Raw genomic sequence first — 56,588 nt, 5'->3', positions numbered from 1 at the left:
GTCGACTCTGCCAATCGCGATGCCTGCAAGGCGTGCGCGCTGAGATCGCACTGTACTCGGTCATTCCGCCGCGTCTCACACCTGGAGAACGAAGCCGTTCTCGACCGCATGGCGGCGCGGTTGGCGGCCAGGACCGAGATGCTGGACTATCGGCGAAACAGCGTCGAGCACCCCTTCAGCACCATCAAACAACGGATGGGCCAGGGCACGTTCCTCATGTGCCGGCTCGAGAACGTCCGCGGCGAGTTCAGCCTGACCGCGCTCGCCTATAATATCAGACGGGCCATCACCCTGGTCGGGGTGCCGGGCCTGATCGCCGCGTCGAGGGCGTAAACCGGTCTTTTCGCGCCGCAATGATCCGCTGGGCTTCGTATGAACGACTTCCAGAGGCTCTCAAGGCAGTCAGAGGGCGGGATTACGCCTTGTTCGGCTTGGGCGGCCGCTCGCAGGAAAACCTGTCGCCGTCCAGGCCGCTGCTCACGACTTTCCACACGCTCTATTTGATTTTTGCATCAAACGTCGAAACAGGCCCTTTTTTGACTTCAATGGATCAAAGAGAGGATTTCTTCCAACAGGGCATAAGTTTGATGAAAGACGCATCCTTGTTCTGAAGCTGAGGCTGAGACATACCTGGTCTTACACAATCCTTCTGCCTCAAAGTAGAAGACTAAAAGGGAGGTGGGATGGCTTTCTTAAAGCGGACTTTCACTATCCTACCGCCATCCAATACGATTCCGGCGTCCCAGGTCCCTCCTGCAAAAAGAGATATTGCTTCCAGATCGTGTCCCTTCCTATCTTTCAGATCGAGATCTGATAAGGTGTTATCCCAAGCTTTAACATAGTTTCTTACGTAGCTAATGCTTGATATCGGAAACCTCTCGATCGCAACGCGACCGTCGGTGATTGGCGTTATATACTCTTTTGGTAGACCCTTCGCTTGCGAGGGGTTCTCCCTAACATAGTCTTGCATGCCACGAGCCTCTTGGTCGTCAATGCTAACAACAACCTTACGAATCCCGTTCATCCGTAAAGAGTTGAGCAAACGCAGAATCGTAAACGTCCGGTCAGCTAATTTTTCGTCCAAAGCAAAAAATTCGTAGCGTTTCGCTTCACAGCGCGATGCTCCATTTTTTTGTACCGCCATCCGGTATAACTTCGTCAGCGACACAGACTTTGGTCGGGATGGCGGTAATTCTCCCTGACTGCGTAGCACAGGTTCTAACCTCACCACTGCCCTTGTCTTCTCGCAGAAGTCGGCTTGCTGAGCAGGCTCCGCCGCAGAGAAAAGCTTAATTTCGCTTTCCTCGGGCAATTCTGGAGGGGGCGGTGGAAGCATTCCTTCGGGTCCAACAACCGCCTCTACAATAGGCGAATGACCGGCTATGAGTAACGCATCACCCAAGTCGGCTGGTGACATGCCACGAGCTTGATCCAGGGTAACGGGTGGCGCATCACGACGGATATCAATTGTTGCTGCTAACATGATGAGCGCAAGCATATTATCTCCTATATTCAAAAACCGCGCCCAACCAATTTGCCTATGATCTCGCATCATTGGACACGCCGGCTTTCTCGAAAAGGATCACAGACCGTGCGAAAACTCGCTGGCATGGTGCCAACCTGACGTTCTTTTCGACGGGGCGGATCGAGAGGCGATAGAATTTGGTTCTTCGGCTGTGCCGGTGCCGCAATGGCTCGATGGGGAGCATGCTTGGGCTGTGTCGGCGCAATTTGTAGTGTGGATCAGGCCCTCACTGCCTGGATAAGCCCCGGGATGCCGATGATGGTGATGGCCCGCCTGAGATTGTAGGCGAGCGCGGTCAGGCTGAACTCGGCGCGGACCTTCTCCAGCCCGCGCATTAGGAACACGCCTTGGTTCATCCACTGTTTGATCGAGCCGAACGGGTGTTCGACCGTTTCGCGCCGTATGGCGAGGACGCCGGGCCGGGCCGCGAGCCGTTTCGCCATGCGCTCGAGCACCGCCTCGTTCTCCCAACGGTTGATGCGTCGCCAGCGGCTACCGGTGCAGCGTGCCTTGATCGCGCAGGCGGCACAGGCGGCGGGGCTGGAGTACTGGATCGAGACATGGCCCCGCGTCACCGAGCGGTAGCGGGTATCGAGAAGCTGGCCACCGGGGCAACGATAGGCATCGGCTGCCGGGTCGTAAGCGAAGCGCTCCTTGGGAAAGCGGCCGTTGGCAATCGCGCTGCCACGCTCGGGCCGGGCGACATAAGGCGTTATGCCAGCCGCCTCGCATGCCTCGATGTCCTCGCCTTTGTAATAGCCCATGTCCGCCACGGCAGCGATCCGGTCGACGCCAAGAGCTTCCTTCGCCGCGCCGGCGGTGGATGCGAGCAGACCCATGTCGGTCGCGGCGTTGGTGACGTGCTGCTCGACGATCAGCTTGTGCTTCGCATCGACCGCCACCTGCGCGTTGTAGCCGACCGTGGTCTTTTGACCCGTGACCATCGCGCGCGCATCGCGATCGGTCAGCGAGATCTGGCTCTCGCCGCTGGCGGTCAGCTGCTCCAGCATCGCCGCCTGCGCCTGCCGCCGCTCACGCACCCTGGCGATCTTCGCCGCCAGTGCCTCGCCGCGACCAAGCCCATGGCCGTCCTCACCGCGGTCGATGGCATCCAGCTCGACCAGATACCCCTCAAGCCGCTCGTCGGCCGCGGCGATATACCTGGCCAGCTTGTCGCGGGAGAAGTTCCGTCCCGGATTGTTCACCGCCTTCAGCCGGGTGCCGTCCACCGCCAGCAGCTCGCGGCCGAACAGGTCGAGCTTGCGGCACAGGATGACGAAGGCGCGGAACACCGCCTTGAAGGCGCTCCGGTTGTCGCGACGGAAATCGGCGATGGTCTTGTAGTCCGGCCGCAGCCCGCGCAGCAGCCAGATCAGCTCAAGGTTGCGCATCGCCTCCGCTTCCAACCGTCGGCTCGACCGCACCCGGTTGAGATAGCCGTACAGGTACAGCTTGAGCATGTCGCCCGGGGCATAGCCCGGCCGCCCCGTCGCCTTCGGCCGCGAGCGATGGAAACCGGCCTCACCCAGATCAAGGTCATCGACAAAGGCGTCGATGAACCGAACCGGACTATCCGCCGCCACATAATCCTCGACCGATGCCGGCAGCAGCAGCGCCTGGTCGCGCGCATGACCCTCGATGTACGCCATGATCACAGCATACGCTGGTCAGCGACACGATGGAATCAGCCACCGAGTTTCCGCACAGTCTGGATCAAGTCTCAGGAATGTCTGCGTTGGAGAGGCGCCCAAACGATTTGTGATCGAGACAAAACCGATCGGCGGGCTTTAGGCGCCAAGATTGAGGGAGGCCGCTCCAGAACCGTTAATGCGGTGCCGGTCTTGGTGCCGTGTAGTGATCTAGCCAAGCAAGCGTCTCATTGTACACGTCGCGCACGTTGGCGGGTGAGGCGGCCAAACTATGGTTCTCGCCCCAGTAGCGCAGCAGTCGGGCGGTTTTTCCCTGACGGCTAAGGGCGAAATAGAACGGCTCGACCTGCGCTAGTGGGTCGCGCAGGTCGAGTTCGCCGTGAATCATCAGCAGCGGCGTGTGGACGCGATCGACATGCGCCAGAGCGGACCCACGCGCCCATCGTTCGGCCGCAGCATAAGGTGGCATATCCCCGTAAGCGTTTTCGTAGATTGACCAGTTCGCCGACTTTTCGTCCTCGAAGCCCGGATAGCCGCGTGCGGCGGGGTCGAACTGACCCCATGCCTGCGCCGGGTCGGTAATCCCGGCTACCGCGATTGCGGCGCGAAAACGGTCGCTTTGCGAGACGAGCGCATAAACAGTGTAACCGCCGAAACTCTGCCCCATCACCGCAACGCGATCTGGGTCTGCGATGCCGAGGCCTGCAAGTTTGTCGATCGCTGGCATTACTCCGCCAGGCAGCGCCGCGTACACATCCTCCTTGCCGTCGCGCGCGGTTGGAATCGATGGGACCAGTACGACGTAACCGTGCGCTGCGTAGAGCTGGAGATTGTAGATTCCGGGAGCATAGCGGTTTAGCCAGAAATCATCCAATCCGCTCACCTGATACCCGCCGTAGACCCAGGTAAGAACAGGATAGCGCCGGCCGGGCCTGTAATCAGGCGGAAGTATCACCGCTGCTTTGAGCGGGGTTCCAACCGTGGAGTTGTAGTCGATAATCCGTCGCTCGCCCCACGCTACCGCATCGAGATGACGGTCGAGCCTCAGCAGGTCCCGCTGGGCACCACTTTCCAGACGAGTGTCCCGTAGAAATAGACCCGCGGCCGTCTGTTCGCTCCAGATCAAACCGCGATTATCGAACGCATGAATCTCACCTGGTGCAACGCGCGCCGTGGCAACAAGACGTCCATTTGCCGCGTCGATCTCGTCGATGATGCCGTTCGTGGTGAGCAGGATCTTCGACGTCCGCTGTGCTGGATCGTCGGGGAAGAGGATCGAAGCGTCTTTTCGCAAGGCATTGCCGATCGGGGTAAGGGAGGCAGCGCGAGGGTCTAGTCTGGCAAGGCGACCATCGGCTACCGTGGCTAACACTCCATCAGCACGCCGACGGAAAGTGACAGGACTTGCCGCCAGCGCCGCAGTGACATTTACTGGTGCGTGTTCACGAGTCGCAAGCCACCAATCATCCCGTTTCCCATCTTTTTGGCGTGCGCGAAGAAGCAGGTGTTTCGCGTCGCTCCAGAGCGCGATCGGTCGCCCGGCTTTCTGGCCGAGCGATGAGGTAGCTGTCACGAGGTCTTTGCCGATCCCGTCAACGGCTACCGAAGCGGCGTCCAGCACGAACGCCGTACTGGTTCGGTCCGAAACCGCGCTGCGCGCACGGAATGCGACATGTCGGCTGTCAGGCGACCAATCGAGCATTTCCAGCGGCAACCGCGCAGCAGAAGGCAGGGCAGCCCATCGCACTGGCGCGCCCGGTGTGAGGTCGACCATGCCTAGCCGCTTTTCGACATGCCAATCGCCATTATTGAATGGCGGGGCGACGCCGTTCGTGAAGGGCAGCTTTCGTACCGGTGCTAAAATCGAGATCCGCCGCAGATCCGGTGCAATCGATACCGTCAGTTCGCCCGAGAAGGGATAGATCGGCACGTCGGCTACCGGAGCCGTGATACCGCTTTTTGCATCTACGATTGTCAGTGTCGCGCGCCACTGCGCTTCATCGCGGGGGATACGCGCCTCTCCGCTGCCAACCGCCGTGACGGTAGGCGTACGCCCATCGCGTAGGGCCGCGCGCGTCCGAACTGCCTCATCGAACGGGCGGCCATACTGGTCCAACAGCGCGGAAACCTGACCTGACGGCAGCATCAGTGCGACCAATCGATGATCGTCGAGCCATGTGAACCCGGCATTTTCGTCGTCCGTGCGGCACGTGTGCGCGATAGACCCGCCGTCAGCGCCACCACGCACGTCGAGCGGGTAAAGGCCCGAGCCGTAGCGGCCCTGAGTCATCACAGCCGCTGAAGACAATCGGCGGACATGGCCGTCAACGCGGTCCCACACGTAGAGTCGGACGTTGTCGCCACCGCGAGGCTCGACACCCTCTGGACTGGTCGAAAGCATCGCAAGCATCCGTCCATCAGGCGACCAGGTTGCGCACCAAAAGCCCGCAGCGTTTGCCGCCCCGTTGGACAGATTGCGCCGCTCGCCAGTTCGACGTGAAACCAGCCACACGTCAGACCGCGAGGGATCGGTTTCGTAGGCATTGCGTCCCGCCGTCTCCCCGGCACGTGCAGGCCGTGGGACTACCGCGGCCACCCACTCTCCATCCGGGGATGGTGTCACCCGGTCGAGCGAAACCGTATCGAGAACGTCGTCGATCGTCAGCGCGTGGCGCGCTGGTGCCATGCCGAGCAGCAGCGTCATGAGAACGCCGCCAAGCACCTTTTCTAATCTCACGTCGATACTCCTGCGACATTCGGGACTTCGCCGGCAGTGCCGCCGCTTGATCAGAGCTGAGAACGCCGATGTTCTTAGCGTGGCAGGGCACTAGATGGACGGCAAGATCGGCTTCCAAAAATGAACGGCGATCAGGATGGTAGCAACAGTTAGATCTGGTCATGAACGCTCGTGACTTTCGAATTTCATGACGTGCGGGAACCGAAGGTGTGGGTCCGTCTTTCCCGAGAAAGGTCGCAAAAGTGCTAGTGCGGGACGTCAGCTAGGCTCGCGCCATCGAAATGCCACGTTCGGTCGATCTTCTGAGGTCATTAGCGATGGCGAGGTGTGAGACGACCGTGAGGGCTGACCTGCTGTTAACTAAGTCTGCTAGCCCGCCAAACGAGCGTGTGGCTTCCAATGACGGCATCAACGACGCGCAATCGAATAGGGGTAACACCCGACCGATTTCAGGCAGCGTACATCGATCCTATCGGCCGATCTCTACGTCTCGGTGTGCCTAAACAGTTTGATCTGGAGCGTTGATATGCCTCATGCTCCGCGAGCTTGTCGTCTAAAAAACTATTCAAGTATTTTGGCCTGCACCTTCGCCTTGCAAATAGTATTTCCTAGCGGGGCCTTTGGTCAGGTCAATTACAGTCTACCCGTAAGAGTAAGGTAGATACGCATCTTACTCCTAACCGCAATGGTTGTGATGGATCGTCGGTATCCGAGGTAGTGGTTTGCGGCAGACGTAGTGCCGAAGAAAAATATAGAATCCCAAAATATCTCCGGGAAGAAGCGGGCGACCCCGTAGTCAAAGACCTGCAAAGTCGACTAGGCCCGAGTTATACATGTAGTAACGTCGGTAGCGTTCCATGCACGAAAGCCTCAATACCTATATTTTCAGTAAAGAACGGCAAAGCGCAAATCGGGCCATTCAAGTCCAACTGACCAATCATATAGCGCGGCGTTAAATGTCGTGTCTTCGCGTGAGACATTTTGCACTGGGACTGACTTATGAAAGAAAAGATATTTCAGCGGCGCTCCATCACGGCAATCATAATCGCCTCTCTCAGTGCGTGCAGCACTAGCCGGCCTGGCACCGGAAACCCGCAGGTAACGCTGGTAGCGCCATATGAAGTCCTGCCCGCAGGCACCAGCCCTAGCGGGATGGAATACAAGCTCGAAGCATTGGGGCGCATTGACCCGAAGCATCCTGTTGCGCCGGATAGCGACACACAAACGCTGAGCATGTTCGGGCGCGAGGATCTGATCGCCGGGTCCAGCGACGATTACAAGTCAACTGGCTGCAGACCGCTGCCGTCGGCAATGTCGGCGATTGACGAGATCGTACACCGCGCGCGCCAAACTTCCATCGTCGTCATCAACGAAAGCCACAAACGGTCTCGACATCGTGGCTTTGCCGCGGACGTGGCGCAACGCCTACGCCCACTGGGCTACGACACGCTAGCGCTCGAGACACTGTCAAACCCACCCGCTGATGTGCCGGTTCAATATCTGCCCCGATTTATCACGCAGCCGGATCTGCCCTATCTCGAAGACAATGACGGCCAATATCTATCCGAGGCGAGTTATGGGCGGCTTGGGCGGAAAGCCAAGGCGCTTGGGTATCGACTGCTGCGCTATGAGGACAATACGCATAACGAGCAGACCAAGCCCGTCAGCCCGGCTCAGCAAATTGCACTCCGCGAGGAAGCTGAGGCCGTCAACCTCGCCTCCGTTCTGAAGAATCGTCCTACAACCAAGCTTTTGGTCTATGTTGGCTTTTCACATGCGGCGGAAGTTCAGCGGGCTGACGGCAGCATGTGGATGGCGGCACGGCTCAAGTATAAAACCGGCATCGACCCGTTGACCATTTCGCAGACGGCCTGCCGCGGAGGCAGCGGCACCGTTCACCTGTCGGCATTACCATCGGATCAGCCAGCCGGAACGTTCGACCTGGTTGTCGATCATCCACGCGAACGTTTCATGCGCGGTCGACCGGCATGGCGGCAAGAGAAGGGTGATCAGGTCGTCAATATTCCTCGTACATTACACCCGACAAAGGGGTGGCGTGTGATTGAAGCCCGGCCTGTCGGCGAAGCCGGTGAATCTGTCCCGATTGATCGTGTCGCAATTCGGCCCGGTGAAAACGTTGCTCTGATGCTACCGCCAGGGCGCTACAGCCTGAGAATCATCGACGTGCCGGAGATGGGGATCGACCAGAAGTCGTGAATGTACCGGTTTACAGTGAAGCGTGAGCGCAACCGGCATTCGCAACTGCAATCTAAGGTAACACTAGAAAGGCAACGATACATCCGCGTCCGATTTTTCCAGTTCGCAAGTACATAACGAGAGGACAGTTAAGTTGAACAAGCGTACTCATACTCCTCTAGCGAAAGACGCCACTTGCATCTTCCTTGTGGTCACCTTCGTTTGTACCGGGGCTGCGGCAGCTAGATCAGAACAGTCGTTCACTGGGCGATGGCGGATAGACACGGCATCACTTAAAGGGCGCGTTCCGCCGACAGCCTTCACGTTGACCGACGGACATTTTAAACGTGACGATAACAAGACTGTAAAGGCAGATGGACAATTCCACCGTGTATCCGGAAGTGGATACGTTGATGAACAGTCAATATCCGTCGAAAACGACCACGTCATCAAAGAGATTGATAGGGTCCGTGCTCAGCTGGCGTACACCGTTGAATATGTCGTTTCGTCCGATGGAAACACTCTGACATGGCACGTAGCCAGTTTCACGAGTCCGAGTGGCCAACCCGTTACCGGTGAAACTGTGATGCGCCGCATTGGTCCATCGACGAAAGGTGCCCATCTGATCACCGGTAAATGGGAGCGCGTCAGTGTGACAGCCGACTCCAAGAACGACTGGATAATGAAGTTGGACGGCAACCGGTTCAGCTGGCGGACAGACGTTGGGACCGGCTACAACGCGACCATCGGCGGCAAATCGGTCAAGATTGACGGCGACAATTCCGGCGCGCGTGCGCAGATTACAAGGCCACGGCCCGACACAATCGTTGAGACTGACTTGTCAGCCAAGGGTAGGCGTGATGCCGTCCTGACAATGCAGCTTATGCCCGATAAAAACACTATTCGTGCATCGGCAGTAACTTTGAAAAGGAAGACCTCAACCACATTCTATGTTCGTCGAATAAATGAATAGTGTAACGAGTTCAGCGGACTGGAGGGTCCTATCTGTCCGTTTATAAAGCTTTGCAGGTAGAGGTAATGGCTGGCCCGTTTGCGGCACTCCGAATTTCAGATATCGGGTTTTTTATCCGAGCGAGCTCCGGGGCTTCTACCCGTAGGTGTCCCGCACCGCTGCTCCATTGTTGATGCCACCATTCGCTTCCCGAGCGTTCGTCAATTTGAGGCAGCATTGTTCGAGCGTAACGGAGGAGCTCATCAGGCGGGATCAGGTAGCGACCGTCGGCAAGCGCGTGGGACAAATCTTTGGCTATCTCTACGTTCGCGGCCATCGGCATCTCCGCTACGTGATGCTCCAGATCAACGACAAGGTTCTGCTTGGCTGTCGCCCATTCCTCTGTCGTAAATCCCACGGTGGCGAGGTCGCACGCGGTCTTCCGCAAACCCGCGACCGCTGGCTTCCACTGGTACTCGGTAAAGTTGTCCCAGAGCATGATCTGACGGTGACCTTGCTCACCATTCTCGATAAATATGCCTACCTTCCCCCGTGGGCTACCAGGCTGGGGAGCCGCGAGTCGTTCGTTGATCGCACGGGTGGCAAGCAAGTCCATGACTTCCGCCCGCGCCTGAAGAGTGCGGGATGAAGGCGGTTCAGGTGTCGGCATAACGACCGTCATGAACGCGGTCCGACGCCCTTGAGGAAGAGCAGAGAAGCTGATCGCATGGATGCGATCAGGCTGGAATACCGGAAATGGCGTTTTTCGAGCTTTCGGCCCCATGGGCTTCCAGTCTCCAAAATGCCTCTCAATCAGTGCCCGAACTTCGTCGGCCTTCACATTTCCGACGACAACGATCGTCATATTTTCAGGGCGGTACAGGCGCCGGTACAACCCGCGAATGGTGCTGATGCTGGCAATGGGCACATCATCCGAATTCTGCGCATCGATCACGTCGTTGGGCGAGCCAGGCGCGACCTCCCCGATGTAACTGGCGTAAATCTGATTACCGAGCTTCTTGTCTGCCATCTCCCGAACGACCTCGCCGCGGGAGGTATCGACCGCATCCATGCGAAGGCTCATTCCCGATGCAGCGTCCCTGAGCAGGGTCAGCAACGAATTAAGATCACTTGAAGCCGTTGTTTTGGTTGCAAGGTAATAATTTGTCTCCCGCCACGACGTGGAACCCGCATTCGGTGCCGGGAACGTCAGCGGCAAACCAATGCGCTTCAGGTGGTCGAGATCGTCCGGTTCAGAAACCGTTGGGCTGTGAAACGCGATATGCTCGATCAGATGTGCCAGACCCCGCTCACCGGGGCGGCGCTCGGCGATGAAGCCGCCCTTCATTGCGCATGAGTAGGCCGATGCCAGGATCGTCGCCATGTCGGGGCAAGATCGCGAATTGCACACCGTTCGCGAGTTCGCCGGTTACAGGTGAGCCCCAATCATTCTTGGATGGCGGTTGGTTCGTGGCATCTGGATTGATGATCTCGGGAGCAGGCATGTTCTTTGCAGCGAGGCCGGAGAAAGACGCAATCAACAAGGGAAGGGTTATCAGGCTTGCTGAAGTTCGGCCGTATTTGCGCATGAAAGGGCTACCCCGTTACCTTCTAACTGCCCACGGCAGTGCTTAGATTATCCGCAGGCTGGATCGCTGATGTGCCAATTTTAAGGCAGGACGGTGAAAGGACGATCGGTGATCAAGCCCTCGTGCCGGATCCGTTCTCCTGGCGGATGGGGCGATGGCTTACCTACTTTTGTTTGCGTGGGAGGGTCATGCTTCGGCTTGTCCTGATCCACTTTGCAGCTTGGATCAGCACGTCGTCCATATGGCTGGTGCCACCTGCCTCTTGCATGGAGTGGTCTAAGTCGGCGAATTCCCAGTACTCTGCGTTGGCCTTTCCGGCTGTTCGCAACATTGTGTGACCAGCCCGCGCAGTCTCGACAGGGGATGATCGATCGCGTGCACCGTGTATGAGGAGAACGGGTGCCGGGGTCTGCGCGAGACTTCGCGCCGGTACCAGATCCACGGCGTCGTCCCACCAGCGGTAGCTGAGCCCCGCCCAACGCTCGTCTCCTGTCGGGCGTTTGTGGGCAGCAGCGTAGACGGATGGAGCTTCGGCCGCCATCTCGGGCGGGATCGCTGCGCGGATAAGGTCGCCGATTGCAACACCGGTCCCCGACGAAAGAACAACTACCGCTTTTGCCTCCGGCACCAAGGGCGCGAGCAGCGCCGCGACTGCTCCGCCCTCTGAGCCGCCGAAAATCACGATTCGCCTGTTCCACCATGGCTGTCGCCGAAGATCGGCGATCACCCGCAGGCAATCCTCGACGCGAAGACTGAGCGTATAGTGGTCCCAATACGCCTTCGGGCACCCATCGATGGTGGTCGCGTCGCCTTCAAGGCCGACGCCGACCTTATCGATCAGTAGTGTCCGCGCATTCGGGCTGAGGATATTCGCAGCGTGATGTAGATTCGGCTTTTCCGACACGGCTTCGCAGCCGGTACCCTGCATCACCAGAACCACCTCTGATGAACGATTTTGTCCTTGTTCCAGCCAGTAACTGATGGTGCTCCCATCAGCTCGATCTACGGTGTGTCGAGCCAGTTCATGGGAACGGGCCTGAGCCTGTACTGAAAATATGGACAGCGCGAGCAGAAGAGCGGCTTTCATAATCCTCCGTGTCGGAACGTGCATTTTTTAGAATAGAAGCAGCGCATTGGACTGCGGCATAGTCCCTAAAAGGGTCGAGCGTCCGGTGCTTCCTGGGAACTGCGCTTGTTCTCAACCGGGGCACTCACTTCCGTATTGAGCTATGAGCTGCGCCGCACGGGCGGCAATTGGATCCAGTCCTGCCTCTTGGCGTAGTTCGGCTAACTCGCTTTCATTTTCCAGTGGTTCGGGGCGCCAGCCCTTTGCGTCGCAAGTGAACTGCGTATCGTAGCGTTGTTTCCCTACAAGGGGCAGCATGACCCTGTCGTAGAGGAGGGCGTAGCTCTGGCGATCCACCTCGCCTCGTCCTGCTAGCGGAGTAATAAGACGTAGGACGCGGAGCTGAAACACCGTATCGTCGTCGGAATGCTGAGCCAGTAGCCAAGCGTTCCCTGAGGCGACTTTGCCGACTTTGAAGATCGCCGGCCAACGTGCGCGACCGGGTCCCAAACCGTTTCCAAGCCGCGTACATTGATCCGTTAGGTCGCTCTGTCCGGCTGGGTCTGCGCAAGCTTTTTTAAAAACATGCGGTCCGCACAGTGTTGTAAAGTGACAGCGGCTAAACGGCCTTAAGTTGCCGGATCAGTTCTGATTGCCCCTGACGACGGATCCGGGGTTCCAATTTAGGATCACGGATTGAAAAGGCGGCAGGCTTCGCAAAACTCTATGCGATCTCATATTGAGAAGCGGCGGGCGTATCTGTAAGGCCCTTAAGTGCATCAGGAACTCGGTACGGGACAGCGATATGCGTTCTTGTAGCTCTGCCCCCAGCAACGGAGGAAGCCGTCGAGAACGCGAATGTTCATCGGCCAGCGGACCGTCCTTGGTTTGCCGTCCGGACCGACCGCGTCCTTGAGTTCGGCCGGGCGAGGCAGAGCTGAGAGTTGTGCACGAGCAGCTTCCAGCCTCCGGCGATCTCCACGAAGGAAAGCGATGCTTCCGTCCACGTAGAGGTTCCATCCCCACTTCGCATCGTCAGCTGCGGGATGCCTCCCTGCTTGGAACAGCCTGATAGCTTCATCATACTGGCCAACATCGGCCCGTAGCTGGCCCTCATGCCATGAGAGGAGGGTATCGGCAGGTCCCATGCTTCCATGCGCCTTCCGCCAGACCTGAATCAGATCGGCAGCTTCCTTGACACAGCCTTTCGTTTCAAGCGTCCGCCATCCCCCACTCATATCCTGATCGAACGCCGGAAGATCGAGCGCCAACATGGCGGATCGATCATATTCGCAGTGGGTCGCGCCGTCAGCGGGAGACAGTACGGCAAGAGCAAGCGCTGCTACGATCATCGCGTATCCTTGTTTATCGCAGTCCTACTTAAGGACGCCCGATAGGTCGATCTAGAAGATACTGAAAGGGATGTCGCACCGGCTTTGCTTTGGGCATCCGCGGATGGCCCGGGCGCAGACGGGCATGCAATCCCGACCTTACCGCTTAGGCGTGATGATGCTCGAACAAGTGGCCATAGCCCGGCCCGCTTCTAAGCGGTCCGATGACGACAGAGACGCGAAGAGGGCATCGTAATCTGCCCGATAACGCTGCTCGCGCCATCCTGGCCTATTGCAAATCCGCCCTTATGCGTTCTTGAGTGGCCCGTTGTTCGTTAGAGAACCGGACGGCGTCCAGACCTGAACCAGTAAACAAGGCTGTTGTGTGCTGTCTAAGACTTGCCAGATACTGCTCCGTTGATCGCAGCTAAAAGTCGTCTCGCGGCAACGTCACATCATACCAAAAGCGCTTCACCCGTTCCCTACTTTGGCTCGACACACGGGAGAAATCACGTTGGCGGCGGCGGGCTTCCCAAAATTCGATCGAGAAATGGGAAACGGAATGTCGGCAACGAAAAGCGAGGTTCGATGAATTGAGATTATTCGACAGCGGTGTTCATGGTCGACTATTATTCGACGGTTAGGAGAGGTTCGATGCCCAGCAGGATTGAGGCGCTGATACCGACGCCCCCGCCGGAGCGGATCGACGCATTGCAGAATCTCATTCTTCGGATCGTGGATTGTTTGGATGCTGACGAAGAGTGCGACGCGCTCATCGCCGAAGCCGATACGCTGGCGGGATCGCAGGGGTATGATAGCGTCACGTTTAGCAACCTGTACAGTTGGACCAGCGAACGTGATTTTGCGGCGTTGGCAGCGATGGGACCTCCTCCGGGCATCCCCGACCTTACCGTTCAGGAAGTTGCGGAATGCATCGGCGTCATCGAAGCTGCGGACGAACCAAGGAGCAGCTTTTGCCTCGGTATTCTAGAGCGCACTTTCCCTAACGTACCGATCTGCGACATGATTTATTGGCCTAAGGCGGCAGCATCATCCGACGATCTAGCCGCGGAGATTGTCAGGCTAGCCAAGGAGCCTCTCCCTACTCTGCCCGCCCCATAAGTGCCCGGGAATGAGTTCTGCAGGTCTGGTTTTCTCGATTGGGGTGGAGTTTTGGGAACGGCCTCAAGGTTGAGCGCAGGCGGTAGCCCTGGTCGCTATGGCGCTGATGCTGCCCTCAACCGCTCGATGGTCTGACGTTCGAATGCCTGTGGATCTTGAGCGGCAGTTACGAGGAGGCGGCTGTCGAGTGCCATTGCAACGTTACCGCTGGCAAGCATGATGCCCGCATCACATGCGACTGCAAGCGTCCCAAGATCATGAAGCGCGGTCATTAGCGTCAGTCCGTTATCGACCATCGCACGCAGCGCTTGGCGAAGATCGAACGCGGCAACAGGGTCGAGCCAGTTGAAGGGCTCGTCTAGTATCACTCGTGTGTGGCCTTGCGCGAACGCAAGGCCGATCGCGATCCGCTGGCGCATACCAGCCGAGCAGTCGCCAATCCAGCGGTCGAGCAAGGCGTCCAGACCGAGCGCCCCGCGGAGTGGACCTAAACGCAGCCAAATCGTCTCGATATTACCACCAACCAGTTCCAGCACCTCGCGTCCGCGCAGCGCGTCGGGCAGTGTGTCAGCTGGTGGCGAAAAACCAAAGTGCATCGCTCGCGCCGGCCGATCCGCAATCATCTCCACGCCGGCAATGCGGCATGATCCGCCGGCGAATGGCAATCGCCCCGCGAGTGCGCGAAGCAGGCTGGTCTTACCCGACCCGTTTGCCCCGATCAGGCCGAACCACGATCCTTCGATGACCCGCAGGTCAACGTGGCGAACGACACGCTCGCCCGTGCGCTCGACCGATACGGCAGTGAGGTCGATGATCGGTTTCATGCAAGCAACCAGGTCCTTGCCGCCGAGCGGCGCTGCAACTGCCACAGGATGGCAATGCCGACGAATGGCAGGACGATCGGCATGGAGAAAGCCGTAAGAATGAGCAGTCCCGTCAACATCGAAACGATGAAATCGGCGAAGCCCTTGCCGTGGATACGATAGGCGAGGGTTCGCATTGCCATCAGAAGCAGCGTCGCGATTGAGGTTGCCGCAACGACGAGGGCGAGGGCAGGTCCGAATGCGAAAGCGCAGACCGGTGCCGCTATACCGACGAAGAGCATCGCACCGCGCGCTTGGCGACCGATGATGCGCCATGCGCCCCGCCCTGCGATCGTCTGGAAGCGGACGTTGCTGTCATCGACGATCGTCAGCGCCAACCCGGATAGGGCGGTCTCGATACCAGCGACTACAAACAAGGCGTCACCCCGTAGGTATTGAGCCGTAAACGCCAGTGACAGAAGCAATATGGCGGCAGCGAGGATTCCGGCGCCGGGTCGATGAATCCATGATCGGAGCACCCGGCCGAACCCCGCCTTGCCCGAGCCAAAGCCGGCTATGAAGAAGTTACCTGTTACATGCCCGACGAATGCACCAATCAGATAGCCGGGTAGACTGGCAATCAGCAGGGATGGGCGGGCTATGACCGTGAAAATTGCCAGCAGTGTCAGCCCGATCGTACACCATGCGATTAGGTAACGCTCGCGGAGCGCTGGACACAGGGCGTCAGCCGCCAAAGGCCCATCGAAGGATTGAAACGCAAGCCTCATCGCGATTTGACGGCCGGCGGTCAGACCGATCAATATGCCGGCACCGAAGGCTGTCCATGCGGCGATCGGCCATGCGCGATCCAAAAGCCATGAACGCGCGGCCGCGAAAGCGAATAACAGCATCGTTGCCGCGATCAGCCGGTCATGCCAACTCGAAAGAGTAGCGCGCGCAGTATTGATCGCGATCCGACGATCGTAGCAAAACAGGCGCGCACGCGGTCCTGCCCCTCTCCCAGCCATCAAACTCACTTCGCTTTTCGCCTTTCGGGTCGAATTCTAGCGGAGAGTACAAGTTCCGCACAACGCCTATTACGATGCCGTAGCTTTGCGTGATTGGGTAGTCTTGAATCAGCAGGACTAAATGTCCGCTAATTGGGCGCTTTCGGCCAAACAATTTTCTTGATCATAATCGAATTTCGGTAATAGCCGGGTTGGGGAGGAAGGCGAACATGCCAATCTAGACTTATCAAATTCCCCCGGTAAAAAACAACATGTGTGGCATCGCGTACACACTGCTAATAAAGGCTAATAGCGCAAGTCCTTTAGCCCCACGCCTAAAGCTATTAGCTAGGACCGCGCATGTCAAAATGGTAATTAGAAAGGCAGCAGGGATGCCAAGATAATAGGTAATCTGTCCGGAGTTAGGCAGGTCCGGCAAATGCAGGCTCTTTGCCCCAGAGTAAACCGAGAATCCCGCGATTAGTATCAATCCCCATATTGAGGTTGCTACCATAATTAGAACGTTGGCGATGCGCATACGCAGGGTATGATACGCGGCTTCAATGTCCGCAAGTAGGCGAATAGTGACCTAGCCGGCTTTCCCAAAAACGATCGAATTTCGGGAATGTCCGGGATGGAAGGAGAGCGGTTAGTCCGCTTCTGGCGGCGCACGACGGTTCATGCGATTAGATGCCGATGGGTGCTCTTCACAAATCGGCAGCTTCGGTCGGCTTCTTCGGCGATGACCTCGATCCGATAGCGATCACGACTGCTCTCGGCGCTGAGCCGACTGTAGGGGTGCGGACGGGCGGAACGTGGCGCACTAGCACTGGAGCAGAAAAGGTCGCTACGCGAGGCTCGTGGCGCATGGTGGCTGAACGACGCGAGCCGGCTGATCTGGATGGCCAAATCAACGATCTTCTAGACGGCTTATCAGACGACTGCTCAGTATGGCGATCGTTGTCGCACCTGTTTCGCGGGAGGGTGTTCTGTGGCTTGTTCCTCGCGAGCGGGAACGAAGGGTTGACCTTGCGTTCCGAGACGCTCGCCCGCCTTAGCGAGAGGGGCCTCCTGCTTGATCTCGACATCTATGGTCCGGATGACGCTACCTAGCTTAGCCGAATAGGCCCGAAGCTGAACGAAGGACCGCTTTCGAGCAAGCCGAGCTGACCTGAACTGCAACAAACAGGTGTGAACGGAATAGCCGGGATGGAGAGGAAAGCGGACGTTGCGTTAGCAGCGGCCTTGCCGGAAGGTGATGCCCGCTAGACTAGTGCGCCCGATGGGGTAACCAGCTGCTAACCCCATTAGCCTAGGAATCTTCGCTACCCTGAAAAGCCACACTTGAAGACTTCGCCCTTCGCAGCGACATACATTATCACGTCTACGACACAGTCTAGGCATTGCTCTTTTTCTTTGACGTCAACGCTCGGGTGAAATGTTAACCCCGAACGAGTTTTAAGGAAAACGGAGCCTACCTCCAGTCCACATTGGCGCTCCAAGGCTGCGGCAAATAGTTCGTCAGATATAAAATTACGCCGTTCGGGAAAGTTTGCTAGGACACCATACTTTTCGAGTTTGGCGCGGGCAGCAGCAAGTTTACCTGGCATCTCAATCTCACGCACTCTGGCGTCATACGCCTGCTGCAATTTAGCGTCGTGAAAGGTCACTAACTCGGTGCCAGCTACCTCACGCACACAATCAAATTGCTCGCATGTTACTCCTGCCTCATGCGCAATTATAATTTCATATCCTTGTAAGTCATGATCGTACTCGACCGCGAACTTACCATTCCGAAGACCGCATTGTAGCAACTTCTGCGTCAGGGTCGATGGATAAGAATGTGGTGAAACTGGGGACATGTCGATCATTCAGTGACTTTAGCGGCCGATCGCCGCAGGGCAACTGGGAGAGGTAAGCATCCGTATTTGTCACGAGTTTGGCAGTTCGGAGCTAACCTAGTCGACCGTACGCTGTCGAACCGGCTTTCTCGCGAGCGATCGAGTTTCGGGAATGGCCGGGTTGGAAACAGCCGACTGTGGTTTCCCGATCTCATTTGACATTCCTAATGGCAAAATCACAAGTTTGCATCAAAACAGCAATGGGAAGCTAGCGAGTGACGCCCTCTAGCGCACGAGCTTGCACGTGTTACGTTACGCCATGCTTGCTCGCACTATACTTATAATCGTTGCGAGGTTGATCGCGGCCTCTGCGACCGCACAAACTTCCAATTCTGCCACCACGATCATGCCAAAGCCGGCGTGCCCGGGTCACTTTGGGGAACCTGTTGCGATCACCGCCGCTCCCCTAACAGTTGAGATGCTGGGGGGCAGCTATCGGGCACATCCCGGCTGGCCAGATCCCGGTGAGCCACGCGTGGATCAGCTTCGTTATAGTTGGGCGTTGATGCTGCACTCATCTGACCCACGCTTTACCGACTTTGATCTCTCTCCTGGCGCAGTGCACTCGCGAACATCGGGATGCTGGTTTTCATGGACCAGTATCCAAGAAAAAAGCGGCATCGTGGGCACTTCCAACGCTCGCATCGGGAACAGCGGTTACGTGAATGATTTTGTCCCGGCGCGGCCTGCCGTGACACCAAATATCGTTGGCTACCGTTTCGTTGCAGCCGATGGCAACGTTTATCGGGACGGCTACACTTCGGTTGGGGTATGGAACGCCGAAGACCTGACAGAGCGGTCGCTGGTCGTCGCCTTCGACGGCAAACGGTTCCTTATCCTTGCGACATTGCCCGTTCGGTTAGGAGCTATTTCACAACTGCCCGACCTTCATACTCAAGCCTATCACCTAACGCTGATCGGCGAAGGCAAGCGTGGTCAAAAAGTAGCTTGGATGCGGCTGGTCTGGTTCTAACCCATCGAATTTTGGGAATGGCCGGGTTGGGCGTTAAGCGGAATGGCCGGAATAGGGAGGAAAGCGGTCCGGCCGTTTTCGGGCAGCGATCGGCGTAACCGGACGTTCGTTCAGGCTGTGGAGCAGGGGCCGACGGACCGTTTTCTGGTGGAAACGGTAATGGCTGCCTTCGGGCAGTCAGCGTTAGCGAGCTGCCGTTCACGAGGGAGAAGGCATACCTGCTTTTCGTGACGGACGGTATGACCGCGACTCTCGGACATCAAGACCCTAAGCAAATCATCGGCGGTTGTGTACCGGCGGCAAAGGCGCTTTTGGTCCACATCTGACTAGCTCCGGCGCGCGAACGCGAGCACGCGCTCGCTGAAATGCGTTAGCTCCTGGTCGTTGATCGCTTCCGTCTCGTAGGCGGCGTTGGCATCGTGGTGAAAGCGGTTCACGTAGACGAGCAGCGCGCGTAGTTCGTCGATGTCGGCTTGGCTTAGCAGCTGGTTTTGCTGGCCCACCCGCTGCTGACAAATCCCGAGGTACGGCCCAAGTAGCATGCCGGGCGGGAATGCGGCCGGATAGGCGACGCGCATGAAGGCTTCGAGGATATGGCGCAGCGCGACCGCGACCCGCCGCTCAGCTGCCGGATTCGCCGCCTGCAGGTATTGCTGAACGAACGCGTGGCGTCTGTCGTGTTCGGTGATGCAGTCCTGGTTCACGTCCCAGACCGCCAGCGTCGAGCCCACGGTATCGCGCTGGATCAGCAGCGCTTGCCGGACGGCCGGGGTGGCGCCTTCCCAAAGCTGGCACAGGAAGGGCTTGGAATGCGAAAGCACGATGATCTGGCTGGCCCGCGCCTGCATGCGGCGCATCTCCTGTACGGTGGTTATGGAACGGTGCTCGTCGAGGCTCGTCATGGGATCGTCGATGACGAGGATCTTCTGCGCCAGCTGCGGATCCTGGTCGAGCGACGCAAAGAAGAAAGCGAGCGCAAGCGTGTTGCGGTCGCCGGCGCTCAAGGTGTTGCGGAAGGCGGGACCGGCATTCGCGGTCAGCGCCACCTGCACATTGTTGATGACGACGCTGTAAGAGCATGAGGATCCGCCGCGGGTGTTCTGGGCGCTGACAGAGGCCAGCCGGAACCCGGCATTAAAGCGCTGCAGGTACGTGTTGATAGCCGCCTCATAGGCGGGAAAGATGTTTTGGCGATAGTTGTTGAGTGCCGTCCGAGCCTGCGCGCGCAAAGTTTCCGTGGCGGTCTTGCCCGCCTTCTCAAGAAGGTAATCCTCGCAGAGGTCCTTGACTGGATTGCTATGGCGCGCGCCAACGGCCTGCAGGCGGGCGATGTCAGCCGCACGCGCGCCGACATCGGCGTTTGCCGCCTGTTCCTTCACGACGGCGATCGGCAGGTTGCACGCCTGCAGCGCGGCCGACAGCGCCGCAACCTCAGCACGGCGGGCATCATATTCCTGAATGAGGGCATGGGTTTCGGGTGCCAGCGTCATTGCTTCAAGTGGCGATAACGCCTTGGCGCGCAGCAACGTCAGGACCGCCTCGCGTGCAGCGCGTCCAAGCTCGTAGGACAGCAGCCGTATCCACCTCGACTTCGGGAACGTCGGTGAATTCATTCCAGAAAGTACGCCACTGTGCGGCTATGCGCACGGCCCGTTCGAAAGCGGCCGGCACTTCGCCGCCATGGGTCGTGTTGATACCCTGGCCCGTCGCCGTGATCGCCAATTTCAGACCGTCGTAGGCTTGGCTGAAAAAGGCGCGATAGTGCGCAATGAGGGGGGAGCCATCCAAATCCTGCGCACAGAACGGGCAAGCCTCGTGCTCCCGCTTCACCGACGCGCCAGCAATACGGGTCATCCCATCGGACACCCATGTCTCGCCGCCCCGGCCCAGGCTGCGCAGCTGCACCCGCACCTGTGCAGCGGCCTCGGCCTCGAGGTCCGGCAGTGTCCGGGCCAGAAGCGCGGCGATGCCATCAGCTTCGAAGATGGGAAGTGTGATGGGCGCAAAGCTCGCCTGCTGGCGGATCGCATCTGCAGAGCGTGCGGCCGCAAGGTTGCGCTCGGCCGTGGTAATCGAAGCCTCGATGTCGGGATCCGCAGCGAGAGCGCAGAAATCATCCACGTTTAGGCTGCCGCGCGCAGGCGCCGGGATGGCGTTTGCTTTCAGCGTCAGCGCCCGGTTGTGCTCCTCGATGCGCGCCACGTGGCCCTGCAGCGCCGCATTGAGCGTCACGCCCTGCGCGCCAAGGATTAGTTCGTGCAGGTTCTGGCGGTGACCCGCTTCGACCTCGACGCCCGAGCAGACATTCGCGGCGATAAAGGCATCATCGAAGATGGCAAAACGCGGCATAGGGGCCGACCAAACGCCATTCTGAAACTGCGCAGTGACGCCCCCGGCAAAGGCCAGCACGATGTGCGGCGGGTGTGCTGCCCCAAGGCGGTGACGCTCCAGCACATGGCTCGGATCGCCCGTGCCGAGCGAGCGCAGCACGGACGAAATGGTCGTCTTGCCGCGTCCGTTCTCACCATAAATCAGCGTTAGCGTCGAGAGCGGGATCTGTGCGCCCGCACTGACTGAAGCGTACTGACCGACATTGCGAAGTAACTGAAAACGTTTGAGCAAAGCATCCCCCCGGATCGCGATTTCGATGCCAAGCAATGCCATCGGCACCATAATGCATGAAGACTAGGGGACCGCGAAAGCCCTACATCCGAAAACATGATATTAAATCTTGAATAGTAACGAGTTTTACGCAGGCGGAGAGTCGCTCCGAACCTCCCTGAGATTCGCTGCCGTCACTGACTTTTCAAGATGCAGCCCTTGCCCGCGGCTCCCCTGAAGCGGCTGCCTAGCTCAAGGACGCCAGCCTCAATCGCGAATTCAAGTCAAGAACCTGCACCTGAACCGACGTCCGCTCCCGGGTAGCCTCCAAGCCACTTGGTATGGCCTCATGTGCGTCCTCATACCGGTCGGCAAGCGCGGCGATGAACCGGACCGGCCGCCGATGATGTTTACTGTAAACCAGCGGCAGGCTTAGTGGTTGCGTGTTCCCGCGTAACGAGTCCGTTCGTTTGAGAGTGTTCCGCGCGAGACGTCTACGATCGGGGGCTGAAGAGTAGTCCAGTCAACATGCCACGTCACGATTTGTAAATCGTGGGTGCGCGGTCGCGGCCCCACGACATCTCAGATTTACACGCGTAGACGGGTGTAGTAAAAATCTTCGTCAAAGCCGAACGGGCCGCCGTTACGCGGATGAACCTAACCGTTCGATGTGCCACCGGTGAGCGGATAGATCCGCATAGTTGAATTGGGAGTCAGCCGATTAAGATGCCCGTCGGTGAAATTCTGAGCGCCGACGGACAGGGTGAATTACTTGAACGTGTAGCTCAGTTCCAGATCGGTGGTGAACTTGCCATCGAACGTCTGGTTCGCGACGCCGACTGCCCGACGTGACCATCGAACCCGAGGTCTAACTGCTTTACGAGTCAGGCTTGCTACCCGTGGCGCGCAGCCAGCCTGTTATTGAGTATCGCCTCCAAGCCGCCGCACGCGTTACTTCGGACACGCTATGCATTTGTGGTACTCTGAACAGATTCAGAGTGTTGAACCGGGGTTCCAGGGCCCGCAGCCACCCTTTGCCGTCCGAATGGAAAACCAGTAGTCCACCCCATTCGGTTCGCCAGATGGGATTGAGACCGAGCACATAGGCGGCACGACGATTGCGCCCATCGACGGCATCGTCATGACCGGTGAGAAAATCCCCGGGCCCATAGGCCGTGGCCTGGGCGTCGGCGAAATCGATATCCCCGGCCCCCGTGACCGTCCGTAGGAACGCGCGAGGCTCACCCGATGAGAGCCACGAGGCAAACGCAGCGAGTGGATCGTCGCTGGCGCGACGTGACGCCTCGTCATCGGGAACGCGTATCGTTTCATACCGGAATTGAAAGCCCCTGCGGGCAGATGCGTAGACTGCATTGTCCAAGGCATCGCGCTGGGCACTGGACATGGCGGCCCGCGTGGCACGGTCCAATTCAATCGTGCGATCACCACTATTTACGAGGTAGCGCCAGTCCGTCCGCTTTCTCAGCAGGGAGTGGAGGGCTGCGGCGCATTCGGCTTCGAGAAAATCCGCTATGTGCAATCGACCATCACGCGCGAACTGATCCGCCAACGCGGTTGCATTGAGTGCTGGGTTCACGGAAAAGCGATAAGATGACATGCCGTCCACCCTATCGCACGCGATGCTCCCGCGTCGACGATCCAATGGAAAATACGATCACGTGATGCAGCGTCTGTTCGACATCAATCCGACGATAGATGTGACCACGGCGTCGACCGTCTTCGCGCGTGATCATCGCGTACAGATACGCGATTTCCTGACCGACCACACGGCACGGGTCGTTCGTCGCGTTCTCCAGCACGAAACGCCTTGGGGAACGGCATGGCAGGCCGGCACCAACGGTCCTTCTTCGATGCGTCAGCAAGAACTGCGTGCGATGTCGGCGGATCGCCGAACCGCGCTCGCAGCGGCCGTGAACACCGCGGCCGCATCACGGGATTATGCATTTCGTTTCGCGCATTATCCCATGGTCCATGCCTACATCGAAAAGTGGAATGCCAGGGGTCTCCACGATCTGCTTGTCGAACACCTGAATGACGCGCCGTTCTTGAACCTCGCACGGGCCGTGACCGGCATACCGGAACTCATCAAAGCTGATGCACAAGCCACGTTCTTCAGTGCCGGCGACTTTCTCGCTCTTCACGACGACAGTCATGCGGCGGAGGGACGCCGCGTAGCGTATGTCCTGAACGTCGCTGATGACGACTGGCACACCGACTGGGGCGGATATCTCAACTTTCTCGACGATGATGGCGATGTCGTCGCCGGATGGCGTCCGCGGTTCAACGCGTTGAACTTGTTCCGCGTGCCTCAGAGGCATCAGGTCAGTTACGTCCCGCCGTTTGCGCGCGCGTCGCGGTTTGCCGTTACGGGGTGGCTTCGCGACAGATGATGCACGGTGCCGCGAGCCTACGCGACCGCGCTCTGGCTGCGGCGCGGTCTGGAGACGATGCCGTTGCGGTCCGCCTCTTCGCCGAAGCAGCTGTGCGATATCCCCGCGATGCCGCCCTGCTGAACAGCGCGGGCAATTTTCATGCAAGAGCCGCACGTCACGACGAGGCCTTGTCATGTTTCGACAGGGCGATCGCCGCTAACGCCGATTTCGGCGAGGCCATCGTCAATCGGGCGATCACACTCGCGGCAATGGGTAAGCAACGCGAGGCGCTTTCAACACTCTGCGCCGAGGAACACCGATTACGGGGACTGCCACGCTATTGGTCAGCGCGTGCGGGTCTCGAGGTAGCGCTGGATGATCGTGTCTCAGCGTCGCGCAGCTACGAGCAATGCTTGTCGCTCGCGCCCACGCACGCATTGGCGCTGCATGGACGCGCACGGATGGCGCTCGACCGCGGCGAAGATGACATGGTGGAGCGTTTCGATCGCGCGCTTGCCCTGGCACCGGGTGATGCCCTGCTCTGGCTGGGACGCGCAAACGCGCTCGATCACGTGGGACGTACTGCGGAAGCGCGCCAGATAGCCGAAGCACTCGTCGAGCAGCTTCCGGAATGGCCGGACGCACTCGAACTGTTGGCACAATTGCGTTGGGCGGCCGGAGAACGGCAGGACTTCTGCCTGCATTACGCAGTCGCTGTCCGTCGCTTTCCCCACAATGCTCTTCTGTATCGTTCGTGGTGCCGCATGCTAGCAGGCGTCGATCACTATCATGAGGCTGCCGATGCAGCAGGGATCGGTCACCGGGCATGCCCCGAGGACCCCGAACTCGCGTTGCGCGAAGCCGTTCACCGGGGCGAAGCCGGTGAAGACGACGTCGCGGAAGCGATCTTCGCGCGCCTGACCCTGGACACTGACGATCGGTCTATGCACGAAGCGCGTCACTGGCTGCGGCGCGAGGAGCCGGAGCGCGCCGAACGCCTCCTCGCCCCGATAGCCGAGGCCAACGGCCCCGTCGCGGCGTGGGCGCTTCGCGATATCGCCTGGCGGATGCTCCAGGATCCGCGGCATGCTTGGCTTCACCAGGACACGTTTGTCCGTCTCCTGCCCCTCGAGCTGAGTGACCGTGATCTGCATGCAGCGATAGCCGTGCTTGATCGTTTTCACGACACCGCTGCCATGCCGATCGGCCAGTCGGTCCGCGACGGCAGCCAGACGCGCGGCGGACTGTTTGATCGCGGCGAAGCTGAGATCGCGCGGTTCCACGAGGCGGTTGTGCGAACGATCACACGATACCGGAATGCGCTTCCGCCTCGCGATGATGGGCATCCGCTACTGCGGTATCGCGATGCTCCCATGCGCGTCGCCGGTAGCTGGTCTGTCAGACTGATGCAGGGCGGGTTCCATACGGGCCATATCCATCCCGAAGGCGTTCTGTCTTCGGCATGCTATCTGTCAATGCCCGAACCGGAGAGCGCAGACCCTTTTGCCGGAGGATTGGAACTTGGCCGTCCGCCCGCCGATCTGCGGCTCGCGCTGCCACCTGTTCAGATCGTTAAACCCGAGCTGGGTTTCTGCGCATTGTTTCCGAGCACGCTGTACCACGGCACGCGTCGCTTTAGCACGGGCAAGCGCATGACAGTCGCGTTCGACGTCGCCCCCTACCGCTAACCGTTTCATAAAATAAGCGCCCGTACGGTTTCCCGTACAGGCGCTGATGGAACAGGTTCTGAAAGGCGGCGGGCCGCAGCCCGCCGCGTACCGGATCAGAACTTGAAGCGGGTCGAGACAAAGAAGTCACGACCAAGCACATCGTAAGTGCTGGGGTAGGTGTTGGCCTGCTGCTGGTTGAACCCGAGGATTCTCGGATTCTTGTCGAACAGGTTGTTGACGCCCATCGACAGGTTGTACTGATCCGTGATGTCGAACGAGAAGCTCAGATCGATCAGGTTGTACGCGGGAATCCGCTCAACGAAATAGTCCGTGCTATCGTCATCGTCACGTACTGCCGACAGGTGCCGCCAACGGACGCTTGTCGTAAGGCCACCGTCCATCCACGATACGCGCGACGTCCACTTGTACTTGGGCGTCGGGTTTCCACACGCCAGGACACCGAACCTGCCGGCGCACTCGTTGACCGTGTCCGGCAACTCCGCAACCGGCGTGAGGTCGTTCTTCCGCGTATAGGTGCCGAGGAAGAAGAAGGAGAGCTTGGAGTCTCCATTGCCCGTCAGTGAAAGCGGGAAGCGCGTTTGGTAATCGACCTGAACGTCGACACCTTCGACCTTCAGCGTCGACACGTTCGCATTGCCGATAAGCGGTGGGTTGCTCGCGTCGAACTGCCCGAGTGCGTTGCGGGTGCCCACGAACGCCTGACAATAGGGGCTGTTGATGTCCTGGACGACGTTATAGCAAAGATCGAGCGAGTTGGCCAAACCACCACCAAGCGTCGAGACCGTGTTTTCGACCTTGATGTTGAAGTAATCCGCCGTCATCGACAGGCCAGGCAGGAAGCTGGGCCGCAGCACGATACCCGCGGTGTAGGAGTCAGACGTTTCCTCCTGCAGATTCGGGTTGCCGCCAGTCCGGTTCTGGATCTGCGTATTCAGCTGGACGCCCGGCGTACCAACCAGTGCGGCCGGAACGCCCGTCGCGACGCATAGAGCGTTCGTTGTACCGTTGGATGCTGCAGCGGCCGTTGCGCAAGGGTCGACCGCCCCCGGAAAGTTCACCGCCCCGCCTGCAAACAGCTCGGCTACGTTAGGAGCACGAACTGCATGCTGATACTGACCGCGGAAGCTGATATCGCGGATTGGCGAGTAGGTGATGCCGCCTGCATAGGTCCAGACGCCGCCTACATTAGACAGCGAATAGTCCGAATAGCGTCCTGCACCGTTTATTTCCAGGTTGTAGATACCTGCGGTGCGCGCGGCGATCGGGACGAGAATTTCGCCGAACAGTTCCTTCACGTTGTAGCTGCCTGCAGTCGGGTCGCCGGCATTGAAGCCGATGACGTCGCCAGACGACAATGCGGTGTCGGGAATGAACTCGGACGTCATCTTGCGATATTCGCCACCCGCGGCGATGCTGACGTCGTCGCCGCCGAAGCCGAAGTTGAACAGGCTGCCGGTTACCGATGCGTTGGCGACCTGCAGCACGGACGTATCGCCGTTCTGCGCGAGGATCGTGATCTGATCGACCATCGCCGGGGTCAGTGTGTTCGGTCCGAAGATGTTGATCGGGGATGCCGTACCGTTGAGCCCGGCCTGGAAAGCCGACCGCGAGATGTTGCCGGACTGGACGTTCGAGTTCCGCGTACGGGCATAGCTGTAATAGGCGTCGTAGTTGAAGCCTTCGATGATACCTCCCTTCACGCCGACGAGCATGCGGAACGCGTTACGCTCGTCGAGCGAATTGCGCGATCCGGTCTCGACCACGCGACGTGACACCGAAAGCGGAACGACACCGTCGCCCACGGTGTTGCCGGCTGCTACTACCGAGTCCAGCTGACGCAGCGCTGCTATATTCGCCGCGTTGAGGAACGGCGAAACCGATGCGATGTTGACCTGGAACGTGCCCGTGACCGGGGTCGCCGCTAGCTCGTTGGCGACGCGGTTGTTGACGAACGATGCCTCCAGGTACGCTGTATTGCCGCCGCCCATGTCGTAATCGGCGTAGCCCCCTATCAGGTAGCGCTCCTGCGGAACCTGAAGAAGGTTTGCCGGCGCGAAGTTGTAAAGGTCCGTTCCGACCCGCGGTCGGCTGACGCCTGGCGCAGTGAAATAGGCCCCGCCGCCGCAATACACGTTGCCGGTCGGGCAGGCTGAAGGCGCGAAAGTCGAGGTGAACCGGCCGTCGGGCGTCGTCGAAGAGCCACCGGGGACGAGCGCCGAGGAATCGCCGTTCTCGCCCAGTGCTTCCCGAGTATAGCTGCGTGCTCCTTGGAAGATGGGTTCACGACGGTAATATTCGCCGTAGACGGTCGCATGGCCGCGGTTGTCATTCAGCGCAGTGCCGATCGCCAAATAGCCCTCGTAACGACGACCGTCGCCGCGCTCGGTCAGATTGTACTGACCACCGGCCTCGACACCGGTCAGATCGGTCCGCAGGCGGAAGTTGACGACGCCGGCTAGAGCGTCGGAACCGTACACGGCCGACGCCCCGCCGGTTACGACATCGACACCCTCGAGCAGGAAAGCCGGAATGGTGTTGAGGTCGGTGATCTGCGATGAATCGTAGAACATCCAGCGGCGGCCGTTCACCAGTACCAGCGTACGGTTCTCACCAAGACCGCGCAGGTTGAGTGTCGAGACCCCGCCACCTGGATTGTTCGAGAATGACGTGCTGCCGGGAATGACCTGCGGCAGCGTGTTTATCACCTGCTCGACGTTGACGGTGCCAGAAAGCTTGAACTCTTCCTGACCGACAACGGCGACGGGAGCGGCGGTCTCCAGATCACGACGCTTAATGCGCGACCCGGTGACGACGACAGTGTCGCCTTCGGCGGGTTCGCCGGTCGCGCTCTGATCGATGTTGTTTGTCGGCGTTCCCGTGCCCGAATCCGATCCCGGACCGGTCTGTGCATAGGCAGGAGCCACGACGGCTGCCGCACTGGCCGCCAACGTCGTTGCGAGTAGACGCGAACGAAAGTTCATAGTGTAATCCCCCTTAGAAGTATGTCCGCAACCATGCTGTGCACGTTCTGCAGCATTCGAAGCCTCGGCCCTCGTCGAGGCACCCAAGCATGACTGTTAGTATCTTCTATTGAAACAATGTTGCAATGTAGGAAGCGCCGGAAATATCCGCTATCAGGCGTTTCGCCATTGTTGTGGCAAATCGGACACACCGCGGAACTGCAGACGCTATCAATGAAGAGGGAGAAGCGAAGTGCGACATGTCCGGCTTACACTATCTGCGATATCCATCTTCGCCGTCATGATGCCGGCGTCAGCGCAGACCGCGCCGAGCATCGGCAATGGCGAGAAGTTGATCGACGCCGTCACGCAGTGTCGAGCGATCGCAGAGCCGGCCGGTCGGCTAGCCTGTTTCGATCGGGCATCGTCCGCCTTGGAAGTCGCACGCGCCGGCGACGGCCTAGCTGTCCTCAGCCGTGATGAGGTCGCGGAGAAACGCCGGTCGCTCTTCGGCTTTCAGCTCCCGACGATCAATCTCTTCGGCCGTTCGGGCGAGAGGATGCCTGAGATCCAGAACTTCGAATCTTCGGTCAGCACCGTGACCCGATCGGGACGAGATCGCTGGGTCGTCCGCTTAGCCGACGGTTCGACGTGGAGGACTACCGAACCGTCGCGGTTCCCTCCTCGAATCGGAGACCCGGTGAAGATCAGACGAGCCGCACTTGGCACCTTCGTCGCCTCCTTCGACGGCGATCGAAGCCTGCGGATCGAGCGCTTGCAATAGATGGACGGCGCTGCCTAAGGGCGAGAAACGAGAAGTGCAGGCTTCACCCACAGTTCGGTGACGTTCGGGGGCTCGAACTGATAAGTCGGCTAGCGAAGATACCCTTACATATGAACGACAGCGATACTTATGCTTAATGACCAGTTCGATTCAATCACTGCCAGATCAAACAGCCGACCGCGCATACTGATCTTGACCAGCGAGACTGATGATGATGACGTCTTGCTTCTTGAGACGTTAAGACGCCATGCCATGACTGTTGACCGGGTACAAACCGCCGATGATCTGAACGTATGCGTTGGTATGATAGATTACGATCTAATAGTAATTGACCTTTTAATGCCCGACACTGATAGTTTGCATATTGTAAAGTGGTTAAGCAACTATCGGAACCTACCAGGGATCATGGTAAGGTCTAGTCTGGAAGATGATACGGACAGGATAGTCGTGTTTGAGCTAGGCGCCGATGACTTTGTTTCAAAATCCTGCAATCCTCGAGAGGTGACGGCTCGGATCCGTGCCATACTTCGTCGCCGTTTGAGCGAAAAGGAACGTCATGATAGTCTGGTCGAAGGGTGTAGTTGCCAGTCCTCTCAGGGTAAGCTGAGTTTTGCGGATTGGGTGCTAAATTCCACAAATAGGCAGTTAACCTCTCCTTCGGGGGAATTGCTGAAACTTTCAATTGTCGAGTATGCTATATTGAGTCGCTTGTTCATTGATCCAGATGCCGTCAAAGATCGCGCGAGCCTGGTCAGCACTTCTGGCGACGGCGTAGATCTACGATCTACTGACGTCCATGTCAGCCGGCTGCGAAGGAAATTAGCCTTGTACGGTGGGCAGGATTTGATCCAGACGGTTCGCGGGCAGGGATACAGAATGGTAGCCCCCGCCGATGCGAAGCGGAGGGGATGAGAATTCGTCGTGGAGCCTGATGGACGAACACTCCGTAAACCATACGATGGCGACTGACGCTGTCGAAGAGACCAATACCTTCCACCCCCGCAAGCCTGCTTCCCGATAATCGGTGTCGCTGGCGGCTTCTAAGCGAGATTGGGCTAGGGTGGCGACCTCTTGCGCTCGTATCAGATCGCAAATGGCCTCATCCGGTTCATCTGGTACCCAGGCCGCGGTCAGCTCGCCAGCCCGATCGAGCTGGGCTAGGTTTACGGCATCACGACGGTTGGTCTTGACCCGGTCGCCGGGACGCTTGGGCATGAGCGATGGCGCTATTAGCTCGGAACCCTGGTCCAGCTCAATGATCTGGCGGTAAGGCTCGTATCCCCTCAAACCAGCCTCATAGCAGAAGTGAAGCTTGGCGGGTTGCTTTGCCAGTTTGGTCAACACCGACGCCGGCTCGGCTGAGATGTCGCTAAAAAAACCGGACTTCGCCATTCCGTTCGCCATCGGCAACCACGACCAAGATCTTCAACTCCGACGTATCGAGTCCGACGAAAAGTTCGCTATCCTCTTCCATCGTCCGCCCTCAATCAAGCTTAGGGCTAGGTGCCGACGCATCCGGTGCACCCCCGTATCCTGCCTACTACGGGGGCGGGCTACCTTCGCGGCCCGAACATACGGTCCTGCTTGCCGATCACGACGTTCATGACTGAAATCGAAAACCGAAGACCTCATGATGCGGCGATGAACGAACGTCTGAAGCTGGGAAGCGCGAGAGGGGGCGGGAATGTCCACACATGGGCGTTTTCTACCGATCCCGACGTTCTCGAAATCGATCCATTGCGGGAATGTCCAGGTTGGGAGGAAGGCGGACATTCGGCGTTGCATCAAGGCTGAAGGTGTAAGTCGACCTTCCAGCCGTAGCAGGCGTTTTCAGTCGCAATGATGCTGGTTTTCGACACGGCACTCGCAACGTTTAAACTATCAGCAGTCCATCTGAGAGCGATCGGCTCCGTCCCATCGAAGGCTACAGCTCGACAGGACAACCAGCGGTCGCTTGGTAGCCATCTTGGCTGAATCCAAACAACGCGAGAAAACCCACTGACCGCTCCGCAGTCGGTCATCTGGACACGAGCTTCCATAGAGCCGCTTGGCGAAATAGATCGGGCGAACGTGGTCGTCTCACACATCGATGTTTCTACGGTTCCAAGCGCGGCGAAGCCAGCCAGAGCAAGCAACATGGCACAGCCGCAGCCGGTTTTCCGTCGCTCGCCCGTCGTTAGTTCTCGTTTGCCGCGCATGTGACCACCTTGCTTGATGTGGCGGACGCCTACAATTGGGGGTCAGCGGAATGGTTGGGACGGGAAGGAAAGCCGACAGGCTGCTTTTTGGCGTAGTCGACGGATTAGCTGCCGTTGACGAACAGCGCCGACACTCCTGCAATCGCGGCGAACCCAATCAGCAAGCCTGCGGCGGCAAATTCGCGCTGCTTAGTTGTCTTCGCCTTTGCGAGCCCAATCGCGAACGCGACTATTAAAGGCAGCGGAAGAAACATGGTCTAGTGCATCGCCATGTCGGGTTTGTGCGGCGGTCGGGTGGAACAGTCAACGTCTGCTATTGGAAAGTCCGATCAAGGCGCTGAACGTCCGAAATTGGGCGGAAGCGTAATGGCCGGAATGGGAGGAAAACGAGACATTCCGCCCTTCGCGCCGAAGGAAAGTCATAACCTGCCAGCGAACTGGTTCGTTTCTCTATCATAGCAAAATGCTGGGTCTGGCGCATGATTGATTACGTTGCGGTCACGCCTCACCACAACAACGCAACGAAGTTTTACGCCATGAAACGTGAAGCCAGCGAGTTTCGTAGGATCGCCAAAACTTCCTTTGCCTTTGGAGGTAAGACGATTGATGGCATCTCTTGTGAGAATTGCATCCAAGTCGTTCCCGACATCGCCAAGCTCGTAAGGTATAAGATCGACTTGGCTACGCTCTGATTGTAAACAACCGCTCAGCAGCGCCGCTGACAGGATAGCTACTAACCGCATTAAGCAAGGTTGGCTTTTTTCATCAATGTCCGCAAGTGGGCAATTTGGCCATTTTCCATTTCCCAAAAAGGAACGTAGGGCGGGAAACCTGCCGCGCCGACCGCGCCGATCGCGCTGACGGGCGCAGGCCGGTTTCCCTTTCCCATAATCTGTTCCCAATTTGGGATTCCCGAAATTGCCAATTTCGATGGGAAAACGGGAAAGACGATGATCGGCTACGCTCGTGTTTCAACGGCCGATCAGAACTCGGCGTTGCCAAGCGACGCCCCGAACAAGCTGGCTACTAAAAGCTGTTTACCGACAAGGCGAGCGGAGTGAATGCGATCGGCAAGGGCTGGCGGAAGCCCTGCGCTTCGTGCGTCCCGGCAATTATACTGTGGTCTGGACTCGATAGGCTCGGCCGCTCGATCCCGGGCCTTATCACTGGCTACGGACCTTTCGGCACGGAAGATCAACTTCCGGGTCGCTCACAGGCGGTTTCAGCACGTCGACGGCCTCGGGGTGGCTCCTATTCTATATCCTCGCCTCGGTGGGACAAGACCGCCAAGGTCGCAAAGGTGCTACAGGTCGGCCTCTCGACCTTCTATCGTCGCTTTCCGGCGAATGAGAGGGCGGACGAGGCGGACGCAGAGTGACATTTACCTCTGCCAGCGCGTGCTAATAAGCACTAATCTACACGTGCAACATCGGCCGTGCGGCGCACCCGGATTACCATGACTTCCGTGGTTGAGGCGCCGGATTGCTCATGCGCATCGTCCGGGGAGGTGCTAGAAGTCGCTGATGCGCTCGGACCTCGATCATCTCCCCGCGGCGAAACGCGACGAACTGCGGATGATCGTACGCATCCTGTTCGAGGAGTTCGCGGATGCCTTGGCGGGGCGGAACGCTCCGTTCCGTAAGGCAGGCCGGATCCTGAAGGTTATCCTGTTCGGATCCTATGCCCGCGGAGACTGGGTCGCCGACCCGATCGGCGGATACTATTCCGATTACGACCTGCTGGTAGTGGTCAACAACGACGAACTGGCCGATGTCGTCGAGTACTGGTCCATGGCTGATGATCATCTCGTCCGGGAGACGACGCTCACCGGGCATATTGGGACGCCGGTGAACTTCATCGTCCACAGCCACTCTGACCTGAACCGGCAGTTGCGACGTGGCCGGCCGTTCTTCCTCGATATCGTCCGGGACGGGATCGCACTGTACGAAGCGCCCGACCATCCGCTCGACAGCGCGACCGTTCTCTCTGATGCGGAAGCGCACACCGAGGCGCAGCGTCATTTCGACACCTGGTATCCGAGCGCCGGAAAGTTCATTCGCGCCGGTGAGTTCCTCCGCGGCGATGACGCGCCGAAGGAGGCCGCCTTCCAATTCCATCAGGCGACGGAACGGCTGTACCATTGCGTCCTGCTCGTCCTGTCCCTCTACAGTCCGAAGTCGCACAAGTTGAACATCCTCCGATCGCAAGCCGAGCGGCTCGCGCCTGAACTCATCTCGGCATGGCCTCGCGACACGCGTGCGGCGAAGAGGTCCTTCGAACTGCTGCGTCGCGCCTACGTCGAAGCGCGGTATTCGGAGCATTATCGTGTCAGCACGGAGGAGCTCGCGTGGCTCTCGGAACGTGTTTCCGTCCTGCACGGCCTAGTTGGCGAGGTATGTCGGCGCCGGCTCGAAACCTGATCGCGCCTCATACCCCAGATGGCCCTCCTTCAAGTCGACCAACGGGACGGACCTGATGCGCTGTTCGGTGGCTAGCCCGAGATCCGCGGCCGCGTGTCTGATCTCGTGCATCGTGAAGCCAGTGCGGTCGGCATCATGAGATCTTTATTTCCAAAGTTCCCTCTCTCAGCTTCTGCTGAGAATTTCCAGCCGTCCTAAGCTTGAAGCGCCACCTGAGGGATTACCCGTGACCGTCATCAAACCACTCCAGGTTATCTGTTCGTCCGCCGCATGCCGCCGCCGTCAGATCATCCCCGGTGACCGCCTTTGGTACGTCGACGTGAGGAGCGGGCCCGGCAGTCACCGGGAGGCCGGCTGGGTGTGCCGCTTCTGCCGTGCGGAGAACCGCACGCCGCCGTCGCATCTCCCCCGGGACACCATTCCGATGCTGCCGTCTCGCCAGGAGGTACTCGATCGGACCCTAGCTTCCACACCGGAGCGAAGCGGACCGAACACGGATCGGAACGAAGCGAGCGCATCGGAGGGGATGGGGCGGCGCGTTCGAACTGCAAAAGGACAACGCCGACAGCCACGTCCGATGACGGTGCCAGGCGGTTCAGCCGCCACGAACGTCGTCGGCGGGCCGACATCGGCGCGGGACAATGGGTTAGCTGCAGCCGATCCGACGGTCCGCGAGTCCGACGATCGTGATGGTCGCGAGCAATTCACACGATCCGAGCGACCCGCGCCGACATGGGTCGTCGGCCATGCGGCTAAGAGAGAATTGATGGAAGCTCTGTCTCGGATCGCGAGACACGGGGGTAACGGCATGGCCGTCTACCACGGACCGGAAGGCTTCACGGCCGCCGACGTCAACCTGCCTGACCATGCGAACTTGAACGACAGCGACATGGAGGTGTTTGCAGACGTTCTGCTCGGGCGCCTTGATGAAATGCGCGCCGAGGTCCTGGTGCTGGGCGGAAACGTGGCCGGTAGGCCGTGGCAGGCGATACTACACCTGCGTGCCGGCGCGGCTTCGTTCGTCTGACGAAGCTTTCGAGCCACATTGCGTTGGGCGTTGGGCGTTGCCCGATCCGACCTTCCGTTCTCCCGCCACGTCGATACCTCGGCGGCCCTTAAGAATGCCTACCGGTCCACCGACGCAACTTCGCATCTCGACCACGGCTTTCGAAAGGCGCATCTACGATCCGTCTTGATCAGACTTGTGCAGCCGGCACTTAGGCAGGAATCGCATGGCCATTTCGGATGGATCAACGCCTGACGACCAGGCTGCCGCGTGGTTGGCACGCCTGCGGAACAAGTCGGTGAGGACTTCCGAACTCGACGATTTCGCCCGGTGGCGTCGCGATCCGTTGAACGCCGCGGCGTATCGCCAAGCGTCCATGGACGACGACCGTAGGCTGAGCGAAGACCCAGAAGCGTCCATTTCGTCTCGTTCGGCGGGGACTCCGGGATTAAAGTGGGGCCGCATGGGGTCGGCGACCTTCGCGTTCCTCGGCGTACTGGCGATGATTCTCATCGCCTCGGGGCTCGACCGCGTCAGCCCGCCCCCCACGGTTTCAGTATACCGTACCGACGTCGGAGAGCGTTCGACGGTCACGCTCGACGACGGATCGCATTTGGAGCTCGACGCAGATAGCGAAGCTTCGGCTCGCTTCGACGGGACGCGCCGAAGACTCGTGCTCCTGCGCGGCGGCGCCTTCTTCGCGGTACGTCACGATGCCGCACGCCCTTTCGTAGTCGAGGTCGGCGACGGTCTGACCGTCACGGCGATCGGTACGCGGTTCGATGTCCGGCTCGTCGATCGAAAGGCGAGGGTGACGCTTGTAGAGGGATCGGTCGAGGTCAGGAGGTCCGGCGCTCTGCTGCTTACTATGAAGCCGGGTGAGGCGGTGGTGGTGGGCGGGACCGGAGCCGCGCTGCCGCTTCGCCGTCCCCCCGAAGAGGTCCTGGGTTGGCGAAACGGTCATGTTTCTTTCCACGACACGCCCTTGGAACAGGCGGTGGCGGAGATGAACAGGTATACACGCCGTCCGTTCTCGGTGGGGCCGGACACCGACGCCCGGACGCACGTCAGCGGAGAGTTCTCGACGGACGATCCCGAGGGCTTCGCCAATGCGATGGAGGCGTTGCTGGGCGAAGGCGCGATCCGGCGGGCTTCGCGGTAATCCTGCGCCCGAAAGAATGCTGACGCCGGCAAACGCCGCACCTCGCTCCCGGTTTCAAGCTGATTTGCGAGGGCGCGAAAGGGGGTTCGAATTCCAGAGCACGACCGAAGCTGCATCCTGCCACCGAGCTCTTCGAGAGCGTCGGACGCTTCCGCTGCATATCCTCGACTACGTCGGCAAGTCCGGATAGCCTTCGGGACGGCGGGGGCGGCACCACCATGGTCAGCGCAAAATCTGTTCGTACATCTCTGCTCTGCGTGCTCCTGACGACCGTATTTCCGGCGACGGCAGCTGCCCAAGCGCGGTCCAGGCAGTTCACCATTCCTGCCGGGACCTTGGACCATGCTCTCCGAACCTACGCCCGCATCAGTGGACGACAGATCCTCTACCGCTCGAACGAAGTGAACGGCCGGCGATTCAAGGGAATGAACACGAGGCTGGATGCGGAGGAGGCATTGGTCCGCATCCTTTCCGGTTCGGGACTGTCCATCGAACGCACGTCCGCCAACACTGTGGTGATCAGGACCCGGCCCGGGCCGCGTGTTTTCCCGCTTGAACCGGTTTCCAGTCCGACTCCGGAGATCGTGGTGACCGGAACGAACATACGGGGCGGCGATCCTTCGCTCGTCGTGAAGACGTTGCGCAGGAAGGATGTCGAGCGTGCCGGACTGGGAACGGTCGCCGATGCGATCTCGGCGCGCGTGGTGAACTTTGGCGGATCGGGGAACCCGGTGGCCGCCCTGACCGGCTCCGACGGTGCAGGCGTGAACTATTCGATGACGTCGTCGGCGAACCTGCACGGTCTCGGTGCCGGCGCCACGTTGACGCTGTTCGACGGCCGGCGCGTAGCGGGATCGGGCGCGCGCGGAGACTTGACGGACCTGTCGGCGATACCTTCGCTGGCCGTCGATCGCGTCGAAATCCTGACCGACGGGGCCTCGGCGATCTACGGGTCGGATGCGATCGGCGGCGTGGTCAACATCCTTCTTCGGCATCGACGGAAGGGTCTGGAGGTTCGAACGCGCATCGGCTCCGGACGCGACGGTCGAAGGAACGGCCTCTTGTCCTCGAGCGCGGGTATTGCATGGAGCACGGGATCCCTCTTCGCCGCATACGACTTCGAACATCGGGACGGCCTTTCGGCCGCCGATCGATCATATACCTCCACCGGCGATCTGAGCCCGTTCGGAGGAAGCGATCATAGATCCTTCATCTCGTCACCTGGTACGATCCTCGCTTTCGATCCTGCAACCTCGGCCTACATCCCCGCCTTCGCCATTCCCGCTCTTGCAGCGGGACGTCAACCGACCCCCGCCGAGATACGGCCGGGCATGAACCTCTCGAACGTCTTCGCGGGCGTTGACCTCTCGCCGCGGTTCGATCGGCATGCAGGGTACGTCCGGCTGAACCAGGACGTAGGCTCCGCAGTCGATCTGTTCGCGGAGACGCGGTACTCACGGCGGACCTTCCGCTACGGGGGACCCGCGGCGCAGGCCGTCTTCGTCGTCCCGGCTGCCAACCCTTACTTCGTCTCCCTCGGGGGGCAGACCTCCAGCGTGCTGGCGTATTCATTCATCGGCGACCTCGGCCCTTCGCGAGCGCAAGGCCTGGTTTCAGCGGTCGCGATCACCGGAGGAGCGACCTGGCGGGCGGGCGGCGACTGGACCGTCGAAGGCTACGGCACCCATTCCCTTGAGCGCAGTGCCGAGTCGTTGTCCAACCAACTCAACGTCAACGCGTTGAACGAAGCCCTCGGTGCGGTTCCGGACGATCCGTCCACGGTCTTTGCGGCGAGCCGGGACGGGTTCTTCAATCCCTACGGATCCGGCGGAGCGAACAGTGCCGTGGTACTGGACTTCGCAGGTTCGGGATACTCGCACGCGCGCCGGCGCAGTTCGGTGGACGAAGCGGTCGTCAAGGGCGAGGGGCCGCTGCTCGGTCTGCCCGCAGTGGAGGCTCGCCTTGCGGTCGGACTCTCCTACCGTCGGGAGAACTTGAGATCGGTCGGCAAGACGTTCACTTCCGGAGCCGTTCCGACGAAGGTTCCCCCCCTTGAGGGCGCACGAGGCATCGGGGCGGTCTTTGGAGAACTAAAGGTTCCAGTGATCGGCCCGTCCAACGCAACAGCGGGCATGCAGGCCCTTGGCCTGACGTTGGCCCTTCGGCACGAGTCGTACGCCGACTTCGGTCGAACGACCAACCCCAAGATCGGCGTGTCCTGGCTAACGGCGGAAGGCGTCAGGCTTCGAGCGAGTTGGAGTACGTCGTTTCGCGCTCCCGCGCTTGCACAGACGAGGGAACCCCGCCGGGTCGCGCCGACTGTGCTGCGCGACATCGGGGGCGGCCCCGCCGCCGTCCTCACCATAGCCGGCGGCAACCCGGAACTGGACGCCGAGCGGGCTGCGACGTCGAGTGCCGGCTTCTCGTTGGAGCCTGCGGGAATGCGAGGGCTGACGTTCAGTGCCGGCGTCTTCTCGACGAGTTTCAGGAAACGGATCGCTCAGCCCGCCCTGCTCGACCTTTCGCGAACTCTAGCCGACCCGCGGCTCGCGGCGTTCGTGCAGAGGATTACGCCGGCGACGGACCCGGTAGATCTCGCCAAAGTGGGGGCGCTGCTGGCGGAGCCCGGCGCGAGCCCGGAATTCTATCCGGCTTCGGGCTATGTCGCCATCATCGACACCCGGTTTGCAAACACATCGTCGCTCAAGGTCAGCGGTGTCGATGCGGAGTTGGGCCTGATGCGGAGGTTGGGCGAAAGCCGTCTCGGAGTGAACCTCTCCGCTACATGGCTCTTCCGATACAGCGAAAGGCTGACCCCCCAGTCCCGTCCGGTCGACCGCTTGAACACGCTGGGTTATCCCGCGGACCTCAGACTGCGTGGAACGGCCGACGTGACGCGCGGCTCGCTATCGGTGTTCGTGGCGGGCAACTTCGTAGGCGGGTACAAGGATGATGCGAGCACGCCCAACCGCAGGATTGCCGCGTTCATGACCGCTGATTTGAACGTTGGCTATGTGCCGGGTGCCGGGCCGCTGAAGGGTTGTCAGTTCTCGGTAGGCGTCGAAAACGTGTTCGATGCCGACCCACCGTTCGTCGACCGTGCGAACGGTCTCGGTTTCGACGCGGCCAACGCGTCACCGTTCGGGCGGATAATTGCGGTCGAGATGAAGAGAAGCTGGTGACGTTGCGCGCGCATAGTCGGCGTAACGCTGCGAGCGGCTCCCTGGGTCACCGTCTCCACGCCCTGAGCCACGCCTCGCAACTGGCCAGGAGGATCAGGGAGTGGTTGTGCTGCCCGTGGAAAAGATGGTCGGTCGTCAACGTGACGTCGAGCTTCTGCGCATCGATGAGCCCGGCGCCCGCCAAGGCGCCACCGATCAGATGCTCGCGGAGGAACGCGAGGTTCGCGACGGCCGCTCGGCCGTACAATGTCGTCGCCGCCCCCTTGGACCCGCGGCGGGCTACGTCCGGCGGCAGGCGCGCCGCGAAGGCCCGCCGGGCCAAGCCCCGGTTGATCGGACCCGATGCGAGCACCCATGCCGGAAGGGACAGTGCCGCTTCGAGCATCGGCTGCGAGAGCAGCGGGTGATAGAGGGGCGTCGGTCCTGGAGAAGGCCGCTCGGAATGGTAGACCTGCGAATTGGCGAGCATCGCGACATGCAAACGCTTTCCCGGCGGCAGGCCGGCTGCATCGTCGATCCATGAATGCTGGATCCGTGGGCTCAGCGTTCGCTCGGCGACCCATGGCGGTACCATGCTGTACTCCGGCGGACGGGCGCCCCTGAACCGGTCCATCTCCGCGGGGAGGAGATGGTGCCAGATCGTGTGTCGGCTTCGCCGGGCGTCGTCGACGATGGACCGCCACGACGCCCGGCTTCCCAACGATCTCCTGCGATCGACGGCGACGACCGGGCTGGCCGTATTGAGGAACAGGGCGTCTCCGCCCTGCCCCGTCACCACCAGGTCGGCACCGACCTTGGCAGCGGCTTCATCGACGCCGAGCCCGAACAGATCGTCCAGACCGTGGAGATAGGGATGCGCGATCTGCGGCGCGTCGCAGAACATCCGGTAGTCGGGGTATCCCGGGGAGGGCTTCTCGATCAGCCGCACCCCGGCGTGCGCTGCGGCCGACCGAGCGAATTGCGTCTCCTCCACGTCGCCTGCGGACGACGTCGCAGTGACTGCCTGCGTCCCAGGCGCGAGCAGCGCCAAGCTGCCCACGACGATGCTCGAGTCCAGGCCGCCGGAAAGCTGTACCAGAGGCCGACGGGCGCCCGTCCCCGCAAGGCTTACATCCAGCGCCGCGCGCAGTCTGCCCTCGGGATCGTCGCGCCGTTCCGGAAACATGGCGGGCGACCAGATCGTGAGGGGCGCACGCCGGCCTAGAAGTGAGTGGAGCCGACCTGGAACGAGGCGTTGCCCGGCGCTCAGGAGCTTCGCCTGAAGCGCCGTCGTGGGGTCGAACAGGCAGCCCCAAAGTGCGTCGAGATCGACCGTGTCGTCGAATCCGGCAAGGCGCACCAGCGACGGTGTGACGTGATCGCACAGCAGAGATAGATCGTCGTCCGCGATCTCGTAAGCCGTTCCGGCGCCGGACGGGTCGACCATGGCGGCCGGATCCTCGTCGAGGTCGAACAGCGCTACGTACGATCCCCAGGCGGATCCGGTCAGATCCCTGGCCGCGCGCTCGGCCGCACGGCCGGTTCCGCCATCCACGGTGGAAGAGGACCGGCGATGGCGCCCCTTCAGACCGCCGATGACGATCGTCCCCGCGGCAAACCTCTCGCATTTGGCTTCTGGTGCGACTAGCACGACGTGCCGAGCGCTTCCCCCGATTTGGCGAAGCCCCATCGACAGGAGGATAGCCGTGAGCCTGGAGTAGCGCTCGCGCGCTTCCGACCTACGCAACGTCAGGACGGCGAAGGTGCTGGTCATGGCTGCCCGACCACTATGGGACGATAGGCCGAGACGCGGTCGATGTCGTCGCAGAGCACCATGCCGTCGTACTCGACCCAACAGTGGGCCTCGAAGGGATGGGACCGGACGCCGAAGACGATCTGGGCCTGCACGCCCCGGCGCGCCAGGAAGAGACTAGCGATCAGCGACGCCGGTAGGCAACGTCGCGGCGTCGGGATGAACAGCTTGAGCCGCTCCAAGGCTTCGACGGCGGCCATCGTCTCCACGTGCCCGGCCGTCCGCGACCGTGGCCTGGCGGAATGATGCGTGCGGCATGGCATGCCTCGTCGCAGGCGCCACCAAGCCGTCGCCCCGGCCACCAGCAGGTCGACGCACTCCCGAATCCGGGGACGTCCGCCGGGCGCGTGCCCTGGATCGAGCAAGGCCCTCACCGGCTCATGCATCCGGCTGAGGCCGCGGCCCGCCCCCTCGAACATCAGCCCCGCGTCGATGAGCGTAGCCGCGGCTTCCGGAATGTAGGCGGGTTCGCTCACGTCTTCGGGCATCGACGCATCCTGCGCAGCGATCGCCCCCACCAACGCGTGATACCGATCGGCCCGAACGTCCAGAAGGATCAGGTCCGTGCCGATGGCGACGCCGTATACGAGGTCTGAAAGCGCGATCATGCCGAGACGACGGCGCCCGAGGACGCCGCCGATCCAGTCAGATGTAGATGCGGAGGAGGCCGCTGTCGCGTTCCGCCACCGGACCGATTACGGACGCCGCGGTGACCTTGCTGGCGCGGCCCAGATCGACGAGAAAATACGTCTTCATGATCGTTTCCTTCCTACATGCCGCAACCGTTGCGACACGCTTAGAAGATCACGCCGGTCGGCTCTATTCGACCTATACTTGATAGATATCGCGAATATCGCCGAGGCCCTGTTCGGCGAGCTCGGTCGCATGCGATATGCGCGCCTTGGTGAATGCGCGCAGGGCCCTGGCGCCGTCACGTCCGGTCGCGATGCTTTCGCGCAGCCGGTTGAGGTCGTCGAGCCAGTTTGGGACGATCGTCGGTTCCGCCCTGCGATAGGGGGTCAGCAGTAACGATGTCCGCCGGATCGCTGCCGACAGCATATGGTTCTCCGCGCTCGCCGCGATGACGCGGAACGTGTCCTCGACCGCCGCCGCGGGCTGCTGCGCGGCAGTTCCGGTCAACGGAGCGGACGCGGTCGCGGAACGACGCCGTTCCGAGAACGCCGCATGACCGAGTACTTCGAGCAGTCGATGGAGATCGGAAAGATCCCGCGTGCCGTAGCGGGGGATGGCGAATCCCTGACGCTTCACGCCGACGTCGACGATCCCCTCGCCGACCAGCCTCTCGAGCGCCTCCCTGACAGGAGTAGCGCTCGTCCGCAACGTCGCCGCCGCGTCCTGGACGCTGATTGCAGATCCGGGGCGGAGGAGACCGGTGCGCAGTTCGTCCAAGACGTGGCGTCGGACGCGGTCGACCTGAGACGCCCCCTTCATCGCTCGCTTCGCGTATGCGAAGGTCCCATATTGCGGCGGGCTCCGACGTACTGGCCACTTCGCATCACGTTTTCCTCATCTGTCCGTTCCTGAGCGAAGTCGCGAACAGCCTTCAAATCTCTCACTCGTCGTTGCAGTTGCGCGGGGTGTTCAGCACGGCCCGAGGCAATTGATCGCGGGCCGAGCCGTCCGGTGCGGCGCCTACCCGATCAAGCGACTTCAGCGGCGTGACGGGCTTCGATGTGCCGGCGGCTAGGGAGCGTGGCGCTTCGCGCTTGCGTGGACGCTTTCTGAAGTGACGTCCGAGCGCACGCCCTACCCGAGCGGCATCTGAGTCTCTCGGACAGCGAAGTGCGCCTTTACCGTCGATTATCGCGGCGCACCTTTCGTTGAGATTTCAGCCAAGGCGAGACGGACGCGACCTTGTGCATCGCGACCGCTTGGATAGGATGGCGGGTAACATCGCGTAGGTGCCTGCCCGGACGGCCGCCGCTGCAGGAGGATCATACCGTGCCGAACTGGACCCACGTTGAACTCGACTACAGACCCTACGGAGCAGGCAGCGAACCATTCGTAAAATCGCGGCATGGCTTCTCGGCGGCCCGACTTGGAAAGGACGCGTTGGCCGTGGATAGCCGACGTCAGGATCACTTCGAGGCGGAGCTTCTCCGTCTGCGCGACGCCACGGGAAGCGACATCCTATCGATCTTCGTCAGCTTCAACGAGGAGAGACGACGGATGGACAAGGGATGTATCGGGCATGCGGTGGCGCGAGGCTTCCTCGATCAGGTTTGCGACGGGCCCGACGGGACGGTCGCATCGGTATCGATCGGACGCCGAGCTTACGTACGGCCTTAACCAGCTCTGGCCTAGCCGGACGTACATTTACATCACGCAAGTCAAAAGACGTTCTTGCTCGTTCTCACGTCGGGTGCGCAGGATTATGGCTCACGGCCCCGCGAACAGGAATCTTGCGAACCAAGGCGTTCTTCGCATGGTTCGCGATCTACTACTTCGACGGGGTCTTCCCGGCTTGCCTGAAAGCCAGTCGCACTACTTCGAAGTCGGCGATTTCCTGTAGGGCTTGGCCGAGCTTGGGCACGTCGCGTTCAGCCATACCCCATACCAAGTCGTAGTCGATACTATGATAGCCGTGGGCGAGGCGATTGCGGGCACCCTTCCATGCCCGCCACGCGATGCTCTTTTCTCTCTCTGCGAATACGGGATAGTCGGCGAGCACGTCGCCTGGGGTTTCTCCAATGTTCTCTATCGCCTTAACGACCGCCAACTGTCGAACACGATCGGCTCTGAAACGTTCTAAATCAATGCCGCAAGTACAAGTGGTGACGTCCTGAACTCCTTGCCGAAGCAACTCGAGGTAGTCATCCAAGGGCAGAGCCTTACTCACAAGGCGATCGCTTCGGCAATCGCTTGTGACCGGATCGTAGGATGCAGACTGTTGATCGTCACGAGGTCGAAACGCCGTCCGAACCGATCCTCGAGATCGTCCTGGGCCTGTGAAAGATCCAGCAACGTGCAGTTTGAACCGGCGTCTACCAGCAGATCGATGTCGCTGTTCGCATTGTCTTCCCCTCGCGCGACAGATCCAAACAAACGCGGCATGGAAAGCGAAGCATGCGCGAGTATGGACCGCAGTTCCGCCGATCTGGCGAGCAATTCGTCTTTGATCGACTGGGTACCCACGTTTTCCTCCTGCGACTGCAGACCGCATTAAGATAGTTCGTTCTAAGCGTCATGGAAGCCTTATCGTCGCAACCAATGGTCGGCGCCCTGGGATGTGGTACTCGGCTCGATCCGACTGGATCCCTGCCCCCGTCGGCCGTCGCCGCCGGCGTCTCCAGGCGCCCGACGCGAAGGGCCCTGCCCATGGTCGCGAAGTACCCGTAGCGGTCCCTTCCGTCCGCTGGACGCCGTTCCGATCGGAATCGCGTCACGCGGTCCTGAAATGGTTGGCGAGCTCCACCAGGTTTTTTTAGGATATCAAGATGCGCATGGCTGACCTGGTTGAATGCCTCGGAAACTCCGTAACATCGGTTTTGACGCCGCGAGGGCTCGACTCGCCTATTCGGCGATCTCGGGAGTTTGGACTCCAGGTGCTTGAGGCGCCAGCCGTTGGCGTTCATTGATTTTCGATGGCCACAACGAAGACGTCTTCTCGGAATCGCGGTTCAGGCCGATCCTTCCGGAACCTCACGCGTGAGGAGATCGCGGATCCGGACAAGCTCGAAGCATACGAGTCCATGGGTCTGGGGGGCGCGATCGACTGGGGCGACCTGATCGAAGCCAGGCGGGCCTTGATCGTGTCCGCGGCGGGAGCCGGCAAGACGCACGAATGCCGGGAACATGCTCGGAAGTTGTTCGCCGATGGTAAGGCCGCGTTCTTCCTGACCCTCGAGGGCATCTCCACGAACGACCTGCGCTTCCTGCTCGAACCGGTGCAATATGCCCGCTACCAACAGTGGCTCTCCGACGGGCACTCGGAAGCGCATTTCTTCCTCGATTCCGCCGATGAGCTTCTACTCTCCCATGGGGATTTCCGCCTGGCACTCCGCAAGCTAGCCTATGCCATCGATGGACAGCTGCATCGGGCGAGGATCATCGTAACCAGCAGGCCGATAGCGCTAGACCTCGACGCCTTCGCCAGCGAGTTGCCGGTCACTCAGCCGCCCCCGGAAACCGAACCCGTTGATTCACCGGACGAGACGTTCCGCCGTCTGATCGGTGGGGAGGCGCGCAAGGAACATCATGCGTCCACCCGTGAACCGAAGGATGGGGATCGGGATCCCGAGACCGGGGTGCGGATCTTCGGCCTCACCTCCCTCAGCCAGCCTCAGATAGAATGGATTGCGGGCTCGCGCGGTGTGAAGGACGTGCCCGCCCTGGTCGCCGAGATCGCAAGGAAGCGTGCCTGGGAATTCGCGCGGCGACCGCAGGAGCTGATCGAGATCTGCGCCTTCTGGAACGAGCACGGTCGGCTCGGAACCCGGTCCCAGCAGATCGCCGAGGACGTCCGCCGGAAGCTGCAGGAAACCGGCTACCGCAAGCGCCACGTCACCTTGTCCGACGCGAAGGCGCTGGAAGGGGCCGAGCGGCTCGCGCTGGCCCAGATCCTGACGCGCAAGCGCACCATCCGCTTCTCGGATCTCTCGCTCGATGCAGCCGAGCAGGAAGCGGCCCTCGACCCGTCGGTCATCCTCCCCGACTGGCCCGAGCGGGAGCGGGGGGAATTGCTTCAGCGACCCCTGTTCGGTTTCGCCAGCTATGGCCGGGTCCGCTTCCATCACCGGTCCGCAGTGGAATTCCTCGCGGCGCAGCGATTGAACCGGTTCTCCCGAACCAACCACATGGCCAGGTCGGCGCTTTTCGGACTGCTGTTCGGCGAATGCTACGGGCAGCAACTCATCTTCCCATCGATGCGTGCGGTTGCGGCCTGGCTTGCCATCGGGAACGACGCCGTTCGCGACGAGGTCCTTCGCCGCGAGCCGGAGGCTCTGATGGACGATGGCGACCCGGAAGGGTTTCCGATCAGCGCCAGGTGTCGGATCCTGGTGGAATATGTCCGCAGGTACGGACGTGACGAATGGCGCGGTGTTCGTATTCCCTATCCGCAGGTTCTGCGCTTCGCCTCCCCCGAACTGTCGTCCACCGTTCGCGAACTCTGGAACGAAGACAGCACAAGCCCGGAGGTTCGCGAACTGCTCATCGATCTGGTCCAAGCCGGTCGCATGCAAGGATGTCTCGATATCGCTGCCGAGGTGGCCAACGACCCGAAGGCTACGCAGACCGATCGCATCACCGCGCTGACCGCGCTCGCCGAGATGACCGAGCCCGGTGGGCTCGACGCGCTGGTGACTTCGGTCCTGACGGAGCCGCACTGGCCTTCGGGAATCAAGGAAGGCGCAATCGGGTCTTTGTTTCCGAAGCACATGGCGATCGATCGGTTTGTCCGCATGATCGGACAGATCGATGTCACCAGGCATAGCGTCGGCGGGATCGAATGGACCTTGCCGCGAATGATCCCGGGCATGCGCCTAGGCAGCGATCAGACTGAGGAGTTCCGCGCGTCTCTCGCCCGATTGATGGAGGACAGCATCGAACGCAGCGACGACTGGCCGTACTTCGTCAGTCGCTACAGGCATCTCTCGCCCGCTCTCGCGACGCTCTGCCTGATCGGGCTAGACGGCGATGCTCCCCCTTCTCGCGATCTGATCGCCGCCGCCGTCGTCGCTACGCGATTGCGCGGCAATGAATATGGCGACGAGAAGCCTGGAGCGGATCTGGTCAGGCGGTTCAGGCAGGCACCCCGCGGTTGGCGCAGGGATACCTACGTGGCCGAAGGTGCGTTCTGTGCGGCGCATGTGCCGTCGCGAAACGGGAATGAGTTCGGCGCGAACCTCGCCAACGGCACATTGGTCGGCCAATTCCACGATGACGATTTCGACTGGCTCATCGCGATCTCCAGTGACGGGACCATCGAGCGGAAGACGCGGGCCGCGGCATTCCGGGATGCGATGGGACTGATCAGACTGAACGGTACGTTGGACGACGACCGGGTGGCCGCGCTGCGGAATTTGACGGTCTCAGAACGGCGGTGGACGGAAGAACTGGAGAAGCGACTCGCCCCGCCGATGTACGACAGGACGTATGAAGCCCAGGAAGCCCAGTGGAAGGCGGATGCCGGGAAGCGAAAGGCCGAGGAACGGGCTGCGATAGAGACGTGGGTTACTTGGCGTAACAAGGTTCTCAGCGACCCTGATGCCTATTTCGCCGAAACCGACGATAGCCGCGTGGTCCGGGATTTTGCCCAGGTGCTGGAACAAGCCCCCGAACATCGCGGTTGGCGTGCCCATTGGAACCGCCCGATCATCACGACGCATTTCGACGACGGCGTCGCTGACAGGGTCCGCTCGGCCTTCTGCAACTTCTGGCGGACGGTCGAAGTGCCGCTTCGCAGCGAGCGTGCACAGGTTGACCGCAACACGGTCTGGACCAACTGGGTCCATGCGCTCGCCGGCGTCTACGCCGAAGCGGAGAATCCGGACTGGGCGAAGGACCTCGTGCCCGAGGACGCCGAACGTGCGGCCAGATTGGCGCCGGAGGAGATGAACGGAGTCCCGCCTTGGCTGGCGCAACTCGTCGTTCATCACCCTGAAGTGGTCGACCGGACTCTTGGAAGGGAACTGTCCGCTCAACTCGATGATGCGATCACGTTCGTGTTTCCCGGACTGCTGGCAGACTTCTCGCGTGCGGATCACGGCGTGCTGGAGTTCTTCGCCCCCCGCGTGAAGGAATGGGGCCTGACGACGACGGCCTCCTTCGACGGCGAGCATGAGCAGGCTCGGATGTACGATCATCTCGAGCGGGCGTTGGACTATCTGCTTCGGAGTTCGGTGGAAAAATCGGAACTGCTCGACCTCGCCAGGCGCCGTTTGGAGGCCGATCCATGCGGTCCCTTCGTCCTCCTATGGCTCATGCTGCTGCTCAGCACGTCGCCGGAGGATGCTATTGGCACGCTCGAACGGCTTGTTGATCCACTTGACCCGCAGGCCCGCTACCGGCTCAGCGTCAACCTGTTCGCCACATTCAGCGACCGTCGGAGCGCGCGCTTCTGCCCGGACCTGTCCGATCCGCGGTTCACTCCGCCGCTGCTCCTGAGGCTGCTTCGGTTGGCCTATGCCGAGATCCGGCTGGTGGACGACATCGAACGATCCGGCACCGGGACATACAGCCCGACGTCGCGCGACGAGGCGCAGCATGGCCGCGGAGCGGTCCTGAACGCGCTGCTGGCCTGCACCGGCCCCGAGGCTTGGGCGGTCAAGCAGGCGATGCGGGCGGACCCGCTGTTCGCGCATTTCAAGGATCGCCTCGATCAACTCTCGCGCGAGAAGGCGGCCACCGAGGCGGAAGGTCCGGCAAGCGGGGACGCCGATATCGCACACGTCGAGGCCCATGGCGAAGCGCCCCCCGCGGACCGCAACGGCATGTTCCAGCTGATGATGGACCGCTTGACCGAACTCCGTCACGACATCGCCGCGCATGAGTTCTCGGAACGTCCGATCCTGGTCGGGATCAATCACGAGAAGAACATGCAGGTCTGGTTCGCCAGAAGGTTGCAGGAGCGTGAGAACGGCGTCTACCGGGTCGACCGCGAGGCTCTCGTCGCCAACGACAAGGAAACGGATATCCGCCTACTGTCGGTGCGCTCGGACGCTCAAGCCGTTATCGAGATGAAGCTCGCGAACAACGGTTACAGCGTCGCGGACCTAGAGACCGCGCTCGATGAACAGTTGGTCGGCCAGTACATGCAGCACGACGATTGCCGTGCGGGTTGTCTGCTCGTGACGATGAACAAGGCACGCCGCTGGCAATGCTCCGAAACGGCGACGATGATGGATTTCGAGGCGGTGATCTCCCGTCTACGTGCGAAGGCGATCCAAATCGAGAGGCGGATGAACCATGAGGTCCGCTTGGCGGTGATCGGCATCGACCTGAGCCGCTAAAAATCGATGCCGGTCGGCTGGGAAATGAGCGGCCTCCAATCCGGATCGTGACAGCCTCGGAGATTGGACGGCACCCATGGCGCATCCGCCCCGGTCCCGCTTGACCGCGGTGCGACCGACCTTGATCATGCCGCCAAGCTGGTTCGCGCGGATGTGGCGTCGAGCATCATGGCTGCTTCAAACCGTCAGGAGCTCGAATGGAACGTTACCGTATAGCTTTGACAGCCCCCGAGGAGGAGCTGGTCGACGGATCGACTTCAGTGATGGGGATAGGCCGCATGCCGACAGGCGCACGGCGTACATGGCGAACAAGGAGCCCTTGCTCGCGCTCCTGGCCTCGCTGAACGAGCGCAACGCGGTGCCCGCGCATCGGATCGGGTACTGGAACGATCCGGAGTACCACCCCGGAAGACCCAAAGGCTCGCGGAAGCAGATGTTCGAACGCAACGGCAACGTCGGGGAAGAAGTCTACACCCATCCCGGCTTCGTGAAGCACCTGCGCTACATGCTGTTCGGAGCGGAGCTGCCGCCCGCAGTCATGACGGCCTTCGCATCCGAGGTCGGGAACCCCGAATGGGTATCCTACGGGGACGCGCTCGAACTCGGCAGATTCGCCCGTTCGCTCGTCCGACGGCATGGCCTCCCTCCCCACGAGGCGTACGAGGAGTTCTTCAAGCTGTCGCTGGACATCGGGTTGAGCGTCGAAGAGGCGTTGAGGATCCGCCAGACGGTCAAGGAGACGCGCTGAGCAGGCTTCCTGCGCAGGCTTTAGGTAGCCTCGCCGAAATCGAACCCGGACGACTTATGCCTCGGGCCTGAGCCCGGCAATGAAACCCTCGAGGTCGGCGATCGCCTGAGGAACGGCATGATAGAGCATGTTCCGTCCGGACCGCGTCTGGCTGATCATCCCCGCATGCGTCAATATCGTGAGGTGCGCGCTCATCGTGTTCGCCGGTGCGCCGACGCGAGCAGCGAGTTCGCCGGCGTTCAAGCCCGCCGGACCTGCCTTTGCGAGAAGGGCGAACGTCGCCAATCGGGTTTGCTGAGCGAGCGCACTCAACCGCATGATCGTCAGCTTTTCGTCCATCCTTCTAGAATAATGGAATTAATCCGTTCCGCAACAGGCATTTGCCACTCGGAGAACGAATAATAGTTCGACGTTTCTAGAACTATTGAACTATGACGCGCGCCGTGCTACATCGGATCCATCGGGAGGTCGCCACCCGACGCACTCGTAGACGAAGGAAAACGCTCGGCGACAGGAGAACAGACAATGCGCATGGACGTCTTGGACAAGAGCTTGGCAACGATGCCCCCGCCCGCGGGACTCTTCCCCTTCACCTACGAGGATCCGCTCGATCAGGACGCTCCCGACGACGAGCACATGGCGACGACGCGCCGCGAACTCCTCCGCCTGGCCCTGATCGCTTCGGAGACCGGAGCCCGCTTCCAGAGGGAGGGCATCGCCCACGACCCGATGGCGTGGCTCCTCGCACCCAGGCGCCTGTTCGAGGGAGCTTCCGCCATCGACGCCTGCCTGAGCCGAGATGCGTGCATGCGGGCGCTTCTCGTGCACGGTCTCGGTCTGGGCCTGGACGCCGACCCGGAGGATGTGGACGCGCTCGGCGACGATGAAGGAGAGCCCCACCCAGATGCCGAACGGGACGCGGACGATGCTTCTTCGGATCGCCTCGAAAGCCCCCTTTCCCATCGCCGCCTGTTCACGTCGATGTTCATCGAGGAACGCGACGGTCAGAAGGTCTATGCCTTCGCCGCCATGATCGCAGCCGACGCCGAGCAGGCCATCAGACGCCTGGGGGAGCGCTTCGGCCGCGACTATGCCACCTATGCCGTGGTGCAGGAGGGCTTCGACGCCGGATCCCCGCTCGCGACGACCCTGCTGTCTGCGGTCATCGTGGACATGCTGACCCAGATCGCCACCGATCCCACGTCTCCGCTCGCGGACGGGCTGGAAGTGATGGTCGAACAGCGGTTCGCGGCATGAGCACGACCGACAGGATCGTCATGCCGCTGGCCGCCGACGCGGTCGCCCAGGCCCTAGCCCGCCACGCGGACTACCGCGTGCTGAAGCGGCTCCGTCAGATGAGGAGGACCGACACCGTCGCAATCGTGCCCGGCATGATGATCGGTTGCGCCATCGACGTGGAGACGACCGGTCTCGATCATCGCCGGCACCGGATCATCGAACTCGCGCTCCAACGCTTCTGGGCGACCGAGCACGGACGCATCGTGATGACGGGCAGGCCGCTCAGCTGGCTCGAGGATCCCGGGATGCCCATCGAGGAGGAGATCACCCGTCTGACGGGGATCAGGACGGAGGACGTGGCAGGTCAGAGGATCACGGATCCGATCGCCGCCAGCCTCATCGCCGACGCCGATTTCGTCGTCGCGCACAACGCCGGCTTCGACAGGCCGTTCGTCGAAAGCCGCCTGCCCTTCGCCCTGGGCCGGCCCTGGGTCTGCTCCATGCGCGACATCGACTGGAAGGCGCACGGTTTCGAAGGTAGGACCCTGTCCCACCTGCTGACCCAGATGGGGTGGTTCTACGATCCGCACAGGGCGCAGACCGATGTCACGGCGCTGCTCCATCTGCTCGACCATCCGCTCGAAACCGGAGGGACGGTCCTCAAATCCCTGGTCGAGACCGCGTCCCAGCCCAGTTGGAGGATCGAGGCGATCGGAGCTCCGTTTGCCGCCAAGGACCTTCTCAAGACGCGGGGGTACCGGTGGGATCCGGAGGAGCGTCTCTGGTCGCGCGATGTGTGCGCCGCCGAGCTCGACGCCGAGATCGGATGGGCCACGATCGAGGTATACGGCGGCTTGTCCAAGCCGGACTCCTTTCCGCTCACGTGGAGGAGCCGCTACGCCGCACGGTGACCATGGCGCTCGCTTCGATTTTCCGACCGACCGCTTTCCTAATGTCTTCCGACTGGCATTTCCGGCCAACCAGTCTTTCCCCTCCCTTCAGGATCGCATTTCGGGAACGCCCGGGTTGGAGAGGAAAGTCGCCGTCCGATACACAAGCTAGAGGATGCCGACTGCACCCTCGGCCCAGATCGCCAAGGCAGCTGTTATTACTCCGCAAAAGAGAGACATCCGTAAGACCGACTGGTCAACGAACCGAACAATCAGCTCAATCGCACAGCCGAAAACGCCGAAAATGGCGGCAGCCGCAATGAAATCAGCACCTGTCCAACGCACCTCGTTGGCGAACAACATCGCGATGGCTGGAAGGACGAGCAAGACCCCAAGGATAGCCCAAAGGGCCGGACGCCACCTTTCGAGATTAGCTGCTCGAGAACTCGCCGATACAGTCACAGACACCCTCCATCGACGTTACTTTCACATGCGCCTTGATTGTCTGCAAGCGGGCGGACGCGTCCAAGCTATGGGCGCTGCCGTGGCCATCTAGCGGTAGCGACAAACCAGCATGTCACGCCCGCGATAATCATTCAGGTGGACGCATAAATCAAGGCAACGACGGCGGTTGAACCCGACCGTTTGAAGGCGATGCTGATGGCGAACCCGGCAAACGCCACCGCGACCATCGCCACCCCAATCCTGCCAATCCGTATTTGTTCGCCTCCGCCGATGCTCAACGATCGGCAACTCGAGACATGCGGTGCTGGAGAGGGAGTGTCTGCAAGCGGGCGTTAACTCCCGTGATGACCTCGACCGCGTCGTCCGTCGGGCACAGGCGACGAGGCTGAAGCGACGCGGCAGCGTAGCCGGCACGCCGTCGAACGCCGCGCCTCTTTGAACAGCTGCAACAATGCGCCGCGGGTTTCGTGGACGGGAGCGGGGAGGAGCGCTCCAACCGGGTGAGACGTGTTTGCGGCAATTCGAACCGAAGTTGCCGGCACGCCCCCCCCAGGGGCCGTGGGCCGGCTTCGCAAGCTCGGTCGCCCGGACACGCGTTTCGCAACTCCCCGGTACCCTCCCGGCCTCCAGGACGAACGGTCAGCCTCAGCACCCGTTCGTCCTGTCGACCATCGTTCTTGATGGCCCGTTCGAAGGTCCGTCGTGACATTGCCGTCATCCGGCAGGCGGAATCGCCGACGGGACCATCGGATCAACCAACGTTTCCTCGAATTAGTCCACCTCTCGGTATCGGTAAGGTCGGCCTGACCTTCGACGCCTACCGGCTGGAAACGCGAACTTGGGAGCTGATCATCGGCGTCGAGTCTCCTCTACAATCTAAGAATCTAGATTCAGATTGTTGAAGTAGTTGGCACGTGAGTCACGGGTGATCAGCGTTCTCCCCTGAAACGCCCACAGGTTGATTCTTAGAGCTCCAATGAATCTCACCGATTCGATCGAACCGTCCACGTTACCCACAGGCTGGGGACGGTTTTCGGCCTTGTGCAAGAGTATGTGGATAACTGACGACTTACCCACCGCCAAATTGGCTCGACCCTTAAAGGATCGCTTATCCACAGATCGATCCACGTGTTATCCACAGGTTGAGCGGAGCGCCAGGTCGAAGCTTCGCTTCTCGGCGGGACCTCCGGACTGCGCGTTCCCGGGTTCGATCAATCCGAATGCGTGATCCCAACATGTTCTGGCATTACCCGTGCCCCCGAAGCCTCTGCGCCACCTGATTCCGTCGCGTACCGCTTCGCGATACCGAGGACTGGAAATGCCGCGGAGTGCGTCGCCTCGGCAGGATGCTAACGGCGGCGACCGTACGCTCCTGTTGACACCGTCGTCTAATATGTTCCACATATGTTCTTATGGCACACGCACTCGACCCGATGCGCGACGGCGCACAACCGCTATCCCAGACACATAATCTGATTGCCGAGATTCTGCCTGAACTCAGGAACTGCGAAATCCAGACGATCTACTTCCAGTGCATCGAGGACGGCCCTGAAAGTCTTCTAGCGCCGATCGAAGCGGAGTTCGGTAAACGGGGCCTTTCACCCTACGGCACTTTCACCACGGCGCTGTGTTGATGGCAGGTATCATAACAGCTGATCGTATCGCCGATCTGATAGATCAGTCGCCCGACTGGGCGCTTGCAGGCCTGACCTCATCACAGGAGCGGTTGAGAGCCGATGCTCGGCGCGAAGTCGCTAGGCATGTTTACGACGCCCTGTACCATCCGCTTTGCCTGGAGACGGCTCAGTTGCCGCTTCCACTCTGAATTGACTGCAGGTTCGCATCGGGCAGTTGAGGTGAGCCCGCCGCGGACGGCGCGGCCTCCGCGATGTCTCTCGAGGCCCCCGGAGATATGAGCATTATCCGCTGGCATTGAACGCTCACCGCGCTAATGCGAGTTGATATCATCAGCCAGCGATAGTTTTTCATGACGAGTTCCTCGATCCGCACTTGGTATCTCGTGCACAAATGGACTGGCCTGGTCTGCACGCTGTTCCTGCTGATGCTGTGCGCGACGGGCCTGCCGCTCATCTTCAGTGACGAGATCGATCGAATGGGTGGCGGCACCCCGCAGTTCGGAATGCCGGGGGTGGGTTCGTCCGGCACTGCGAGTGGACTACTCCCGCTCGACACCATGATGTCCACGGCGCTCGCCATGCGCCCAGGCGAAGTGCCGTTGTTCATGGCGTTCGACGACGACCAGCCATCGATGACCATCACCACCGGACCGACACCGGACGCGCCGGGTTCGGAAATGACGACGCAGGTCTTCGATCGCTCGACCGGCAAGTTGTTGAGCAAGGAGGATGGCGGCGGCATCATGCACTTCCTGCTGAAGCTGCATACGGACATGTTCCTCGGCCTACCGGGCATGCTGTTCCTCGGTGCGATGGGCTTGCTGTTCACATCCGCGCTTGTCTCCGGCGTGGTGCTCTACGCGCCTTTCATGAGCAAGCTCGCCTTCGGCACGCTGCGAACGTCGCGCAGCACGAGGCTCAAGTGGCTCGACTACCATAATCTGCTCGGCATCGTCGCACTCGCCTGGATGACCGTCGTAGGGCTCACCGGCGTGGTCAACACGCTGGAAAAGCCGATCAACAAGCTCTGGCAGCGGAACGAGCTCGCCTCGATGACGCGCGAATATGCCGGCAGGGACGCGCTGACGCCTTCACGCTACGGGTCGCTGGACAAGGCGATGGCCGCGGCGCGCAAAGCACTCCCCGGCAACAACCCGCAGTTCATCGGCTTTCCGGGGGGAAATTTCAGTTCGAAGCATCACTATGCCGTGTTCTTCCAGGGCGACACGCCGCTCACCAAGCGTCTTCTCACACCTGCGCTGGTCGACGCCGAGACGGGTGCCTTCACCACCGCGCGGTCGATGCCGTGGTACAACAAGGCTCTCTCGCTCTCCCGCCCGCTGCATTTCGGCGATTATGGCGGACTGCCGCTCAAGATCCTGTGGGCCGTGCTGGACCTCTTCGCGATCGTCGTGCTCGCGTCCGGGTTATACCTATGGCTCGGCAAGAGACGCGCATCCCCCGCGGCACATGTCCGCGAGGTCGAAACGGGCGGCGTGGCAGTGCCGGCTGAATGACGCAGCGGCGACATTCGCGGCAGAGCCTCGCTGCGATCTTCGGGGCCCCGGCGATGATCGGGGTCCTGAGCGTCGGCGCGTTGATCGCGGCGCTGACCGGCGATGGCTGGCGCGACATGCTGTCGTGGGTGGGTCTCGCCGTACCGATCGTGACCGTCGGCTGGGCCATGCGCGCCCGCCGGACCTGAACGACATCTGCGACCCCAAGACAGCGCAATCGAGGACATGCCCGTGATCAAGACCCGCTCCCTTCTACGTCTGGCCGTTGGCTCATACGCGTTGGCCTCAACATGTCCCGCCCAGGCGCAGGATGCGGCGTCCGAGAAGCGTACCGAGGAGATCGTCGTCACCGCGCAGAAGGCGAACCGGACGGGAGTGACGCACGGCGGGCGGGGTCGGCGTCCTCGGTGACAAACCTGCGGAGGACGCGCCCTTCGCCATAAAGAGCTACAATTCCGCGCTGATCCTCAATCAGCAGCCGCAGACGCTCGGCCAGGTGCTCGACAACGACCCGTCGGTGCGGACGAGCTACGGCTTCGGCAATGCGGCCGAGCAGTTCGTCATCCGAGGCTTCGCGCTTGCGGGCGACGATATCGGCTTCGACGGGCTGTACGGCATCACACCGCGCCAGTTGATCGCTCCAGAGCTCTACGACGCAGTCCAGGTCCTGAACGGGTCGAGCGCGTTCCTGAACGGCGCGGCACCCGGCGGGACGGCGATCGGCGGCAGCGTCAACCTGATCCCCAAACGTGCAGGTAAGGCGCCACTGACCCGGCTGACCGCGAACTACACGTCCGGCGGGCATGTCGGCGGCAGTTTCGACGTCAGCCGCCGCTTCGGCGCTGGTGGCGAGTGGGGCGTGCGCATCAATGGTGCGGCCCGGCGAGGTGACGTGGCGATCGAGGACGAGTTCCGCAGCGCATATTTGCTTGGCGGCGCGATCGACTACGATAACGGATCACTGCGGCTGTCGCTCGATCTCGCCTACCAGAAGGTGCGCGTGAACCACATCCGTCCGAAACTGACGCTTCCTGCTGCGATCACCGTCATTCCCAAGGTTCCGAAGGCCGACACCAACT

52 protein-coding genes and 1 pseudogene (2 of these 53 cut by a window edge) are annotated in these 56,588 nt (G+C 60.7%); 30 read left to right on the top strand and 23 right to left on the bottom strand.

Going from position 1 to position 56,588, the window contains the following annotated elements:
- Window positions 1–333, top strand: the 3' portion of a protein-coding gene (locus QFZ54_RS15195; RefSeq protein ID WP_307088449.1) for a transposase. It extends 6 nt beyond the left edge of the window; only the last 333 of its 339 coding nucleotides appear in the window; its start codon lies off the left edge, out of view; the stop codon is at window positions 331–333.
- Between the two features lie 20 nt (window positions 334–353).
- Window positions 354–611 carry a hypothetical protein gene (locus QFZ54_RS15190; protein WP_307088447.1) on the top strand — a complete coding sequence of 86 codons (258 nt, stop codon included), beginning with the start codon at window positions 354–356 and terminating at the stop codon, window positions 609–611.
- A gap of 56 nt (window positions 612–667) precedes the next feature.
- On the opposite strand, the gene QFZ54_RS15185 is transcribed toward QFZ54_RS15190, so the two are convergent.
- The 3 genes from QFZ54_RS15185 to QFZ54_RS15175 all read right to left on the bottom strand — a co-directional run bounded on the left by QFZ54_RS15185 (window position 668) and on the right by QFZ54_RS15175 (window position 5,878).
- Window positions 668–1,498 (bottom strand): hypothetical protein, encoded by an 831-nt coding sequence (locus tag QFZ54_RS15185; RefSeq protein WP_307088445.1) that lies wholly within the window; start codon window positions 1,496–1,498, stop codon window positions 668–670.
- Between the two features lie 245 nt (window positions 1,499–1,743).
- Entirely contained in the window at window positions 1,744–3,174 is a 1,431-nt protein-coding gene (locus tag QFZ54_RS15180; protein WP_307088443.1) for an IS1182 family transposase, read from the bottom strand.
- Between the two features lie 175 nt (window positions 3,175–3,349).
- Window positions 3,350–5,878 (bottom strand): prolyl oligopeptidase family serine peptidase, encoded by a 2,529-nt coding sequence (locus QFZ54_RS15175; protein WP_307088442.1) that lies wholly within the window; start codon window positions 5,876–5,878, stop codon window positions 3,350–3,352.
- A 1,032-nt stretch (window positions 5,879–6,910) separates the two neighbouring features.
- Here QFZ54_RS15175 and QFZ54_RS15170 point away from each other — a divergent pair.
- Complete coding sequence (locus tag QFZ54_RS15170; protein WP_307088440.1) at window positions 6,911–8,128, top strand: hypothetical protein; 1,218 nt, start codon at window positions 6,911–6,913, stop codon at window positions 8,126–8,128.
- 133 nt (window positions 8,129–8,261) lie between these two features.
- The gene (locus QFZ54_RS15165) at window positions 8,262–9,080 is read left to right on the top strand and encodes a hypothetical protein (protein ID WP_307088437.1); all 819 of its coding nucleotides are present in this window, start codon (window positions 8,262–8,264) and stop codon (window positions 9,078–9,080) included.
- A 40-nt stretch (window positions 9,081–9,120) separates the two neighbouring features.
- Here QFZ54_RS15165 and QFZ54_RS15160 read toward each other — a convergent pair whose 3' ends face one another.
- The 4 genes from QFZ54_RS15160 to QFZ54_RS15150 form a co-directional block, all read right to left on the bottom strand.
- Window positions 9,121–10,443 (bottom strand): M16 family metallopeptidase, encoded by a 1,323-nt coding sequence (locus QFZ54_RS15160; RefSeq protein WP_307088435.1) that lies wholly within the window; start codon window positions 10,441–10,443, stop codon window positions 9,121–9,123.
- A 368-nt stretch (window positions 10,444–10,811) separates the two neighbouring features.
- Window positions 10,812–11,735: an alpha/beta hydrolase family protein gene (locus QFZ54_RS15155; RefSeq protein ID WP_307088433.1), complete on the bottom strand. Its 924-nt coding sequence runs from the start codon at window positions 11,733–11,735 to the stop codon at window positions 10,812–10,814.
- Between the two features lie 111 nt (window positions 11,736–11,846).
- Window positions 11,847–12,224, bottom strand: coding sequence for a DUF6624 domain-containing protein (locus QFZ54_RS20450; protein WP_373458546.1), 378 nt, complete (start codon window positions 12,222–12,224; stop codon window positions 11,847–11,849).
- Between the two features lie 269 nt (window positions 12,225–12,493).
- Window positions 12,494–13,066 carry a hypothetical protein gene (locus tag QFZ54_RS15150; protein WP_307088431.1) on the bottom strand — a complete coding sequence of 191 codons (573 nt, stop codon included), beginning with the start codon at window positions 13,064–13,066 and terminating at the stop codon, window positions 12,494–12,496.
- 597 nt (window positions 13,067–13,663) lie between these two features.
- On the opposite strand from QFZ54_RS15150, the gene QFZ54_RS15145 reads away from it, so the two are divergent.
- On the top strand, window positions 13,664–14,167 hold the full coding sequence (locus QFZ54_RS15145) for a hypothetical protein (protein ID WP_307088429.1): 504 nt from the start codon (window positions 13,664–13,666) through the stop codon (window positions 14,165–14,167).
- 95 nt (window positions 14,168–14,262) lie between these two features.
- Here the strand turns inward: QFZ54_RS15145 and QFZ54_RS15140 are convergent, their stop codons facing one another.
- On the bottom strand, window positions 14,263–14,991 hold the full coding sequence (locus tag QFZ54_RS15140) for an ATP-binding cassette domain-containing protein (protein WP_307088427.1): 729 nt from the start codon (window positions 14,989–14,991) through the stop codon (window positions 14,263–14,265).
- Window positions 14,988–15,998, bottom strand: coding sequence for a hypothetical protein (locus tag QFZ54_RS15135; RefSeq protein WP_307089495.1), 1,011 nt, complete (start codon window positions 15,996–15,998; stop codon window positions 14,988–14,990). Before QFZ54_RS15135 ends, QFZ54_RS15140 begins: the two co-directional genes overlap by 4 nt.
- Before the next feature lie 669 nt (window positions 15,999–16,667).
- Between QFZ54_RS15135 and QFZ54_RS20445 the strand changes: the two genes are divergently transcribed.
- Complete coding sequence (locus QFZ54_RS20445; RefSeq protein ID WP_373458545.1) at window positions 16,668–17,090, top strand: DUF4279 domain-containing protein; 423 nt, start codon at window positions 16,668–16,670, stop codon at window positions 17,088–17,090.
- A 212-nt stretch (window positions 17,091–17,302) separates the two neighbouring features.
- Here QFZ54_RS20445 and QFZ54_RS15130 read toward each other — a convergent pair whose 3' ends face one another.
- Entirely contained in the window at window positions 17,303–17,848 is a 546-nt protein-coding gene (locus QFZ54_RS15130) for a hypothetical protein (RefSeq protein ID WP_307088425.1), read from the bottom strand.
- Between the two features lie 505 nt (window positions 17,849–18,353).
- On the opposite strand from QFZ54_RS15130, the gene QFZ54_RS15125 reads away from it, so the two are divergent.
- On the top strand, window positions 18,354–18,851 hold the full coding sequence (locus tag QFZ54_RS15125; RefSeq protein ID WP_307088424.1) for a hypothetical protein: 498 nt from the start codon (window positions 18,354–18,356) through the stop codon (window positions 18,849–18,851).
- A gap of 326 nt (window positions 18,852–19,177) precedes the next feature.
- Here QFZ54_RS15125 and QFZ54_RS15120 read toward each other — a convergent pair whose 3' ends face one another.
- Window positions 19,178–20,377 (bottom strand): AAA family ATPase, encoded by a 1,200-nt coding sequence (locus QFZ54_RS15120; protein ID WP_307088423.1) that lies wholly within the window; start codon window positions 20,375–20,377, stop codon window positions 19,178–19,180.
- Window positions 20,346–21,515, bottom strand: coding sequence for an AAA family ATPase (locus QFZ54_RS15115; RefSeq protein ID WP_307088421.1), 1,170 nt, complete (start codon window positions 21,513–21,515; stop codon window positions 20,346–20,348). The genes QFZ54_RS15120 and QFZ54_RS15115 overlap by 32 nt, the downstream gene beginning before the upstream one ends.
- A gap of 663 nt (window positions 21,516–22,178) precedes the next feature.
- Here QFZ54_RS15115 and QFZ54_RS15110 point away from each other — a divergent pair.
- Window positions 22,179–22,304, top strand: coding sequence for a hypothetical protein (locus QFZ54_RS15110; RefSeq protein ID WP_307088419.1), 126 nt, complete (start codon window positions 22,179–22,181; stop codon window positions 22,302–22,304).
- Window positions 22,305–22,329: 25 nt separating this feature from the next.
- Here QFZ54_RS15110 and QFZ54_RS15105 read toward each other — a convergent pair whose 3' ends face one another.
- Entirely contained in the window at window positions 22,330–23,070 is a 741-nt protein-coding gene (locus QFZ54_RS15105; RefSeq protein ID WP_307088417.1) for a 2OG-Fe(II) oxygenase, read from the bottom strand.
- Window positions 23,071–23,134: 64 nt separating this feature from the next.
- Here QFZ54_RS15105 and QFZ54_RS15100 point away from each other — a divergent pair, with 64 nt between their 5' ends.
- Complete coding sequence (locus tag QFZ54_RS15100; RefSeq protein ID WP_307088415.1) at window positions 23,135–23,863, top strand: 2OG-Fe(II) oxygenase; 729 nt, start codon at window positions 23,135–23,137, stop codon at window positions 23,861–23,863.
- Window positions 23,860–25,533 (top strand): putative 2OG-Fe(II) oxygenase, encoded by a 1,674-nt coding sequence (locus tag QFZ54_RS15095; protein ID WP_307088413.1) that lies wholly within the window; start codon window positions 23,860–23,862, stop codon window positions 25,531–25,533. Before QFZ54_RS15100 ends, QFZ54_RS15095 begins: the two co-directional genes overlap by 4 nt.
- Window positions 25,534–25,628: 95 nt before the next feature.
- Here QFZ54_RS15095 and QFZ54_RS15090 read toward each other — a convergent pair whose 3' ends face one another.
- On the bottom strand, window positions 25,629–28,517 hold the full coding sequence (locus QFZ54_RS15090) for a TonB-dependent receptor domain-containing protein (protein ID WP_307088411.1): 2,889 nt from the start codon (window positions 28,515–28,517) through the stop codon (window positions 25,629–25,631).
- A gap of 283 nt (window positions 28,518–28,800) precedes the next feature.
- Between QFZ54_RS15090 and QFZ54_RS15085 the strand changes: the two genes are divergently transcribed.
- A complete protein-coding gene (locus QFZ54_RS15085) occupies window positions 28,801–29,280 on the top strand; it encodes a hypothetical protein (RefSeq protein WP_307088409.1) in 480 nt (159 codons plus the stop codon).
- A 129-nt stretch (window positions 29,281–29,409) separates the two neighbouring features.
- On the top strand, window positions 29,410–30,192 hold the full coding sequence (locus QFZ54_RS20440) for a response regulator transcription factor (RefSeq protein ID WP_373458543.1): 783 nt from the start codon (window positions 29,410–29,412) through the stop codon (window positions 30,190–30,192).
- Here QFZ54_RS20440 and QFZ54_RS15080 read toward each other — a convergent pair.
- Entirely contained in the window at window positions 30,100–30,672 is a 573-nt protein-coding gene (locus tag QFZ54_RS15080; protein WP_307088408.1) for a hypothetical protein, read from the bottom strand. The two genes, QFZ54_RS20440 and QFZ54_RS15080, sit on opposite strands and share 93 nt — an antisense overlap.
- 210 nt (window positions 30,673–30,882) lie before the next feature.
- Between QFZ54_RS15080 and QFZ54_RS15075 the strand changes: the two genes are divergently transcribed.
- Complete coding sequence (locus QFZ54_RS15075) at window positions 30,883–31,074, top strand: hypothetical protein (RefSeq protein ID WP_307088406.1); 192 nt, start codon at window positions 30,883–30,885, stop codon at window positions 31,072–31,074.
- 508 nt (window positions 31,075–31,582) lie between these two features.
- Here QFZ54_RS15075 and QFZ54_RS15070 read toward each other — a convergent pair.
- Window positions 31,583–31,732, bottom strand: a complete 150-nt coding sequence (locus QFZ54_RS15070) for a hypothetical protein (protein WP_307088404.1) — start codon at window positions 31,730–31,732, stop codon at window positions 31,583–31,585.
- Between the two features lie 225 nt (window positions 31,733–31,957).
- Between QFZ54_RS15070 and QFZ54_RS15065 the strand changes: the two genes are divergently transcribed.
- Window positions 31,958–32,170, top strand: coding sequence for a hypothetical protein (locus tag QFZ54_RS15065; RefSeq protein ID WP_307088402.1), 213 nt, complete (start codon window positions 31,958–31,960; stop codon window positions 32,168–32,170).
- A 50-nt stretch (window positions 32,171–32,220) separates the two neighbouring features.
- Here QFZ54_RS15065 and QFZ54_RS15060 read toward each other — a convergent pair whose 3' ends face one another.
- On the bottom strand, window positions 32,221–32,367 hold the full coding sequence (locus tag QFZ54_RS15060; RefSeq protein WP_307088400.1) for a hypothetical protein: 147 nt from the start codon (window positions 32,365–32,367) through the stop codon (window positions 32,221–32,223).
- 634 nt (window positions 32,368–33,001) lie between these two features.
- On the opposite strand from QFZ54_RS15060, the gene QFZ54_RS15055 reads away from it, so the two are divergent.
- From QFZ54_RS15055 to QFZ54_RS15040, 5 genes and pseudogenes are all read left to right on the top strand, one after another.
- Window positions 33,002–33,898, top strand: coding sequence for a HEPN domain-containing protein (locus QFZ54_RS15055; RefSeq protein ID WP_307088398.1), 897 nt, complete (start codon window positions 33,002–33,004; stop codon window positions 33,896–33,898).
- 808 nt (window positions 33,899–34,706) lie between these two features.
- Complete coding sequence (locus QFZ54_RS15050; RefSeq protein WP_307088397.1) at window positions 34,707–34,925, top strand: hypothetical protein; 219 nt, start codon at window positions 34,707–34,709, stop codon at window positions 34,923–34,925.
- Window positions 34,926–35,130: 205 nt separating this feature from the next.
- Window positions 35,131–36,066, top strand: coding sequence for a FecR family protein (locus QFZ54_RS15045; protein ID WP_307088395.1), 936 nt, complete (start codon window positions 35,131–35,133; stop codon window positions 36,064–36,066).
- A gap of 218 nt (window positions 36,067–36,284) precedes the next feature.
- A pseudogene (locus QFZ54_RS20435) lies at window positions 36,285–36,581 on the top strand (STN domain-containing protein); the annotation flags it as partial.
- Window positions 36,582–36,653: 72 nt separating this feature from the next.
- Window positions 36,654–39,248 (top strand): TonB-dependent receptor plug domain-containing protein, encoded by a 2,595-nt coding sequence (locus tag QFZ54_RS15040; protein ID WP_307088393.1) that lies wholly within the window; start codon window positions 36,654–36,656, stop codon window positions 39,246–39,248.
- A 46-nt stretch (window positions 39,249–39,294) separates the two neighbouring features.
- Here QFZ54_RS15040 and QFZ54_RS15035 read toward each other — a convergent pair whose 3' ends face one another.
- The 3 genes from QFZ54_RS15035 to QFZ54_RS15025 all read right to left on the bottom strand — a co-directional run bounded on the left by QFZ54_RS15035 (window position 39,295) and on the right by QFZ54_RS15025 (window position 42,492).
- On the bottom strand, window positions 39,295–41,001 hold the full coding sequence (locus tag QFZ54_RS15035; protein ID WP_307088391.1) for an asparagine synthase-related protein: 1,707 nt from the start codon (window positions 40,999–41,001) through the stop codon (window positions 39,295–39,297).
- Entirely contained in the window at window positions 40,998–41,648 is a 651-nt protein-coding gene (locus tag QFZ54_RS15030; protein WP_307088389.1) for a lasso peptide biosynthesis B2 protein, read from the bottom strand. The genes QFZ54_RS15035 and QFZ54_RS15030 overlap by 4 nt, the downstream gene beginning before the upstream one ends.
- Window positions 41,649–41,868: 220 nt before the next feature.
- Complete coding sequence (locus QFZ54_RS15025; protein WP_307088386.1) at window positions 41,869–42,492, bottom strand: GntR family transcriptional regulator; 624 nt, start codon at window positions 42,490–42,492, stop codon at window positions 41,869–41,871.
- A gap of 627 nt (window positions 42,493–43,119) precedes the next feature.
- Here QFZ54_RS15025 and QFZ54_RS15020 point away from each other — a divergent pair.
- Window positions 43,120–43,350, top strand: a complete 231-nt coding sequence (locus tag QFZ54_RS15020; RefSeq protein ID WP_307088384.1) for a hypothetical protein — start codon at window positions 43,120–43,122, stop codon at window positions 43,348–43,350.
- 151 nt (window positions 43,351–43,501) lie between these two features.
- On the opposite strand, the gene QFZ54_RS15015 is transcribed toward QFZ54_RS15020, so the two are convergent.
- Together QFZ54_RS15015 and QFZ54_RS15010 are read right to left on the bottom strand one after the other, a co-directional pair.
- The gene (locus QFZ54_RS15015; RefSeq protein ID WP_307088382.1) at window positions 43,502–43,882 is read right to left on the bottom strand and encodes a HepT-like ribonuclease domain-containing protein; all 381 of its coding nucleotides are present in this window, start codon (window positions 43,880–43,882) and stop codon (window positions 43,502–43,504) included.
- 14 nt (window positions 43,883–43,896) lie between these two features.
- Window positions 43,897–44,115, bottom strand: a complete 219-nt coding sequence (locus QFZ54_RS15010) for a nucleotidyltransferase family protein (RefSeq protein ID WP_373458540.1) — start codon at window positions 44,113–44,115, stop codon at window positions 43,897–43,899.
- Between the two features lie 638 nt (window positions 44,116–44,753).
- Here QFZ54_RS15010 and QFZ54_RS15005 point away from each other — a divergent pair.
- Both QFZ54_RS15005 and QFZ54_RS15000 read left to right on the top strand, forming a co-directional pair.
- Entirely contained in the window at window positions 44,754–49,013 is a 4,260-nt protein-coding gene (locus QFZ54_RS15005; RefSeq protein ID WP_307088379.1) for a hypothetical protein, read from the top strand.
- Window positions 49,014–49,314: 301 nt separating this feature from the next.
- Window positions 49,315–49,761, top strand: coding sequence for a hypothetical protein (locus QFZ54_RS15000; RefSeq protein WP_307088377.1), 447 nt, complete (start codon window positions 49,315–49,317; stop codon window positions 49,759–49,761).
- Between the two features lie 54 nt (window positions 49,762–49,815).
- On the opposite strand, the gene QFZ54_RS14995 is transcribed toward QFZ54_RS15000, so the two are convergent.
- Window positions 49,816–50,079 (bottom strand): ArsR/SmtB family transcription factor, encoded by a 264-nt coding sequence (locus tag QFZ54_RS14995; RefSeq protein WP_307089493.1) that lies wholly within the window; start codon window positions 50,077–50,079, stop codon window positions 49,816–49,818.
- 207 nt (window positions 50,080–50,286) lie between these two features.
- Here QFZ54_RS14995 and QFZ54_RS14990 point away from each other — a divergent pair, with 207 nt between their 5' ends.
- From QFZ54_RS14990 to QFZ54_RS14960, 8 genes are all read left to right on the top strand, one after another.
- Window positions 50,287–51,018, top strand: a complete 732-nt coding sequence (locus tag QFZ54_RS14990; RefSeq protein WP_307088375.1) for a hypothetical protein — start codon at window positions 50,287–50,289, stop codon at window positions 51,016–51,018.
- Window positions 51,015–51,911, top strand: coding sequence for a 3'-5' exonuclease (locus tag QFZ54_RS14985; RefSeq protein WP_307088373.1), 897 nt, complete (start codon window positions 51,015–51,017; stop codon window positions 51,909–51,911). Before QFZ54_RS14990 ends, QFZ54_RS14985 begins: the two co-directional genes overlap by 4 nt.
- A gap of 1,856 nt (window positions 51,912–53,767) precedes the next feature.
- Complete coding sequence (locus tag QFZ54_RS14980; RefSeq protein ID WP_307088371.1) at window positions 53,768–53,989, top strand: hypothetical protein; 222 nt, start codon at window positions 53,768–53,770, stop codon at window positions 53,987–53,989.
- Complete coding sequence (locus tag QFZ54_RS20430; protein ID WP_373458539.1) at window positions 53,989–54,180, top strand: DUF6771 family protein; 192 nt, start codon at window positions 53,989–53,991, stop codon at window positions 54,178–54,180. Before QFZ54_RS14980 ends, QFZ54_RS20430 begins: the two co-directional genes overlap by 1 nt.
- Before the next feature lie 162 nt (window positions 54,181–54,342).
- Complete coding sequence (locus QFZ54_RS14975; protein ID WP_307088370.1) at window positions 54,343–55,509, top strand: PepSY-associated TM helix domain-containing protein; 1,167 nt, start codon at window positions 54,343–54,345, stop codon at window positions 55,507–55,509.
- Between the two features lie 53 nt (window positions 55,510–55,562).
- Window positions 55,563–55,697, top strand: coding sequence for a hypothetical protein (locus QFZ54_RS14970; protein WP_307088368.1), 135 nt, complete (start codon window positions 55,563–55,565; stop codon window positions 55,695–55,697).
- A 43-nt stretch (window positions 55,698–55,740) separates the two neighbouring features.
- Window positions 55,741–55,920 carry a hypothetical protein gene (locus QFZ54_RS14965; protein WP_307088366.1) on the top strand — a complete coding sequence of 60 codons (180 nt, stop codon included), beginning with the start codon at window positions 55,741–55,743 and terminating at the stop codon, window positions 55,918–55,920.
- A gap of 28 nt (window positions 55,921–55,948) precedes the next feature.
- Window positions 55,949–56,588 carry the 5' portion of a TonB-dependent receptor gene (locus QFZ54_RS14960; protein ID WP_307089491.1) on the top strand. 1,337 nt of this gene lie beyond the right edge of the window, so the window shows 640 of its 1,977 coding nt (coding positions 1–640); the start codon lies at window positions 55,949–55,951; the stop codon falls past the right edge of the window.

Origin of the sequence: Sphingomonas faeni (assembly GCF_030817315.1) — a bacterium.
Taxonomy (GTDB): domain Bacteria; phylum Pseudomonadota; class Alphaproteobacteria; order Sphingomonadales; family Sphingomonadaceae; genus Sphingomonas; species Sphingomonas faeni_C.
The sequence above is the reverse complement of the archived record's forward strand: the minus strand, read 5'-3'. Positions and strand labels throughout refer to the sequence as shown.

Excerpts from the sequence above, each read along its gene's own strand:
- QFZ54_RS15190 (WP_307088447.1), top strand. The coding sequence starts at position 354 with ATGATCCGCTGGGCTTCGTATGAACGACTTCCAGAGGCTCTCAAGGCA.
- QFZ54_RS15185 (WP_307088445.1), bottom strand. The coding sequence starts at position 1,498 with ATGCTTGCGCTCATCATGTTAGCAGCAACAATTGATATCCGTCGTGAT.
- QFZ54_RS15180 (WP_307088443.1), bottom strand. The coding sequence starts at position 3,174 with ATGGCGTACATCGAGGGTCATGCGCGCGACCAGGCGCTGCTGCTGCCG.
- QFZ54_RS15175 (WP_307088442.1), bottom strand. The coding sequence starts at position 5,878 with ATGACGCTGCTGCTCGGCATGGCACCAGCGCGCCACGCGCTGACGATC.
- QFZ54_RS15170 (WP_307088440.1), top strand. The coding sequence starts at position 6,911 with ATGAAAGAAAAGATATTTCAGCGGCGCTCCATCACGGCAATCATAATC.
- QFZ54_RS15160 (WP_307088435.1), bottom strand. The coding sequence starts at position 10,443 with ATGGCGACGATCCTGGCATCGGCCTACTCATGCGCAATGAAGGGCGGC.
- QFZ54_RS15155 (WP_307088433.1), bottom strand. The coding sequence starts at position 11,735 with ATGAAAGCCGCTCTTCTGCTCGCGCTGTCCATATTTTCAGTACAGGCT.
- QFZ54_RS15150 (WP_307088431.1), bottom strand. The coding sequence starts at position 13,066 with ATGATCGTAGCAGCGCTTGCTCTTGCCGTACTGTCTCCCGCTGACGGC.
- QFZ54_RS15145 (WP_307088429.1), top strand. The coding sequence starts at position 13,664 with ATGGTCGACTATTATTCGACGGTTAGGAGAGGTTCGATGCCCAGCAGG.
- QFZ54_RS15140 (WP_307088427.1), bottom strand. The coding sequence starts at position 14,991 with ATGAAACCGATCATCGACCTCACTGCCGTATCGGTCGAGCGCACGGGC.
- QFZ54_RS15135 (WP_307089495.1), bottom strand. The coding sequence starts at position 15,998 with ATGGCTGGGAGAGGGGCAGGACCGCGTGCGCGCCTGTTTTGCTACGAT.
- QFZ54_RS20445 (WP_373458545.1), top strand. The coding sequence starts at position 16,668 with ATGCCGATGGGTGCTCTTCACAAATCGGCAGCTTCGGTCGGCTTCTTC.
- QFZ54_RS15130 (WP_307088425.1), bottom strand. The coding sequence starts at position 17,848 with ATGATCGACATGTCCCCAGTTTCACCACATTCTTATCCATCGACCCTG.
- QFZ54_RS15115 (WP_307088421.1), bottom strand. The coding sequence starts at position 21,515 with ATGGCATTGCTTGGCATCGAAATCGCGATCCGGGGGGATGCTTTGCTC.
- QFZ54_RS15110 (WP_307088419.1), top strand. The coding sequence starts at position 22,179 with ATGCCCGTCGGTGAAATTCTGAGCGCCGACGGACAGGGTGAATTACTT.
- QFZ54_RS15105 (WP_307088417.1), bottom strand. The coding sequence starts at position 23,070 with ATGTCATCTTATCGCTTTTCCGTGAACCCAGCACTCAATGCAACCGCG.
- QFZ54_RS15100 (WP_307088415.1), top strand. The coding sequence starts at position 23,135 with ATGCAGCGTCTGTTCGACATCAATCCGACGATAGATGTGACCACGGCG.
- QFZ54_RS15095 (WP_307088413.1), top strand. The coding sequence starts at position 23,860 with ATGATGCACGGTGCCGCGAGCCTACGCGACCGCGCTCTGGCTGCGGCG.
- QFZ54_RS15090 (WP_307088411.1), bottom strand. The coding sequence starts at position 28,517 with ATGAACTTTCGTTCGCGTCTACTCGCAACGACGTTGGCGGCCAGTGCG.
- QFZ54_RS15085 (WP_307088409.1), top strand. The coding sequence starts at position 28,801 with ATGCCGGCGTCAGCGCAGACCGCGCCGAGCATCGGCAATGGCGAGAAG.
- QFZ54_RS20440 (WP_373458543.1), top strand. The coding sequence starts at position 29,410 with ATGCTTAATGACCAGTTCGATTCAATCACTGCCAGATCAAACAGCCGA.
- QFZ54_RS15080 (WP_307088408.1), bottom strand. The coding sequence starts at position 30,672 with ATGGCGAAGTCCGGTTTTTTTAGCGACATCTCAGCCGAGCCGGCGTCG.
- QFZ54_RS15075 (WP_307088406.1), top strand. The coding sequence starts at position 30,883 with ATGACTGAAATCGAAAACCGAAGACCTCATGATGCGGCGATGAACGAA.
- QFZ54_RS15070 (WP_307088404.1), bottom strand. The coding sequence starts at position 31,732 with ATGTTTCTTCCGCTGCCTTTAATAGTCGCGTTCGCGATTGGGCTCGCA.
- QFZ54_RS15065 (WP_307088402.1), top strand. The coding sequence starts at position 31,958 with ATGATTGATTACGTTGCGGTCACGCCTCACCACAACAACGCAACGAAG.
- QFZ54_RS15060 (WP_307088400.1), bottom strand. The coding sequence starts at position 32,367 with ATGGGAAAGGGAAACCGGCCTGCGCCCGTCAGCGCGATCGGCGCGGTC.
- QFZ54_RS15055 (WP_307088398.1), top strand. The coding sequence starts at position 33,002 with ATGCGCTCGGACCTCGATCATCTCCCCGCGGCGAAACGCGACGAACTG.
- QFZ54_RS15050 (WP_307088397.1), top strand. The coding sequence starts at position 34,707 with ATGGCCGTCTACCACGGACCGGAAGGCTTCACGGCCGCCGACGTCAAC.
- QFZ54_RS15045 (WP_307088395.1), top strand. The coding sequence starts at position 35,131 with ATGGCCATTTCGGATGGATCAACGCCTGACGACCAGGCTGCCGCGTGG.
- QFZ54_RS15035 (WP_307088391.1), bottom strand. The coding sequence starts at position 41,001 with ATGACCAGCACCTTCGCCGTCCTGACGTTGCGTAGGTCGGAAGCGCGC.
- QFZ54_RS15030 (WP_307088389.1), bottom strand. The coding sequence starts at position 41,648 with ATGATCGCGCTTTCAGACCTCGTATACGGCGTCGCCATCGGCACGGAC.
- QFZ54_RS15025 (WP_307088386.1), bottom strand. The coding sequence starts at position 42,492 with ATGAAGGGGGCGTCTCAGGTCGACCGCGTCCGACGCCACGTCTTGGAC.
- QFZ54_RS15010 (WP_373458540.1), bottom strand. The coding sequence starts at position 44,115 with ATGCCGCGTTTGTTTGGATCTGTCGCGCGAGGGGAAGACAATGCGAAC.
- QFZ54_RS15005 (WP_307088379.1), top strand. The coding sequence starts at position 44,754 with ATGGGTCTGGGGGGCGCGATCGACTGGGGCGACCTGATCGAAGCCAGG.
- QFZ54_RS15000 (WP_307088377.1), top strand. The coding sequence starts at position 49,315 with ATGGCGAACAAGGAGCCCTTGCTCGCGCTCCTGGCCTCGCTGAACGAG.
- QFZ54_RS14995 (WP_307089493.1), bottom strand. The coding sequence starts at position 50,079 with ATGCGGTTGAGTGCGCTCGCTCAGCAAACCCGATTGGCGACGTTCGCC.
- QFZ54_RS14990 (WP_307088375.1), top strand. The coding sequence starts at position 50,287 with ATGCGCATGGACGTCTTGGACAAGAGCTTGGCAACGATGCCCCCGCCC.
- QFZ54_RS14985 (WP_307088373.1), top strand. The coding sequence starts at position 51,015 with ATGAGCACGACCGACAGGATCGTCATGCCGCTGGCCGCCGACGCGGTC.
- QFZ54_RS14980 (WP_307088371.1), top strand. The coding sequence starts at position 53,768 with ATGGCACACGCACTCGACCCGATGCGCGACGGCGCACAACCGCTATCC.
- QFZ54_RS20430 (WP_373458539.1), top strand. The coding sequence starts at position 53,989 with ATGGCAGGTATCATAACAGCTGATCGTATCGCCGATCTGATAGATCAG.
- QFZ54_RS14975 (WP_307088370.1), top strand. The coding sequence starts at position 54,343 with ATGACGAGTTCCTCGATCCGCACTTGGTATCTCGTGCACAAATGGACT.
- QFZ54_RS14970 (WP_307088368.1), top strand. The coding sequence starts at position 55,563 with ATGATCGGGGTCCTGAGCGTCGGCGCGTTGATCGCGGCGCTGACCGGC.